Annotated in this window: 51 protein-coding genes and 1 pseudogene (2 of these 52 only partly in view); 29 read left to right on the forward strand and 23 right to left on the reverse strand. The window is 71.6% G+C overall.

The window, feature by feature from the left end; translation table 11 throughout:
- The 9 genes from ACIGXM_RS20540 to ACIGXM_RS20580 form a co-directional block, all read left to right on the forward strand.
- On the forward strand, positions 1-102 hold the final stretch of the coding sequence (locus ACIGXM_RS20540; protein ID WP_396562850.1) for a pyridoxal phosphate-dependent decarboxylase family protein. The gene continues 1,431 nt to the left of window position 1, outside the view; 102 of the gene's 1,533 nt are visible here — the last part of the coding sequence; the start codon falls outside the window, past its left edge; the stop codon is at positions 100-102.
- Between the two features lie 39 nt (positions 103-141).
- Positions 142-1,440, forward strand: a complete 1,299-nt coding sequence (locus ACIGXM_RS20545; protein ID WP_396562852.1) for a lysine N(6)-hydroxylase/L-ornithine N(5)-oxygenase family protein — start codon at positions 142-144, stop codon at positions 1,438-1,440.
- Positions 1,437-2,021 carry a GNAT family N-acetyltransferase gene (locus ACIGXM_RS20550; protein WP_396562854.1) on the forward strand — a complete coding sequence of 195 codons (585 nt, stop codon included), beginning with the start codon at positions 1,437-1,439 and terminating at the stop codon, positions 2,019-2,021. The genes ACIGXM_RS20545 and ACIGXM_RS20550 overlap by 4 nt, the downstream gene beginning before the upstream one ends.
- Positions 2,015-3,832, forward strand: coding sequence for an IucA/IucC family protein (locus ACIGXM_RS20555; RefSeq protein ID WP_396562856.1), 1,818 nt, complete (start codon positions 2,015-2,017; stop codon positions 3,830-3,832). The genes ACIGXM_RS20550 and ACIGXM_RS20555 overlap by 7 nt, the downstream gene beginning before the upstream one ends.
- Complete coding sequence (locus ACIGXM_RS20560; RefSeq protein WP_396562858.1) at positions 3,829-5,292, forward strand: MFS transporter; 1,464 nt, start codon at positions 3,829-3,831, stop codon at positions 5,290-5,292. The genes ACIGXM_RS20555 and ACIGXM_RS20560 overlap by 4 nt, the downstream gene beginning before the upstream one ends.
- Before the next feature lie 322 nt (positions 5,293-5,614).
- Positions 5,615-7,498: a methylmalonyl-CoA mutase small subunit gene (gene mutA / locus ACIGXM_RS20565; protein ID WP_396562860.1), complete on the forward strand. Its 1,884-nt coding sequence runs from the start codon at positions 5,615-5,617 to the stop codon at positions 7,496-7,498.
- Positions 7,495-9,696: a methylmalonyl-CoA mutase gene (gene scpA, locus ACIGXM_RS20570; RefSeq protein WP_396562862.1), complete on the forward strand. Its 2,202-nt coding sequence runs from the start codon at positions 7,495-7,497 to the stop codon at positions 9,694-9,696. The genes mutA and scpA overlap by 4 nt, the downstream gene beginning before the upstream one ends.
- 12 nt (positions 9,697-9,708) lie before the next feature.
- Positions 9,709-10,701 (forward strand): methylmalonyl Co-A mutase-associated GTPase MeaB, encoded by a 993-nt coding sequence (gene meaB / locus ACIGXM_RS20575; protein ID WP_396562864.1) that lies wholly within the window; start codon positions 9,709-9,711, stop codon positions 10,699-10,701.
- Between the two features lie 112 nt (positions 10,702-10,813).
- A complete protein-coding gene (locus ACIGXM_RS20580; RefSeq protein ID WP_396562866.1) occupies positions 10,814-12,007 on the forward strand; it encodes a CaiB/BaiF CoA transferase family protein in 1,194 nt (397 codons plus the stop codon).
- Between the two features lie 68 nt (positions 12,008-12,075).
- On the opposite strand, the gene ACIGXM_RS20585 is transcribed toward ACIGXM_RS20580, so the two are convergent.
- The 3 genes from ACIGXM_RS20585 to ACIGXM_RS20595 all read right to left on the reverse strand — a co-directional run bounded on the left by ACIGXM_RS20585 (position 12,076) and on the right by ACIGXM_RS20595 (position 14,740).
- Positions 12,076-12,858 carry a hypothetical protein gene (locus tag ACIGXM_RS20585; protein ID WP_396562868.1) on the reverse strand — a complete coding sequence of 261 codons (783 nt, stop codon included), beginning with the start codon at positions 12,856-12,858 and terminating at the stop codon, positions 12,076-12,078.
- 104 nt (positions 12,859-12,962) lie between these two features.
- On the reverse strand, positions 12,963-13,613 hold the full coding sequence (locus tag ACIGXM_RS20590) for a response regulator (protein WP_396562870.1): 651 nt from the start codon (positions 13,611-13,613) through the stop codon (positions 12,963-12,965).
- On the reverse strand, positions 13,601-14,740 hold the full coding sequence (locus ACIGXM_RS20595) for a sensor histidine kinase (RefSeq protein WP_396562872.1): 1,140 nt from the start codon (positions 14,738-14,740) through the stop codon (positions 13,601-13,603). The genes ACIGXM_RS20590 and ACIGXM_RS20595 overlap by 13 nt, the downstream gene beginning before the upstream one ends.
- 260 nt (positions 14,741-15,000) lie before the next feature.
- On the opposite strand from ACIGXM_RS20595, the gene ACIGXM_RS20600 reads away from it, so the two are divergent.
- Positions 15,001-15,957, forward strand: coding sequence for a serine protein kinase RIO (locus ACIGXM_RS20600; RefSeq protein WP_396562874.1), 957 nt, complete (start codon positions 15,001-15,003; stop codon positions 15,955-15,957).
- A gap of 167 nt (positions 15,958-16,124) precedes the next feature.
- Here ACIGXM_RS20600 and ACIGXM_RS20605 read toward each other — a convergent pair whose 3' ends face one another.
- Positions 16,125-17,144, reverse strand: coding sequence for an LLM class flavin-dependent oxidoreductase (locus ACIGXM_RS20605; RefSeq protein WP_396562876.1), 1,020 nt, complete (start codon positions 17,142-17,144; stop codon positions 16,125-16,127).
- Positions 17,145-17,648: 504 nt separating this feature from the next.
- Here ACIGXM_RS20605 and gdhA point away from each other — a divergent pair.
- From gdhA to ACIGXM_RS20620, 3 genes are all read left to right on the forward strand, one after another.
- Positions 17,649-19,007 carry an NADP-specific glutamate dehydrogenase gene (gdhA, locus tag ACIGXM_RS20610; RefSeq protein WP_396562878.1) on the forward strand — a complete coding sequence of 453 codons (1,359 nt, stop codon included), beginning with the start codon at positions 17,649-17,651 and terminating at the stop codon, positions 19,005-19,007.
- Between the two features lie 19 nt (positions 19,008-19,026).
- A complete protein-coding gene (locus ACIGXM_RS20615; protein WP_396562880.1) occupies positions 19,027-19,281 on the forward strand; it encodes a hypothetical protein in 255 nt (84 codons plus the stop codon).
- A 127-nt stretch (positions 19,282-19,408) separates the two neighbouring features.
- Positions 19,409-20,158 (forward strand): SDR family NAD(P)-dependent oxidoreductase, encoded by a 750-nt coding sequence (locus ACIGXM_RS20620; protein WP_396562882.1) that lies wholly within the window; start codon positions 19,409-19,411, stop codon positions 20,156-20,158.
- A gap of 71 nt (positions 20,159-20,229) precedes the next feature.
- Here the strand turns inward: ACIGXM_RS20620 and ACIGXM_RS20625 are convergent, their stop codons facing one another.
- The gene (locus ACIGXM_RS20625) at positions 20,230-20,505 is read right to left on the reverse strand and encodes a helix-turn-helix domain-containing protein (RefSeq protein ID WP_396562884.1); all 276 of its coding nucleotides are present in this window, start codon (positions 20,503-20,505) and stop codon (positions 20,230-20,232) included.
- A gap of 62 nt (positions 20,506-20,567) precedes the next feature.
- Between ACIGXM_RS20625 and map the strand changes: the two genes are divergently transcribed.
- Positions 20,568-21,335, forward strand: a complete 768-nt coding sequence (gene map / locus ACIGXM_RS20630) for a type I methionyl aminopeptidase (RefSeq protein ID WP_396562886.1) — start codon at positions 20,568-20,570, stop codon at positions 21,333-21,335.
- Between the two features lie 65 nt (positions 21,336-21,400).
- Here the strand turns inward: map and ACIGXM_RS20635 are convergent, their stop codons facing one another.
- Complete coding sequence (locus tag ACIGXM_RS20635; RefSeq protein WP_396562888.1) at positions 21,401-22,330, reverse strand: alpha/beta hydrolase; 930 nt, start codon at positions 22,328-22,330, stop codon at positions 21,401-21,403.
- 43 nt (positions 22,331-22,373) lie between these two features.
- Between ACIGXM_RS20635 and ACIGXM_RS20640 the strand changes: the two genes are divergently transcribed.
- The gene (locus tag ACIGXM_RS20640; protein ID WP_396562890.1) at positions 22,374-22,850 is read left to right on the forward strand and encodes a MarR family winged helix-turn-helix transcriptional regulator; all 477 of its coding nucleotides are present in this window, start codon (positions 22,374-22,376) and stop codon (positions 22,848-22,850) included.
- Positions 22,851-22,897: 47 nt separating this feature from the next.
- Here ACIGXM_RS20640 and ACIGXM_RS20645 read toward each other — a convergent pair whose 3' ends face one another.
- The 4 genes from ACIGXM_RS20645 to ACIGXM_RS20660 form a co-directional block, all read right to left on the reverse strand.
- Complete coding sequence (locus ACIGXM_RS20645; RefSeq protein ID WP_396562892.1) at positions 22,898-23,335, reverse strand: MscL family protein; 438 nt, start codon at positions 23,333-23,335, stop codon at positions 22,898-22,900.
- A 265-nt stretch (positions 23,336-23,600) separates the two neighbouring features.
- Positions 23,601-24,902 (reverse strand): cytochrome P450, encoded by a 1,302-nt coding sequence (locus ACIGXM_RS20650; protein WP_396562894.1) that lies wholly within the window; start codon positions 24,900-24,902, stop codon positions 23,601-23,603.
- On the reverse strand, positions 24,899-25,687 hold the full coding sequence (locus ACIGXM_RS20655; RefSeq protein ID WP_396562896.1) for an alpha/beta fold hydrolase: 789 nt from the start codon (positions 25,685-25,687) through the stop codon (positions 24,899-24,901). The genes ACIGXM_RS20650 and ACIGXM_RS20655 overlap by 4 nt, the downstream gene beginning before the upstream one ends.
- 162 nt (positions 25,688-25,849) lie before the next feature.
- Positions 25,850-26,299, reverse strand: coding sequence for an SRPBCC family protein (locus ACIGXM_RS20660; RefSeq protein ID WP_396562898.1), 450 nt, complete (start codon positions 26,297-26,299; stop codon positions 25,850-25,852).
- Between the two features lie 545 nt (positions 26,300-26,844).
- Here ACIGXM_RS20660 and ACIGXM_RS20665 point away from each other — a divergent pair.
- Positions 26,845-27,360 carry a hypothetical protein gene (locus tag ACIGXM_RS20665; RefSeq protein WP_396562900.1) on the forward strand — a complete coding sequence of 172 codons (516 nt, stop codon included), beginning with the start codon at positions 26,845-26,847 and terminating at the stop codon, positions 27,358-27,360.
- A 90-nt stretch (positions 27,361-27,450) separates the two neighbouring features.
- On the opposite strand, the gene ACIGXM_RS20670 is transcribed toward ACIGXM_RS20665, so the two are convergent.
- The 6 genes from ACIGXM_RS20670 to ACIGXM_RS20695 form a co-directional block, all read right to left on the reverse strand.
- Positions 27,451-29,016 (reverse strand): GDSL-type esterase/lipase family protein, encoded by a 1,566-nt coding sequence (locus ACIGXM_RS20670; RefSeq protein WP_396562902.1) that lies wholly within the window; start codon positions 29,014-29,016, stop codon positions 27,451-27,453.
- A 41-nt stretch (positions 29,017-29,057) separates the two neighbouring features.
- On the reverse strand, positions 29,058-30,257 hold the full coding sequence (locus ACIGXM_RS20675; protein ID WP_396562904.1) for a transglycosylase family protein: 1,200 nt from the start codon (positions 30,255-30,257) through the stop codon (positions 29,058-29,060).
- Positions 30,258-30,347: 90 nt separating this feature from the next.
- Positions 30,348-31,697, reverse strand: a complete 1,350-nt coding sequence (locus tag ACIGXM_RS20680; RefSeq protein WP_396562906.1) for an FG-GAP repeat domain-containing protein — start codon at positions 31,695-31,697, stop codon at positions 30,348-30,350.
- A gap of 64 nt (positions 31,698-31,761) precedes the next feature.
- Complete coding sequence (locus ACIGXM_RS20685) at positions 31,762-32,661, reverse strand: hypothetical protein (RefSeq protein WP_396562908.1); 900 nt, start codon at positions 32,659-32,661, stop codon at positions 31,762-31,764.
- Between the two features lie 161 nt (positions 32,662-32,822).
- The gene (locus tag ACIGXM_RS20690; RefSeq protein WP_396562909.1) at positions 32,823-32,978 is read right to left on the reverse strand and encodes a hypothetical protein; all 156 of its coding nucleotides are present in this window, start codon (positions 32,976-32,978) and stop codon (positions 32,823-32,825) included.
- An 812-nt stretch (positions 32,979-33,790) separates the two neighbouring features.
- Entirely contained in the window at positions 33,791-34,573 is a 783-nt protein-coding gene (locus tag ACIGXM_RS20695) for a glycerophosphodiester phosphodiesterase (protein ID WP_396562911.1), read from the reverse strand.
- Between the two features lie 411 nt (positions 34,574-34,984).
- On the opposite strand from ACIGXM_RS20695, the gene ACIGXM_RS20700 reads away from it, so the two are divergent.
- Together ACIGXM_RS20700 and ACIGXM_RS20705 are read left to right on the forward strand one after the other, a co-directional pair.
- Positions 34,985-35,986, forward strand: coding sequence for a YihY/virulence factor BrkB family protein (locus ACIGXM_RS20700; protein WP_396562913.1), 1,002 nt, complete (start codon positions 34,985-34,987; stop codon positions 35,984-35,986).
- Entirely contained in the window at positions 35,983-36,246 is a 264-nt protein-coding gene (locus ACIGXM_RS20705; RefSeq protein ID WP_396562915.1) for a heme-binding protein, read from the forward strand. The genes ACIGXM_RS20700 and ACIGXM_RS20705 overlap by 4 nt, the downstream gene beginning before the upstream one ends.
- A 12-nt stretch (positions 36,247-36,258) precedes the next feature.
- Here ACIGXM_RS20705 and ACIGXM_RS20710 read toward each other — a convergent pair whose 3' ends face one another.
- A complete protein-coding gene (locus tag ACIGXM_RS20710) occupies positions 36,259-36,954 on the reverse strand; it encodes an SDR family NAD(P)-dependent oxidoreductase (protein WP_396562917.1) in 696 nt (231 codons plus the stop codon).
- Between the two features lie 68 nt (positions 36,955-37,022).
- Here ACIGXM_RS20710 and ACIGXM_RS20715 point away from each other — a divergent pair, with 68 nt between their 5' ends.
- A complete protein-coding gene (locus ACIGXM_RS20715; protein ID WP_396562919.1) occupies positions 37,023-37,862 on the forward strand; it encodes a LysR family transcriptional regulator in 840 nt (279 codons plus the stop codon).
- 293 nt (positions 37,863-38,155) lie between these two features.
- On the opposite strand, the gene ACIGXM_RS20720 is transcribed toward ACIGXM_RS20715, so the two are convergent.
- A complete protein-coding gene (locus ACIGXM_RS20720) occupies positions 38,156-39,607 on the reverse strand; it encodes an amidase (protein WP_396562921.1) in 1,452 nt (483 codons plus the stop codon).
- A gap of 153 nt (positions 39,608-39,760) precedes the next feature.
- Between ACIGXM_RS20720 and ACIGXM_RS20725 the strand changes: the two genes are divergently transcribed.
- Together ACIGXM_RS20725 and ACIGXM_RS20730 are read left to right on the forward strand one after the other, a co-directional pair.
- Positions 39,761-40,369: a TetR/AcrR family transcriptional regulator gene (locus ACIGXM_RS20725; protein ID WP_396562923.1), complete on the forward strand. Its 609-nt coding sequence runs from the start codon at positions 39,761-39,763 to the stop codon at positions 40,367-40,369.
- A gap of 552 nt (positions 40,370-40,921) precedes the next feature.
- Positions 40,922-41,890: a DMT family transporter gene (locus ACIGXM_RS20730; RefSeq protein WP_396562925.1), complete on the forward strand. Its 969-nt coding sequence runs from the start codon at positions 40,922-40,924 to the stop codon at positions 41,888-41,890.
- A 39-nt stretch (positions 41,891-41,929) separates the two neighbouring features.
- Here the strand turns inward: ACIGXM_RS20730 and ACIGXM_RS20735 are convergent, their stop codons facing one another.
- The gene (locus ACIGXM_RS20735; RefSeq protein WP_396562927.1) at positions 41,930-42,799 is read right to left on the reverse strand and encodes a hypothetical protein; all 870 of its coding nucleotides are present in this window, start codon (positions 42,797-42,799) and stop codon (positions 41,930-41,932) included.
- 111 nt (positions 42,800-42,910) lie between these two features.
- Between ACIGXM_RS20735 and ACIGXM_RS20740 the strand changes: the two genes are divergently transcribed.
- Positions 42,911-43,387 carry an oxygenase MpaB family protein gene (locus ACIGXM_RS20740; protein ID WP_396562929.1) on the forward strand — a complete coding sequence of 159 codons (477 nt, stop codon included), beginning with the start codon at positions 42,911-42,913 and terminating at the stop codon, positions 43,385-43,387.
- A 255-nt stretch (positions 43,388-43,642) separates the two neighbouring features.
- On the opposite strand, the gene ACIGXM_RS20745 is transcribed toward ACIGXM_RS20740, so the two are convergent.
- Complete coding sequence (locus ACIGXM_RS20745) at positions 43,643-44,278, reverse strand: TetR/AcrR family transcriptional regulator (protein ID WP_396562930.1); 636 nt, start codon at positions 44,276-44,278, stop codon at positions 43,643-43,645.
- A gap of 266 nt (positions 44,279-44,544) precedes the next feature.
- On the opposite strand from ACIGXM_RS20745, the gene ACIGXM_RS20750 reads away from it, so the two are divergent.
- From ACIGXM_RS20750 to ACIGXM_RS20765, 4 genes and pseudogenes are all read left to right on the forward strand, one after another.
- The gene (locus ACIGXM_RS20750) at positions 44,545-45,690 is read left to right on the forward strand and encodes a VOC family protein (protein WP_396562932.1); all 1,146 of its coding nucleotides are present in this window, start codon (positions 44,545-44,547) and stop codon (positions 45,688-45,690) included.
- Positions 45,687-46,631, forward strand: a complete 945-nt coding sequence (locus ACIGXM_RS20755; protein WP_396562934.1) for a fumarylacetoacetate hydrolase family protein — start codon at positions 45,687-45,689, stop codon at positions 46,629-46,631. The genes ACIGXM_RS20750 and ACIGXM_RS20755 overlap by 4 nt, the downstream gene beginning before the upstream one ends.
- On the forward strand, positions 46,631-48,289 hold the full coding sequence (locus ACIGXM_RS20760; RefSeq protein ID WP_396562936.1) for a bifunctional 3-(3-hydroxy-phenyl)propionate/3-hydroxycinnamic acid hydroxylase: 1,659 nt from the start codon (positions 46,631-46,633) through the stop codon (positions 48,287-48,289). The genes ACIGXM_RS20755 and ACIGXM_RS20760 overlap by 1 nt, the downstream gene beginning before the upstream one ends.
- Positions 48,286-50,309 (forward strand): annotated as a pseudogene (locus ACIGXM_RS20765) (acetoacetate--CoA ligase). The gene ACIGXM_RS20760 and the pseudogene ACIGXM_RS20765 overlap by 4 nt, the downstream one beginning before the upstream one ends.
- Before the next feature lie 229 nt (positions 50,310-50,538).
- Here ACIGXM_RS20765 and ACIGXM_RS20770 read toward each other — a convergent pair.
- Positions 50,539-52,371 (reverse strand): alpha-keto acid decarboxylase family protein, encoded by a 1,833-nt coding sequence (locus ACIGXM_RS20770; protein WP_396562938.1) that lies wholly within the window; start codon positions 52,369-52,371, stop codon positions 50,539-50,541.
- A 442-nt stretch (positions 52,372-52,813) separates the two neighbouring features.
- On the opposite strand from ACIGXM_RS20770, the gene ACIGXM_RS20775 reads away from it, so the two are divergent.
- The gene (locus ACIGXM_RS20775; RefSeq protein WP_396562940.1) at positions 52,814-53,806 is read left to right on the forward strand and encodes an alpha/beta hydrolase fold domain-containing protein; all 993 of its coding nucleotides are present in this window, start codon (positions 52,814-52,816) and stop codon (positions 53,804-53,806) included.
- A gap of 96 nt (positions 53,807-53,902) precedes the next feature.
- Here ACIGXM_RS20775 and ACIGXM_RS20780 read toward each other — a convergent pair whose 3' ends face one another.
- Positions 53,903-54,397: a MarR family winged helix-turn-helix transcriptional regulator gene (locus ACIGXM_RS20780; RefSeq protein WP_396562942.1), complete on the reverse strand. Its 495-nt coding sequence runs from the start codon at positions 54,395-54,397 to the stop codon at positions 53,903-53,905.
- 115 nt (positions 54,398-54,512) lie between these two features.
- On the opposite strand from ACIGXM_RS20780, the gene ACIGXM_RS20785 reads away from it, so the two are divergent.
- Together ACIGXM_RS20785 and ACIGXM_RS20790 are read left to right on the forward strand one after the other, a co-directional pair.
- Positions 54,513-56,054, forward strand: coding sequence for an FAD-dependent monooxygenase (locus tag ACIGXM_RS20785; RefSeq protein WP_396562943.1), 1,542 nt, complete (start codon positions 54,513-54,515; stop codon positions 56,052-56,054).
- A 111-nt stretch (positions 56,055-56,165) separates the two neighbouring features.
- Positions 56,166-56,393 (forward strand): hypothetical protein, encoded by a 228-nt coding sequence (locus ACIGXM_RS20790; RefSeq protein ID WP_396563122.1) that lies wholly within the window; start codon positions 56,166-56,168, stop codon positions 56,391-56,393.
- 200 nt (positions 56,394-56,593) lie between these two features.
- Here ACIGXM_RS20790 and ACIGXM_RS20795 read toward each other — a convergent pair whose 3' ends face one another.
- Positions 56,594-56,699, reverse strand: the 3' portion of a protein-coding gene (locus ACIGXM_RS20795) for a MarR family winged helix-turn-helix transcriptional regulator (protein ID WP_396562945.1). 359 nt of this gene lie beyond the right edge of the window; 106 of the gene's 465 nt are visible here — the last part of the coding sequence; the start codon falls outside the window, past its right edge — the gene reads right to left on this strand; its stop codon occupies positions 56,594-56,596.

Consider the following 56,699-nt stretch of genomic DNA (forward strand, 5'->3'; position numbering starts at 1 on the left):
ACGCTGGACGACATCGCCCAGGTACTCGACCTGCTCGCCGAGCACGCCGGCGGCTACCTGCGCGCGAAGACCGCCGCCGAGCCGGTCCGCCGAGCCGGCTGAACCACCGCCCCCCGAACACCCTCCGCACGGGAGACCCGCATGTCCACCCACGATTTCATCGCCATCGGGCTCGGCCCCTACAACCTGGGCCTGGCCTGCCTCACCGAGCCGATCGGCGAGCTCGACGGCCTGTTCCTGGAGAGCAAGCCGGACTTCGACTGGCACCCCGGCATGCTGCTGGAGTCCGCCACCCTGCAGACGCCCTTCCTCGCCGACCTGGTCACCCTGGCCGACCCCAGCTCGCCCTACTCGTTCCTCAGCTACCTGAAGGAGACCGGGCGGCTCTACCCCTTCTACATCCGCGAGCGGTTCTACCCGGTGCGCACCGAGTACAACGCCTACTGCCGTTGGGCCGCCGGCAAGCTGCGCAGCATACGCTTCGGCCACGAGGTCACCTCGGTCGAGTACGACGAGCACGAGGGCCACTACGCCGTGCACGCCCGGCAGTCCGGCACCGGCGAGACCGTCGTCCACCACGCCCGGCACCTGGTGCTCGGTACCGGAACCCCGCCCCACCTGCCCGAGGCCTGCCAGGGCCTGGGCGGCGACTTCGTGCACAACTCGGCCTACCTGGAGCACAAGGCGGCGCTGCAGGCCAAGCGCAGCATCACCGTGGTCGGCAGCGGCCAGAGCGCGGCGGAGATCTACCACGACCTGCTCGCGGACACCGACACCGACGGCTACCGGCTGAACTGGGTCACCCGCTCGCCGCGCTTCTTCCCGCTCGAATACACCAAGCTCACGCTGGAGATGACCTCCCCCGAGTACGTGGACTACTTCCACGCCCTGCCGGAGGAGACCCGCTACCGCCTGGAGGCCGAGCAGAAGGGCCTGTTCAAGGGCATCGACGCCGAACTCGTCAACGACATCTACGACCTGCTCTACCAGAAGAGCCTGGGCGGCCCGGTACCCACCCGGCTGTTCACCAACACCGCGCTGACCAGCGCGGGTTATGACGAGGCGAGCGGCGGCTACCGGCTCGGGCTCCACCACGTCGAGCAGGGGCGGGAGTTCGCGCTCGACACCGAGGGCCTGGTGCTGGCCACCGGCTACCGCTACCGCCCACCGGCGTTCCTGGAACCGGTCCGCGACCGGATCCGCTGGGACCGGCACGGCCGCTTCGACGTCGCCCGCAACTACAGCATCGACGTCACCTGCCGCGGCATCTTCCTGCAGAACGCCGGGACCCACGCCCACAGCATCACCTCGCCCGACCTCGGCATGGGCCCCTACCGCAACTCCTGGATCATCCGCGAGCTGCTCGGCCGCGAGCACTACCCGATCGAGAAGACCATCGCCTTCCAGGAGTTCGGCGCGCCGCAGGGGGTGGTCGCGTGAGCGTGAGCGTGAGCACCACCGTCTTCCGGCGCCACGACGACCGGCTCGGCGAATTCGAGCTGCGCCCGCTCGACCCGGAGGCCGACGCCGCCCTGCTGCACGGCTGGGTGACCCACCCCAAGGCGGCCTTCTGGATGATGCTCGACGCCGACCTGGACCAGGTCCGCGCCGAGTACCGCCGGATCGCCGACGCCGCCGGCCACGACGCCTTCCTGGGCCTCGTCGACGGCCGGCCGTCCTTCCTCGCCGAGCGCTACGACCCGGCCAGGGTCGAGCTGGTCGGCCTGTACGACCCGGAGCCGGGCGACGTCGGCATGCACTTCCTCTGCGCGCCCACCGACACCCCGCGGCACGGCTTCACCCGAGCCGTCCTCGGCACCGTGATGGCCTGGCTCTTCGCCGACCCGACCACCCACCGGGTGGTGGTCGAGCCGGACGTCCGCAACACCGCCGTCCAGGCGCTCAACGCCGCGGTCGGCTTCACCCCGCTGCGCACCATCCACAAGCCCGAGAAGGACGCCCTGCTCAGCATCTGCACCAGGGACCGGTTCCTCGCCACCCAAGGAGCATCCACGTGCTGACCCCGTCCACCGGCGACCCGCGCACCACCGACCCGGTGGCGGCCACCGCCCACCTGACCCCGGCCGCCTGGGCGCGCGCCAACCGCCTGCTGGTCCGCAAGGCGCTGGCCGAGTTCTCGCACGAGCGGCTGCTCGTCCCCGAGCCGACCGCACCGGGCCACTACGCCGTGCGCGGCGACGACGGCACGGTGGAGTACCGCTTCGCCGCCCGACGGCTCAGCCTGGACCACTGGCAGATCGACCCGGACAGTCTCAGCCGCCACCGCGGCGAGGTCGAACTCCCGCTCGACGCGCTGGACTTCTGCCTGGAGCTGCGCGACACGCTGGGCCTGACCGACCGGATCCTGCCGGTCTACCTGGAGGAGATCGGCGCCACCCTGGCCGGCACCGCCTACAAGCTCGGCAAGCCGCCGGTCAGCGCCGCGGAGCTCGCCAAGGCCGACTTCCAGGCCATCGAGAGCGGGATGACCGAGGGCCACCCCGGCTTCGTGGCCAACAACGGGCGGATCGGCTTCGGCGGCGACGAGTACCACGCCTACGCGCCGGAGGCCGCCGCCCCCATCCGGCTGATCTGGCTGGCCGCCCACCGCGACCACGCGACCTTCAGCTGCTGCGCCGACCTCGACTACGACCGGCTGATCGACGCCGAACTCGGCGCGGACACCCGGGCCCGGTTCGCCGACACGCTGACCGGCCTGGGCCTCGACCCCGACGACTACCTGCTGCTCCCGGTGCACCCCTGGCAGTGGTGGCACAAGCTGTCGGTCACCTTCGCCGCCGAGCTCGGCAACCGGCGCCTGGTCTGCCTCGGCCCGGGCGAGGACGAGTACCTCGCCCAGCAGTCGATCCGGACCCTCTTCAACCGCAGCCACCCGGACCGGCACTACGTCAAGACCGCCGTCTCGGTGCTCAACATGGGCTTCATGCGCGGACTTTCGGCCGCCTACATGGAGGGCACCCCGGCCATCAACGACTGGCTGGCCGAACTGATCGCCGGTGACGAGGTGTTGCGCGGCACCGGGCTGACCATCATCCGCGAGCGGGCCGCCATCGGCTACCGGCACCGGCAGTTCGAGACCGCCACCGACCGGTACTCGCCGTACCGCAAGATGCTCGCCGCGCTCTGGCGGGAGAGCCCGGTCACCGCGGTGGAGCCGGGTCGGCGGCTGGCCACCATGGCCTCGCTGCTGCACACCGACCGGGACGGCCGCTCCTTCGCCGCCGCGCTGATCGAGCAGTCCGGGCTGGCCCCCGAGCGGTGGCTGCGCCGCTACCTCGACGCCTACCTCAGGCCGCTGCTGCACAGCTTCTACGCCTACGGGCTGGTCTTCATGCCGCACGGCGAGAACGTCATCCTGGTGCTGGACGGCGGCACCGTCGAGCGGGCGATCTTCAAGGACATCGCCGAGGAGATCGCGGTGATGGACCCGGACACCCAACTGCCGCCGCAGGTACGGCGGATCCAAGTGGAGGTACCCGAGGAACTCCAGCTGCTCTCCATCTTCACCGACGTCTTCGACTGCTTCTTCCGCCACCTCAACGCGATCCTCACCACCGAGGGCGTACTGGACGAGGACACCTTCTGGCGCACCGTCGCCGAGTGCGTCCACGACTACCGGGACGCCGTCCCGCAGTTGGCCGACCGGCTGCGCCGATTCGACCTGTTCGCCGAGGAGTTCGCACTCTCCTGCCTCAACCGGCTGCAACTGCGCGACAACCAGCAGATGGTCGACCTGGCCGACCCGTCCGGCGCCCTCCAGCTGGCCGGCACGCTGCGGAACCCGATCGCCCGCTTCGGGCCCCGACCGTGACGGTCAACCCCGTCCCCGCCAGGCGGTGGTGGGCACTCGCGGTGCTCTGCCTGGCCCAACTCGCCGTGCTGCTCGACAACACCGTGCTCACCGTGGCCGTGCCCACCCTCAGCCGGGATCTGGGCGCCGGCACCGCCGACGTGCAGTGGATGGTCAACGCCTACTCGCTGGTCCAGGCCGGCCTGCTGCTCGCGGCCGGCAGTGCCGCCGACCGCTACGGCCGGCGCCGGCTGCTGCTGGCCGGGCTGGCGGTCTTCGGCCTCGGCTCGCTGGCGGCCGGACTCGCCCACTCCACCGGCCAGTTGATCGCGGCCCGGGCGGGCATGGGGGTCGGCGGCGCGCTGCTGCTCACCACCACCCTGGCGTTGGTGATGCAGCTCTTCGACGAGACCGAGCGCTCCCGGGCGATCGGCGCCTGGAGCGCCGTCAACGCCCTGGGCTTCGCGGCCGGCCCGCCGATCGGCGGCCTGGTGCTGGCGCACTTCCACTGGGGTGCGATCTTCCTGCTCAACCTGCCGATCGTGCTGCTCGGCCTGGTCGCCGCCCCGCTGCTGGTCCCGGAGTCGCGCGGCTCCGGGGCCGGCCGGCCCGACCTGCCCGGGGCGCTGCTCTCCAGCACCGGGCTGGCCGCGGTCGTCTACGCGATCACCGCGGCACCCGGGCACGGCTGGTCGGCCCCCCGGGTGCTGCTCCCGGCCCTCGGTGGCGCCCTGCTGCTCGCCGCCTTCGCCCAGTGGCAGCGGCGGGCCCGGCACCCGATGCTGGACCCGCGCTTCCTCCGCGACCGGCGCTTCCTGGGCGCGGTCGCGGGCGTGCTGCTGATCACCTTCGGCAGCGCTGGCGTGCTCTTCCTGCTCGCCCAGCAGCTGCAGTTCGTCCGGGGTTACCCGCCGCTGGAGGCGGGCCTGCGGATGGCGCCCTTCGCGCTCACCGTGGTCGTGCTCAACCTGGCCGGGCTCGCCGGCCGGCTGATCCGGCGGCTCGGATCACCGGGCGCCATCGCGCTCGGCATGGCCCTGCTGGCCGGCGGGTTCGCGGTGGCCGCCCGCTCCGGACCGGACGGCTACCCCGTGCTGCTGCTCGGGCTGGTGCTGATGGGCGCCGGCTGCGCGCTCGCCAACCCGGCCATCGTCGAGGCGGTGCTGGGCGCGATCCCGCCGGACCGGGCCGGCGCGGGGGCCGGGATCGACGCCACCCTGGCCGAGATCGGCAGCAGCCTCGGCGTGGCCGTCCTCGGCGCGGTGCAGAACGCCCGGTTCGGTTCCCTGCTGCCCGCCTCGCTGACCGGCGCCGGCTCCCTCCCGGCCGCCCAGGCCGCCGCCCCCACCGCCACCGACCGCACCGCCGTGCTGACCGCCTTCGCCTCCAGCGTCGAGACCGCCCAACTCGCGGGCGCGACCGCCGTGCTGGCCGGCGGCTGCCTCACCGCCCTGCTCCTCCGCCGAGCCGGCCGGCGCTGAGCCGGCCAGCCGTGGCCCGACCGGCTCCGACCGGGCCACAGCCGGAGCGGCGTGTCCGCGCGCGCCGACCGCACACCCGGCGAGCGCGGACACTCCGTCCGGATCCCCCCGCGCGCTCCCCCTATTCCTGCCCGGCAACCACCCCGATCGGCCTAGGGGCTGACACCCCGACGGGCCCCTGGGCGGGCACGAACGAGCCGCTCGGCCCGGGCGCCGGCCCCGTCACCCGGTGCGGCACTCCCCGCACCCGGGAGTGCAGCGAGGGAAACGTCACACCGTAGGGGTCTGCTGCGGCCCTGCTCACCCGCATTAACCTTCCCCCATGACGGTCCTGCCCGAAGGGCTTCCTCTGGCCGCCGAGTTCCCGGATGCAACCCGTGAGCAGTGGCAACGTCTTGTCGAAGGCGTGCTGCGCAAGTCAGGTGCGCAGAACGTGACCGGCACGGACGCCGAGGAGGCGCTCACCACTCAGCTCCAGGACGGCCTGCGCGCCCGTCCGCTGTACACCGCCGAGGACGCCCCGGCCGATGCCGGCTACCCCGGCTTCCCACCGTTCGTGCGAGGCGGCCGCCCGGAGGGCTCGGCCATCGCCGGCTGGGACATCCGGCAGCGGCACGCCGACCCGGATCCCCGGCGCACCAACGAGGCGATGCTGGCCGACCTGGCGAACGGGGTCACCTCCCTCTGGCTGGCGGTCGGTGCGGCGGGCCTGCCGGTCGCCGACCTGCCGGCCGCCCTGGACGGCGTGTACCTCGACCTGGCCGCCGTGGTGCTCGACGCCGGCGCCGACTTCACTCCCGCCGCCGAGCGCTTGCTCGCCCTCCTGACCGAGCGCGGCGTCCCGGCCGAGGCGGCCGCGGGCAACCTCGGCGCGGACCCGCTGGCCCTGCTCGCCCGCACCGGCGAGGCCGAGGCCACCTCGGCCCACCTCACGGAGGCCGCCGAGCTGGCGGCGCGCTGCGCCCGGACGTACCCCGGCCTGCGCGCGCTCACCGTCGACTCGCTGGCCTACCACGACGCCGGCGCCTCGGCCGCCCAGGAACTCGGCTGCTCGCTGGCCACCGGCGTGGCCTACCTGCGTCTGCTGACCGCCGCCGGGCTGTCCGTGGACGCGGCCGCCGGACAGCTGGAGTTCCGCTACGCCGCCACCGAGGACCAGTTCCTCACCATCGCCAAGTTCCGCGCCGCCCGCCGGCTCTGGGCCCGGGTGGTGCAGGCCTGCGGTGCCCCGGGCGAGGCGGCGGCGCAGCGCCAGCACGCGGTGACCTCCAGCGTGATGATGACCGAGCGTGACCCGTGGGTGAACATGCTGCGCACCACGGTGGCCTGCCTGGCCGCCGGGGTGGGCGGCGCGGACTCCGTCACCGTGCTCCCCTTCGACGAGGCCGTCGGCCTGCCGGACGCCTTCGCCCGCCGGATCGCCCGCAACACCCAGTCGATCCTGCTGGAGGAGTCGCACCTGGCCCGGGTGGTGGACCCGGCCGGCGGCTCCTGGTACGTGGAGCGGCTCACCGACGAGCTGGCGCACGCCGCCTGGGCCTGGTTCCAGGAGATCGAGCGGGCCGGCGGCCAGCGGGCGGCCCTCGACTCCGGGCTGATCGGCGAGCGGATCGCCGAGACCTGGGCGAAGCGCTCGGTCGCGCTGGCCAAGCGGCGCGAGCCGGTCACCGGCGTCAGCGAGTTCCCCAACCTCGGCGAGCAGCCGCTGGTCCGCGAGCCAGCACCGGCGCCGCTCGGCGGCGGGCTGCCCCGGGTGCGCCGCGCCCAGGCGTACGAGGCGCTGCGCGCCCGCTCGGACGCGCGGCTGGCCGCGACCGGCGCCCGGCCGCGGCTCTTCCTGGCCTCGATCGGCTCGGCGGCCGTGCACACCGCCCGTTCGACCTTCGCCGCCAACCTCTTCCAGGCCGGCGGCATCGAGACCGTCGCCGCCGAGGGCGTCGAGGCGGCCGCGCTGGCCGAGGCCTTCGCCGCGAGCGGGGCGACCGTCGCCTGCCTGTGCTCCGGCGACCAGCAGTACGCGGAACACGCCGAGGCCGTCGCCAAGGCGCTGAAGGCCGCCGGCGCCGCGAAGGTGCTGCTGGCGGGACGACCGGGAGAGCTGGGCGAGGCGTACCGGCGCGCGGGCGTCGACGAGTTCGTCTTCGTGGGCTGCGACGCGGTCGCGGTCCTCTCCACCCTCCTCGACGAGATCGGAGCGGCGGGATGATCCCCGACTTCACCACCATCGGCCTGGACGGGAACCCTGCCGAGGTCAGCGGCGAGCGGTGGCGGTCCGCCTGGCGGCAGGCCACCGGCCGGGACGTCGAGGAGCAGCTCTGGGAGACCCCGGAGGGCATCGGCGTCAAGCCGCTGTACACCGGTGAGGACCTGGCCGGGCTGGACTTCCTGGGCACCTACCCGGGTGTCGCGCCGTACCTGCGCGGACCGTACCCGACGATGTACGTCAACCAGCCGTGGACGGTCCGCCAGTACGCGGGGTTCTCCACCGCCGAGGAGTCCAACGCCTTCTACCGCCGCAACCTGGCCGCCGGCCAGAAGGGCCTGTCGGTCGCCTTCGACCTGCCGACCCACCGCGGCTACGACAGCGACCACCCGCGGGTGACCGGTGACGTCGGCATGGCGGGCGTGGCCATCGACTCGATCTACGACATGCGCCAGCTCTTCGACGGCATCCCGCTGGACCGGATGTCGGTGTCGATGACCATGAACGGCGCGGTGCTGCCGGTGCTGGCGCTGTACATCGTGGCGGCGGAGGAGCAGGGGGTGCCGCCCGAGAAGCTGGCGGGGACCATCCAGAACGACATCCTCAAGGAGTTCATGGTCCGCAACACCTACATCTATCCGCCGCAACCGTCGATGCGGATCATCTCCGACATCTTCGCCTACACCTCGCAGCGGATGCCGCGCTACAACTCGATCTCCATCTCCGGCTACCACATCCAGGAGGCCGGTGCCACGGCCGACCTGGAGCTGGCCTACACCCTGGCCGACGGCGTGGAGTACCTGCGGGCCGGCCTCGGCGCGGGCCTGGACGTGGACGCCTTCGCACCCCGGCTGTCGTTCTTCTGGGCGATCGGCATGAACTTCTTCATGGAGATCGCCAAGCTGCGGGCGGCCCGCCTGCTGTGGGCCAAGCTGGTCGGCCAGTTCGACCCGAAGAACACCAAGTCGCTCTCGCTGCGCACCCATTCGCAGACCTCCGGCTGGTCGCTCACCGCACAGGACGTCTTCAACAACGTCACCCGCACCTGCGTGGAGGCGATGGCCGCCACCCAGGGCCACACCCAGTCGCTGCACACCAACGCCCTCGACGAGGCGCTGGCCCTGCCGACCGACTTCTCGGCGCGGATCGCCCGCAACACCCAGCTGATGCTCCAGCAGGAGTCGGGCACCTGCCGGGTGATCGACCCGTGGGGCGGCAGCGCGTACGTCGAGAAGCTCACCCACGACCTGGCCCGCCGTACCTGGCAGCACATCCAGGAGGTGGAGGCGGCCGGCGGCATGGCCAAGGCGATCGACGCCGGCATCCCGAAGCTGCGCGTGGAGGAGGCCGCCGCCCGTACCCAGGCGCGGATCGACTCCGGCCGCCAGCCGGTGATCGGCGTCAACAAGTACCGGGTCGCCAACGACGAGCAGATCGACGTGCTCAAGGTCGACAACTCCTCGGTCCGTGCCCAGCAGGTCGAGAAGCTGCGGCGGCTGCGGGCCGAGCGCGACGAGGCCGTGTGCCAGGACGCCTTGCGCGCGCTGACCGCCGCGGCCGAGTCCGGCCCGCGGGGCGGCGGTTCGCTGGAGGGCAACCTGCTCGCCCTCGCGGTGGACGCCGCCCGGGCCAAGGCGACCGTCGGCGAGATCTCCGACGCCCTGGAGAAGGTGTACGGGCGGCACTCCGGCCAGATCCGTACCATCTCCGGTGTGTACCGAGACGAGGCAGGACCGTCCGAGGGCGTGCAGCGCACCCGCGAGCTGGTCGAGAGATTCGAGGAGGCCGAGGGCCGGCGCCCGCGCATCCTGGTCGCGAAGATGGGCCAGGACGGGCACGACCGCGGCCAGAAGGTGATCGCCACGGCCTTCGCCGACCTCGGCTTCACCGTCGACGTCGGACCGCTCTTCCAGACCCCGGCCGAGGTGGCGCGTCAGGCGGTGGAGGCCGACGTGCACATCGTCGGTGTCTCCTCGCTCGCCGCCGGGCACCTGACCCTGGTGCCGGCGCTGCGCACCGAACTCGCCGAGGCCGGACGGGAGGACATCACCATCGTGGTCGGTGGCGTCATCCCGCCGCAGGACTTCGACGCGCTGTACGAGGCCGGCGCCGCCGCGGTCTTCCCGCCCGGCACGGTCATCCCGGACGCGGCCCACGACCTGCTGAGGACGCTCGCCGCCGACCTCGGCCACGAGTTGTGAGCCGCTGAACCGATGGCACCTCGGACGATCGATCTCGACCGTTACCGGCAGGGTGTGCTGGAGGGCTCGCGCGCCTGGATCGCGCGAGCCATCACCCTCGTCGAGTCCACCCGGCCCGACCACCGCGAACTGGCCCAGCGGCTGCTGGTCGACCTGCTGCCGCACTCCGGCCAGGCGGTTCGGGTCGGCATCACCGGCGTGCCCGGCGTGGGCAAGTCGACCTTCATCGAAGCGCTCGGCACCATGCTCACCGGCCGCGGCCACCGGGTCGCGGTGCTCGCCGTCGACCCGACCTCCAGCCGCACCGGCGGTTCCATCCTGGGCGACAAGACCCGGATGGAGAAGCTCGCCGTCGACCCGAACGCCTTCGTCCGCCCCTCCCCCACCTCCGGCACGCTGGGCGGGGTGGCCCGCGCCACCCGGGAGTCCATGGTCGTGATGGAAGCCGCCGGTTACGACGTCGTCCTGGTCGAGACGGTGGGCGTCGGGCAGTCGGAGACCACGGTGGCCAACATGGTCGACTCCTTCCTGCTGCTCACCCTGGCCCGAACCGGCGACCAGCTCCAGGGCATCAAGAAGGGCGTCCTGGAACTGGCCGACCTGGTCGCCGTCAACAAGGCGGACGGCCCGCACGAGACCGACGCCCGCGCCGCGGCACGGGAGTTGGCCGGCGCGCTGCGGTTGCTCCAGGCCCCGGACGCGGCCTGGACCCCGCCGGTGCTCACCTGCAGCGGCCGCGACGGCACCGGTCTCGACACCGTGTGGGAACGCCTCGAGCAGCACCGCCGGCTCCTCGACGCCACCGGCTCGCTGACCGCCAAGCGCCGCGACCAGCAGGTCGACTGGACCTGGGCGATGGTCCACGACCAGCTCCTCGCCCAACTCCGCGAACACCCCGAAGTCCGGCGCATCACACCGGAGTTGGAGCAACAGGTCCGGGACGGCAGGCTGACCGCGACGCTGGCCGCCCAGCGCATCCTGACCGGCTTCCGCGCACTCCCCTGACGCGTTCCTCCGCACCCCGACCCGCACCCCCGGCAGCCGCGCCGCGGAGTGACCGGGCGCCCGGCGGGGTAGGGCTGCGGGGAGCGTCGGAGCGAGGAGCGGGAGGGCGGGCATGGAGCTGCCGCTGGCGGGGGTCACCGTGGTCGCGCTGGAGCAGGCGGTCGCCGCGCCGTTGGCGACCCGGCACCTGGCCGATCTGGGGGCCCGGGTGGTCAAGGTGGAGCGGCCGGACGGCGGGGACTTCGCGCGGGCCTACGACCACAGCGTGGGCGGTCTGGCCAGCCACTTCGTCTGGTTGAACCGGGGCAAGGAGTCGATCACCCTGGACCTCGGGACGCCGGCCGGCCGGGCGGTGCTCGCCGACCTGGTGGCCGGCGCCGACGTCTTCGTGCAGAACCTGTCGCCCGGCGCCGCGGCCCGGCTCGGCTTCGGCGCCGGGACGCTGCGGGCCCGTCACCCGCGCCTGGTCACGGTGGACCTCTCCGGCTACGGCACCGGCGGCCCGTACCAGGACCGGCGGGCCTACGACATGCTGATCCAGTGCGAGACCGGCCTCGCCTCGGTGACCGGGCCGCCGGACCGGCCGGCCAAGACCGGCGTGCCGACCTCGGACATCGCGGCGGGCATGTACGCGCTGTCGGGCACGCTGGCCGCGCTGGTCGGCCGGGCCAGGACCGGGGTGGGCAGCGCCGTGGAGGTCGCGATGTTCGAGGCGACCGCCGAATGGCTGGGCTACCAGCTGCACCACACCCAGGCGACCGGCCGCACGCCGGAGCGGGCCGGCCTGTCCCACCCGGCGATCGCACCCTACGACGCCTATCCGACCGCCGACGGCCAGGAGGTGCTGATCGGCATCCAGAACGACCGGGAGTGGGCCCGGTTCGCCGCGGGATTCCTGAACCGCCCGGAGCTGGCGGACGATCCGCGGTGGGCGACCAACGTGGCCCGGGTACGGCGGCGCCGGCTGGTGGACGCGACGGTGGGTGGCCGGACCGCGACCATGACGGCGGTCGAGGCGCTCCGCCTGTTGGACGAACTGGCCATCGCCTGCGCCCGGTTGAACGACGTCGGCGACCTGCTGCGGCATGCGCAGCTGGCCGCCCGGGACCGCTGGCGGCCGGTGGCCACCCCGGCGGGCGAAGTCCGCGGACTGCTGCCGCCGTTCGGCTTCGCGGGGCTCGAGCTGCCGATGGGCCCGGTGCCGGCGCTGGGTGAGCACACCGCGGCCGTGCTGGCCTCGCTCGGTTACCCACCGGCCCGGATCGCCCAACTGCGCACGGCCGGTGCGCTGGGGCCGGCCGAGTAGCAGCACGGCGCCCCGGTCGCCCGCCGGGGCGGGGACCGGGGCGCGCGGGCCCGGCCGGGTGCGCTGCCTCAGCTGTTGCGCAGGACCTCGGCCAGGTACATCCCGCAGCTGGCGTTCTGGATGCCGTTGGCCGCGATCCAGTAGCCGGCCGGCGTCGGGGAGTCGGCGCAGGCGGTGATGCCGTTGTAGACGGTGTTCAGCCGGCCGCCCAGGTACATGCCGCAGGACGCGATCTGGTAGTTGGCGGTGATCACGTAGCCCGCCGGGATCGGCGAGTTGCCGCAGAACTGCATGCCGTTGGAAGCGGTGTTGATGTTGCCGCCCAGGTAGATGCCACAGGGCCCGAACTGGTAGTTGGCGGTGATCACGTAGCCCGCCGGGATCGGCGAGTTGCCGCAGATCTGGCTGCCGTTGCCCGCGACGTGGAGCACCTCGGCGTACCACTGGGCACAGGTGCTGTTCGGGCCCTCACTGGTGATCACGTACCCGCTGGGGATGGACCCGTTGGAGTTGCCGCAGATCTGGATGCCGTTGTAGACCGTGTTGATCCGGCCGGTCTGGTAGGGGCCGCAGCTGTTGGTGGTGTAGGTCGAGGTGATCACGTACGGACTGGGAACCGGGCCGTTCTCGCAGACCTGCAGCCCGTTGGACGGGGGCTGGATGGTCTCGGTCAGGTAGCCGCCGGTACAGCTGTTGGTCAGTGTCTCCGAGACGATCACCTGACCGGGCGGCACCTGGACACTGCCGCAGATGGTGGCGGCCTGCGCGGCGCCGGCGAAGAAGACGACCCCACCGGCCACCAGGGTGAGCGCGGACAACAGGCGGGCCAGCCACATACCGATGGACTTCATGCACTTCTCACTTTCTCTCGGCTGAGCGCGACGGTAGTGGCACCGCCCGATCCCCCGCCGCCACCCGTTCGGGGGGCTTGCCCGGGTGGCCCGCCGGCCGGCGGTCAGGGATCCAGCCCGTCCTCGCGGACCCGGCGGGCCAGGTCGGTCTTGGTGTACGTGGGGCGCCCCACCCGCTGGTACTTGGCCTTGACCCGGTCCAGGTAGTCCTTGGCGGTGTTCGGGGTGATGCCGGCCCGGCGGGCGGCGGACTTGAGGGTGAGCCCCGAGGCGTAGTCGAGCAGCACCTGGAGTTCGCGCGGGGCGAGTTGGGGCCGCTCGGGCCGGTCGTCGTGGACGCAGGCGAAGGCCAGCTCGGGCGAGTGCGCGCTGCCGTCGGTGGCGATCTGCCTGATCGCGGTGACCAGGGTGGGCAGGTCGTTGTCCTTCGTGAGGTAGCCGTCGGCGCCGGCGGCCAGGGCGGCGAGGATCCGGTGCCGGTCGGGCACGGTGCTGATCACCAGGACCCGGCTGCCGGCCGCGCGCAGCCGGCGGATGTTGTCGGCCGGGAGCGAGCCGTCCCGCAGCACCAGGTCGAGCAGCACCACGGCGGCGGGGTGGGCGCGGGGCCCGCCGGCCGCGCCTGCGAGCAACTCCGGCACCGTGGCGGCGACCGCGACCACCCGGACCTCGGGCTCCTGGCGCAGCCAGCAGCGCATCCCGTCCAACAGCATCCGGTCGTCGTCCACCACCGCGACCGTGATCACGCCGGCCACCGCAGCTCCACACAGGTGCCCTCGCCCGGCGCGCTGTCCACCGCGGCTCGTCCGCCGGCCTCGCGCAACCGGGCGTGCACCGAGCGGCGCAGCCCGAAGCCGGGGTGGGTGCGGGCCGGATCGAAGCCCGTGCCCTGGTCGGCCACGGTGATCCGGATTCCGTCCGCGGTGCCGGTGGCGGTGAGGTGGGCGCGGCGGGTGCCGGCGTGCCGCAGCACGTTGGTGAGCGCCTCGCCGGACGCCGCGGCCAGCGCGGCCGCCACCTCACCGGGGAGCTCGGGCAGCGCCCGGTACTGGGCGGTGACCGTGAGGCCCAGCTCCTCGACGGAACGGACCACCTGCTCCAGGGCCGCGCCGATCTCGGGGCGGCCACCGGGCTCGGTGCCGCGCTGGATCAGCCGGCGCAGGTAGGCGGCGTCGCGGGCGCAGCGCTCGCGTACCGGGGCGGTGTTGGCGTCCACCCCGCCGGCCGCGATCACGGTGAGAGTGGCCAGCACGGTGTCGTGCAGGGCCCGGTGGTGGTCCAGCCGCTCGGCGTACCGGGCCCGTTCGGCCTCGGCGGCCAGCGCGCGCCGGGTGGCGGCGTCGAGCAGCCGGCCCTGGCGGCGCAGGTACCACCAGAAGACCCGGGCGAGCACGGCCGAGGAGGCCAGCGCGTTGAGGTCGCCGGCGAGGACGGCCGGACCCGAGTGAACCAGCTGATGCCAGCAGAGATGAACGGCTGCCAGCAGCAGGACCGCGCCGAGCGCCCGGCGCCCGGAGCCGGCGACGGCCGCCGTGGCGCCCGCCGAGCCACCGAGCAGCAGCACCCAGGCGGCCTGGGTCGGGGTTGCCCCGGCGGAGCTCCAGCCGACCGCCGCGAACGGCAGCAGGCAGCCGCTGACCAGCACGTCCAGCCAGACCAGCCGCTCGTCGAGGGCGCCGTCGCGCAACGCCCGTCCGTGCACCAGGACGCTGCAGACCACCGCGGCGCCGAGGACCGTCCAGGCCCCGGGCCGGCTCCGCTCGTGCTCGGCGACGGCGAGCAGACCGCCGGTCAGATGGCTCGCCCGGTAGAGGCCGGTGGCCAGGATCAGGAACGACCGGGCTCGCTGGAGCCCCGAGCCGGGAGAAGGCTGCCGATGCACGTTCATACAGTACGACCGGCATCAGCCAGAATAAATCGTTTGCGCGCCACGGCCGAACCGATACGATCGGTCGGGTTCCTGCCCGGCTGGGCTGCCGAGGATCTTCTCGTGAGGGAGGTGCTGACCGATGGTCGCCGCTGTGACGCGGCGCGCTCTCGTCTGCGCGCCCTACGACGCCTCCCCCCCACCCCCTGCCTGCCGGCTGACCTTCCGTGCGCTGACGCACCCTCCGGCGGGCCCTCCCGCAGGAGATCACCGCAGTGCCCAAGCACTTCAACGACCACGAGTCCTTCGCCCGCATCCGTACCAAGGGCGGCGGTAGGCGCGGTTTCGACGACGACGCCCACGAGCAGGCGTTCACCGACCACGCCGACCACCAGCCCGACGGGGACGGTGCCGGCGACCTCGCCCCCGGCCAGTCCTCCGACGGCCCGCCGGAGGGCGACCGCTGGTCCACCTGGGACCAGTCCACCCCGACCGAGAAGGGCCCCGAGCCGCGCCCGGACTGGGTGGTGACCGAACTCGCGGCGGTCGACACCGAGTTCGGCATCCTGAAGACCGGCAAGGAGGCGGACGTCTTCCTGCTGGAGCGCGCCGTGCCCGGCACCGACCGCCGTACCCTGCTGGCCGCCAAGCGCTACCGCGACGGCCGGCACCGGATGTTCCACCGTGACTCCGGCTACCTGGAGGGCCGCGGCCACAAGGAGTCCCGGGTCAGCCGGGCGATGGCCAAGCGGACCGAGTTCGGCAGGCAGGCGATCGCCGGCCAGTGGGCGGCGGCCGAGTTCGCCGCGCTCTGCCGGCTCTGGTCGGCGGGGGTGGCGGTGCCCTACCCGGTGCAGATCCTCGGCACCGAGATCCTGATGGAGTTCATCGGTGACGAGTCCGGTGCCGCGGCTCCGCGGCTGGCCCAGGTCCGGCCCGAGGAGGCCGACCTGGCCGACCTCTGGGAGCAACTCGGCACCGCGCTCGGGTCGTTGGCCCGGGACGGGTACGCGCACGGCGACCTCTCCGCCTACAACATCCTGGTCCACCGGGGCCGGCTGGTGATCATCGACGTGCCGCAGATCGTCGACGTGGTCGCCAATCCGCGCGGACGCACTTTCCTGGAGCGCGACGTGCGCAACGTCGGTGCCTGGTTCGTCGCCCGCGGCCTGCCCACCGCCCTGGTCGACGAGTTGTCCCGGGAGTTGGCCTTCGAGGCCCGGTTGGACTGAGGCGCCGCGGCCGGCGGGCCGCCGGGTCGGGCCGCGGCTCCCGTCCCGGCGGCCCGGCCGGTCGGCCCACCACACCCCGGGGGGCGGCGGCCGGCTCGGCGCGGTCGGTGCGCTCACCGGAGTTCGTCGTGCCGCGGTCGGTTCTCCCGGCTCGACGGCACCGCGGGTCAGGCCGCCGGTCGCCAGCCCAGCGCGGGGCCGAGCCTGGTGGCGATGTCCGTGAGGATCTGGACGTAGTCGTCGCGGTCGAACGTGAAGGGCAGCGCGAAGGCGACCTCGTCGACCTCGCGGAAGGCCGCGTGGGAGTAGAGCCGTTCGGCGATCTCCGCGGAGCCGCCGACCAGGTCGGGGGCGTACATCAGGCGGGCCGGCCCCTGCGGCGCGGCGGTACGCGGCGCCCGCCGGCGCGCGTACCGCGCGTACTTGGCCCGTTGCTCCCGCGTGGCGGTGTCGGTGGGGATCACCACGAGGCCCTGGGAGACCCGGGCGCGGTCGCCCTCGGGGTGGTGGGCCCGGAACGTCCTGATGTGCGACAACTGGATCTCGGCGAAGTCCTCGGACTCCTCGGCCCTCACCACGCTGCTGGTCAGGAGGTTCATCCCGTGCTCACCGGCCCACCGGGCCGACCGCAGGCTGGCGCCGCCGTACCACAGACGGCGCGCCAGCCCCGGAGCGTGCGGCTGCACCCGCCTCGAGAACACCTCGATGCCCTCGGTCCCGCCGAAGTCGCTGGCCGGCTCGCCGCGGACGAAGTCCAGCAGCCGCCGGACCCGGTCGTAGCCGAAGTCCTCGCTCTCGCCGGTGTCGGGGTAGAGCGCGTCCTTGACCCGGTCGTAGTGGGTCGGCGGTCCCACGCTCACACCCGGGTTGAGGCGGCCACCGGAGAGGATGTCGACCGTCGCCAGGTCCTCGGCCAGCCGCAGCGGGTTCTCCCAGCCCAGGGGTATGACCGCCGTGCCCAGGCTGATCCGGCTGGTGCGCTGCGAGGCCGCCGCCAGGACGGCCACCGGGGAGGAGATGCCGTACTGCAGGTGACGATGGCGCACCCAGGCGCTGTCGAAGCCGAGTTGCTCGCCCAGGTCGATGAGGTCGAGCGTCGCCTCGTGACCTCGTCGGGGGTCGTCCTCCTCGAACAGCCCGATCGTCAGGAAGCCCAACTTCCGCAGTGGCTCCGAGGTCAGCGGCACAGCTTCCTCCATCGTCCGCGCAACGGCCGGGCGCACACCGGGCGGGTGCGCCCGGCAGCCGACTGTAGCCGAGGCGGCGGCCACGGGGACGGCGGAGGCCGAGGTGCCACCGTCGCCGCCCGGCAGCCGTACCCGGGACCCGGAGCCGGGCGGCACCCACGCCGTGCTGCGCTCCTTCGCCCCGGTGATGCGCCCGGGCCGGGCTTTCGCCCGGCCGTCCCGGCGCCGGCGGGCACCCAATGAGATTGTGCGCCATGGGTATTGAGATGGCTTCAACAAAATGTGACACTGAGGTGCCGGCAGGAGGCGCCTGACTCCGTCCGGTGCCGGTGGTCCCTGCCCTCCGCCCGATCGCCGATGTCGTCGACGGGCGGAACCGAGCCGTCACAGCACTCGACCCGCCATCACACCGAACGCAACGGCGCGCTCCACGCCCTTGGGACGTCCGGCCGTTGCCGCCCGGCTCCTGCGCTCCGTCACGGTACTCGGGAAAGGAACCGATCCATGCCGGCACGCACCATCCAAGGCGCCTCCGTGGAGTCCGTCTACGCGGAGATCCTCCGACGCAATCCCGGTGAGTCCGAGTTCCACCAGGCGGCGCGCGAGGTGCTGGACAGCCTGGCACCGGTGCTCGCGGCGCGGCCGGAGTACGCCCGGGCCAAGCTGATCGAGCGGATCGCCGAGCCGGAGCGGCAGGTCATGTTCCGGGTGCCGTGGCTGGACGACGCGGGCGTCATCCAGGTCAACCGCGGCTTCCGGGTCGAGTTCAACAGCGCGCTCGGCCCGTACAAGGGCGGTCTGCGCTTCCACCCGTCGGTGAACCTCGGCATCGTGAAGTTCCTCGGCTTCGAGCAGATCTTCAAGAACGCCCTGACCGGTCTGAACATCGGCGGCGGCAAGGGCGGCAGCGACTTCGACCCGCGCGGTCGCAGCGACAACGAGGTGATGCGTTTCTGTCAGTCGTTCATGACCGAGCTCCACCGGCACCTGGGCGAGCACACCGATGTACCAGCCGGTGACATCGGCGTCGGCGGCCGCGAGATCGGCTTCCTGTTCGGCCAGTACCGCCGGATCACCAACCGCTGGGAAGCCGGTGTGCTGACCGGCAAGGGCCTGGCCTGGGGCGGCTCGCAGGCCCGGACGGAGGCCACCGGCTACGGCAACGTGCTGTTCACCGCCGAGATGCTGAAGAAGCGCGGCGAGGACCTGGACGGCCAGACGGTCGTCGTCTCCGGTTCCGGCAACGTCGCGATCTACTCGATCGAGAAGGCCCAGGCGCTCGGCGCGAACGTGATCACGGCGTCCGACTCGCAGGGCTACGTCGTGGACGACAAGGGCATCGACGTCGCTCTGCTCAAGCAGATCAAGGAGGTCGAGCGCGGCCGCGTCAGCGACTACGCCGAGCGCCGCGGCGACTCCGCCCGCTACGTCACCGGCGGCAGCGTGTGGGACGTCGCCGCCGACGTCGCCCTGCCCTCCGCCACCCAGAACGAGCTGGGCGCCGAGGCCGCGGCCGTCCTGGTGCGCAACGGCGTCAAGGCCGTCTCGGAGGGGGCCAACATGCCCACCACCCCCGAGGCCGTGCGCATCCTCCGGGAGGCCGGTGTCGCGTTCGGCCCGGGCAAGGCCGCCAACGCGGGCGGCGTTGCCACCAGCGGCCTGGAGATGGCGCAGAACGCCGGCCGCGAGGTCTGGTCGTTCACCCAGGTCGAGGACCGCCTTGCGGGCATCATGCGCGACATCCACGACACCTGCTTCGAGACCGCCGCCCGCTACGGCTCCCCCGGCGACTACGTCACCGGCGCCAACATCGCCGGCTTCGAACGCGTCGCGGACGCGATGCTCGCCCAGGGTCTGATCTGACGCTTCGGTCGCCCGACCCGTGCCGCGGCGAGGCTCGGGCCGGGATGACGGCGTCGACCAGGGCGGCGGCCACCTCGCCCGGCAGCCGGGTGCGGTGGTCCCGCGCGGCCTGCTCGACGCCATCGCCGGGACCACCGCGATGAAGCGCGCGGCCGAGCCCGCCGAGATCGCCGAGATCGCCGCATTCCCCACCTCACCGGAGGCCGGCCACGGCACCGGCGCCACCGTCGCCGTCGCCGGAGGCCGCACCGCCACCTGGAGCCGCCTACCCTGAGAGAGAACGACGCCCATGGGCAACACCGTGTACGACCTCGTCGCCGAATGAGAAGCCGGAGTGGCCGGAACACCTACGGGGATCCGCCGGCAGAGTTCCCACGGTTCACGCATGAAGGGGCACGGCCATGAACAGGCTGGACGGCAAGGTCGCCCTCGTCACCGGCGGCAACAGCGGTATCGGATTCGCCATCGCGCGGAGGTTCGTGGAGGAAGGCGCCTTCGTCTTCATCACCGGGCGGCGCCGGCCCGAACTGGACAGGGCGAGGGACGAGATCGGCCGGAACGTCATGGCCGTCCAGGGCGATGTCACCGTCTCCGCCGACCTCGACCGCCTCTTCCGGACCATCGCGGAGGAGAAGGGGCGGATCGACGTCGTCGTCGCCAACTCGGGTCTGGTCAAGCCGCAGGAGTTCGGTCGGATCACCGAGGAGGGCTTCGACCGCACCTTCGATCTCAACGCCCGCGGCACCCTCTTCACGGCCCAGAGGGCGCTGCCGCTGATGGAAGACGGCGGATCGATCATCCTCGTCGGCTCGATCGCCGCCTACCTGGGGATCGAGAAGTACACCACCTACAACGCCACCAAAGCCGCCGTGCGCTCCTACGCCCGCACCTGGACCAAGGAGCTGGGGGACCGCGGCATCCGGGTCAACACCCTCAGTCCCGGCCCGATCGACACCCCGATCATGGACAGCCAGGCGGACTCCAAGGAAGCCGCCGACGCGATCAGGGAGGCCTTCGCATCGGCCATCCCCCTCGGACGCATGGGACGCCCGGAGGAAGTCGCCGCCGCCGCCCTCTTCCTCGCGTCCGACGAGAGCAGCTTCTGCGCGGGCATGGACCTGTGCGTCGACGGCGGCATGGGCCAGGTCTGAGGCCGGGGCCCGGCGGAGCCGGGAATCCCGGCTCCCCCGACATCCGCGACGCGCCGGCGCGTGCCCGGCGTTCACGCCGACATGGCCTGCGCCCCGGGGTCGGCTTCCTCCGCGCAGGCCGCCGCCAGGTCGTCGAGTGACAGCCCCAGGGCGTGGGCCAGGGCTGCCACGGTGAAGAAGGCCGGAGTCGGGGCCCGGCCGGTCTCGATCTTGCGGAGCGTTTCCGCGGACACCCCAGCCGCTGCCGCCACGTCCACCATGCTGCGATCGCCGCGGGCCTGGCGGAGCAGGGCGCCGAAGCGCTCTCCGCGTCGCCGCTCCTGCGGACTCAAGGGAACTCTCACCATGCCCGTGATACTAATACCGGTATAGATATTGGGTGGCATCGCATCACAGGGAGTCCTGACACATGGTGGAGATCAAGACCGACACGGCGCTGGAGACGATGCGGGAAGCCGGCCGCATCGTGGCCAACGCACTCGCGGCCGTCCGCGCGGCGGCAGCCGTGGGACTGCGCCTACGCGAGCTCGACGAAGCCGCCCGGGCCGTTCTGACCACGGCCGGGGCACGCTCTCCGTTCCTGGGCTACCGGCCCTCCTTCGCCCCGGTCCCCTTCCCCGCCGTGATCTGCGCCTCCGTGAACGACGCCGTCGCGCACGGCATCCCCGACGGCTACCGCCTGCGCGACGGCGACCTGGTCAGCATCGACTGCGGAGCCGAGCTCGACGGTTGGACCGGGGACGCCGCGATCAGCTTCACCGTCGGCACCCCTCGCCCCGCCGACCTCGAACTCATCGCCGCCACCCAGCGGGCGCTGGACGCCGGCATCGCCGCCGCCACCGTCGGCCACCGCATCGGAGACATCTCCCATGCCATCAGCACGGTCGCCCGCAAGGCCGACTGCGGCATGCCGGCCGACTTCGGCGGCCACGGCATCGGCCGCCGGATGCACGAGGACCCCCACCTCCCCAACCACGGACGACCCGGCCGCGGTTTCCCCCTGCGCCACGGCCTCACCCTCGCCGTCGAACCCATGCTCATGGCCGGAGGACGCAACGACTACCGCACCGACCGCGACGGATGGACCCTGCGCACGATCGACGGCAGCCGAGCCGCCCACATCGAACACACCATCGCCATCACCGAGGACGGCCCCCGGATCCTCACCCTGCCCTGACCTCGGATCCGCTCCCACCCGGTGACCGGACGACATCGGCCACCTCGGGAGGCACGGCCCAGCGGTCACCGCCTCCCGGCGCGGAGCCCCGCCGCGTCGGAAGTGCGGACGTGCTGGGCGAGGAAGAGGGCCGCGCGGTCCAGCGCCTGGTCAGCCTCGTCGAGGACACCGGCGAAGGCCTGGAACACATGGGGCACGTCGGCGGTGACGTCGAGGATCACGTCCACTCCGGCGGACCGGGCCCGGGCGGCGATGCGGGTGGAGTCGTCCAGGAGCACCTCGTTCGCACCCGCCTGGACGAGCATCGGCGGGAAACCGGTCAGGTCGGCGAGGACGGCCGGGCTGAGCATGGGCTGGTGCGGATCGGCTCCGGCGAGGTACATGGCTCCGGTGTGCTCCAGGCCCTCGCGGGTGAAGAACGGGTCGACGCCCGCCTTGCCGTCCATGCTCTCCCCCGTCCGGGTGGCGTCCAGGCCGGGAGAGAACACCACGATGGCGGCGGGCAGCGGGAGGCCGGCGTCGCGGGCGGCGAGGCAGGTGGTGACGGAGAGGCCGCCACCGGCGGAGTCCCCGGCGAACGCGATGGCCGAGGGGTCCTCACCGCTGTCGAGCAGGGCGCGGTAGGCGCTCAGGGCGTCTTCGATCGCGGCCGGGAACGGGTGCTCGGGGGCGAGCCGGTAGTCCAGCGAGTACGACCCGAAGCCGGTCCTGGCCACGAGGTGCCCCGTCAGCGACAGCGCTGTCTCCGGGGAGCCGCACACGAAGCCGCCGCCGTGGAAGTACAGGATCGTCCCGGTGCGCGGGCCGTCCTCCGGCTCGACGCGCAGTGCGGGTCGGTCGCCGAGCTCCGTCCGCGTGGTGCGGATGGCGTCGGGCACGATCATCTGGGCCATCAGCGCCCTGAACCCGGCTCGGATCGCCTCGACCGACCGGGGGCCCTCGGGCCGGGGCTGCCGCAGCATCGCGTCGATCCGGGCGCGCTGTTCCTTGCTCATGCGAGTGCTCCCGTCGTAAGTACCTTCCATTACACTATATGCCGTGGCATCTAAATCAAGTGGTGATCCTGTCGACCTCCCACGCTTCTTCGCCGACCTCGTCCGCTGTGAGACGCGGCTGTACAACGCGCTCAACGACCGACTTCGCGAGCGGCACGGGATCGTCACGTCGCAGTTCGAGTTCCTGCGCCACCTCCGTGACCACCCCGGGTCCCGGGTGGCGGACCTGGCCGCCGAGTTCGCCGTCGGCATCGGGGCCACCAGCAAGGGCGTCGACCGCCTGGAACGGCAGGGATGGGTGGCCCGCCGGCCGAATCCGGCGGACCGCCGGTCGTCACTGCTGGTCCTGACCGACGACGGCCTGCGGTTGGTCGACGCGGCGGAAGGGACCTTCAGCGAGCGGCTGGCCGAGCTGATCACCGGCGCACTCGAGGCGTCCCCGGTGGCGGCCACCGCTCAGGCCCTCTCGGAGCTGCGCTCCTCCCTGGAACGCGACCAGATCGGCACGCCCACGGGCTGACGGGGTCACCCGACCCGGCCGGCACGGCCGGGGTCGTCAGCCTGGTCTCAGGCGGCCCCGGCGCCCGTCGCCAGATCGGTGGCACAGTACCGACACTTGCGAGCATCCGCCGGCAGGTCCTCGGACCGGCAGGCCGGGCACGTCTTCACCGGCGTCGGGTCGCTGAACACCGTGACTCCGCGGCGGGCCTGGACGTGCTTGTACGGGACGACGATGAGGAAGTAGACGACCGCGATGAAGATGAGGAAGTAGACGAGCGCCGAGACGAAGGCGCCGATGTTCACGTAGGTGGCGGTGTTGCCGGGCTCGCCGAGCTGGACTCCGAGAGCGACGGACCTTCCGCCCTGCGCTCTGGTGATGATCGGGTTGATGATGCTGTCGGTGAACGCCTTGATGAGGGTGCTGAAGGCCAGTGCGATGATCAGCCCCACGGCCACGACGACGACGTCGCCGCGCATCATGAAGTTCTTGAAGCCCTTCAGCATGCCGTTCTCCTTGGATGGTTCCACCAAGGCCAGCTGACGTGATCGTCATTGGCGGCGCAAGTTCTGTGCCCTGGAAGGGTGATGCCTGCCTTGGAGCGGGCAGGGAGGCCGCCGGGCTCGCGCATGGTCCTGCCGGTGGCTGGCGGGGCCACGGCGGACGGCTGCCCGGCGCGCCGGGCACCACGGTTTCCCGACGGCGGGTGGGTGGCTGGTTCCGGCCTCGGAGGATCTGACCCGGTGACCCCTCGACCCCCGACCGATGCGCTCAGGCCAGCTCGAGCGGGAGCGACTTGATGCCGTTGATGAAGTTGGAGACCAGGCGACGCGGTGGTCCGGCGAGGTCGAGGGCCGGCAGGAGGATCGCGGCCTCCCGGTAGAGCGCCGCGAGCTGGATCTGGGCGAAGCGGGCGCCGAGGCACCGGTGGGGGCCGGTACCGAAGGAGAGGTGAGGGTTCGGGTCGCGGCCGAGGTCGAGGCGGTGGGGGTCGGCGAAGACCGCGGCGTCGAAGTTGGCGGAGGCGTGGAAGACGACGACCTTGTCGCCCGCGCGGATGGCCACCCCCGCGAGGTGCGTGTCGCGGGCGGCGGTGCGACGGAAGCTGAGGACGGGCGGGTGCCAGCGCAGCAGCTCCTCGACGGCCGGGGCGAGCGGCACCGTGCCGTCGCGCAGACCGCGGTACGCGTCCGGGTGCTGGGCGAGCGCGAGCAAGCCGCCGGGGGCAGCACTGCGGACCGTGTCGTTCCCGGCGACGGTGAGGAGGAAGAAGAACATCTCCAGCTCCGCGTCCCCCAGCGGCGCGCCGCCCGAACCGCCCGGGTTCCCGGACGCGTGTGCCTGGGCGAGGCTGGTCATGATGTCGTCCCCCGGGTGGCGCAGCTTGTGGCGGGCCAGCTCGCGCGCGTAGCCGAACATCTCGGCGAGCCGTGCCGGGGACCGCGGATCGACGGGCGTGCCGTCCGCCCCCAGCACCGGCGCCGCGGGCGCCTCGTCCGGGTCCTGGTACCCGATCACCCGGCGGGTCCAGTCGAGCAGCAGGCCGCGGTCGCTGTGCGGGACGCCGAGCAGGTCGGCCAGGTTGAGCAGGGCGAAGTCGTCGGTGACCGTGGCGACCACGTCGACGCTGCCGTCGCCGTCGCGGGCGGCCCCGCGCGCCGCGTGGAGGAGCGCGGCGGCGCGGGCCCGCGCCGTGGCCGCGAAGCGCTCCATGCGGCCGGGCGCGAAGGCGGCGGACACCAGCGTGCGCAGCCGGGAGTGCTGGGGCGGGTCCTGGTTGAGCATCACCGAGCGGATGAACGGCAGGTCGGCCGGGTCCGGGTCGCGGATCTGGGTGGCGCCCAGGTGCGAGGAGAAGAGGGTGGCGTCCCTGAGGACGCGGGCGACGTCGCGGTGGCGGGTCACCGCCCAGAAGCCCGGGCCGCCCGGCCAGCCCAGCAGCGCGGGTTCGGGCTGCCAGGCGACGGGGTGCCGCTCTCGCAGTTCACGGAAGGAGTCGTGGGGGATGCCGTGGGCGTACCGGCGGGGATCGAAGACCTCCGGCGGGACGCCCACGGCGGCGGGGTCACTCACGCGGAGCGCTCCCCCGCGTCGTCCGCACGCAGGAAGTCCTCCACGGCGGCGATGAGTTGCAGCGGCGTCTCCTCCACCGGGTAGTGGCCCGCGGCAGGCAGCTCCACCAGGTCGGCGTGGGGGTACCAGCGCAGCCAGGTGCCGCGCATGACGTCGGCGTTCAGGGCCGGGTCCAGCGCGCCGACGACGACCCGCACGGGGAGCGGGCTGCCCTCGATCTCCTCGTGGAAGTCCTCGCCGGCCCAGGAGTCCAGCCAGGCACGGAAGGCCTTGGCGTCGCTGCGCTCCAGTGACTGCGCCACCATCCGGTCGAGCCAGGCCGCCGGGCGTACGCCACCGGTGGTGTGGTCGATGATGGCGCGCCGGTTCCGGGGGATCTCGGCCGCACCGGAGAAGAGTTCCCACTGCTCGGGTGGCATCGGGAAGCCACCGGCCGGCACCGGGTTGAGCCCGACCAGGCGCCTCACCCGCTCGGGCACCGCGGCGAGCACCCGCTGCACGACGCACGCGCCCATGGAGTGGCCGATCAGTGAGTACCGCTCCCACCCCAACGCGTTCGCGAGGGCGACCACGTCCGCGCCGGCCTCGCGCGTGGTGTAGGAGCCGGACGTGTCCTTGGCCTCGCCGTAGCCGCGCAGGTCGACGAAGGCGTAGCTGAAGGAGTCGAGGTCGAGGTCCGGCAACAGGCGCTCGTAGGAGGTGCGGTCGCCGAACCACCCGTGCACGGCGATGACGTGGTGGGCGCCGTGGCCGATGAGGGTGTGCGGGAGGGGCAGAGCGGGCACGTCGACTCCGATCCGATCGTTCGTCAGAACACCCTGGCGACAGGGCCGTCATCACCTTGCCGGTTCGCGCGGCGCGCCGGCAAGACAGCAGGGCCGACAGGACCGGACGCACGAGCCGCCCTCGGCCCGACCGGGCGGCCCCGGCGGCCCGGGCCCGCGTCGTCAGGCGGTGTAGCGCAGCGAACCGGGTGTGGTGAGCACCCGTCCGGTCTCCAGCCAGGTCTTCAGCCCGGAGAGGATCATCGGCCAGCCGCCGTACAGCTCCGGGTTCGCGTTCTCCCGCAGGTGGTCATGGGTGAGGGTGAGCCGGCAGGAGTCGACGACCGACTCGATCTCCCAGCTGACCCGGGAATTGCCCTCGGCGCGCACCTGCTCGCTCCAGAGCGCGACGAAGCTCTGCACCAGTCTCCAAGGCGGGTCGACCTCGATGTTCTCGCCCTCGGCCAGCAGCCCGGGCGTGATCGGCGAGCTGAGCTCCCAACGCCCGCCGACCGTCCAGTCGGAACGGACCTCGGCGCCGAAGGTGTACTTGCCACGGATCTCGGGGTCGGTGATCGCCGTCCACAGGCGCTCCGGGCTGGTGCTGATGTACAGCTCGTAAACCTTCTCCATGGCAATCTCCCGTCCTGCCGGCCCGCGCCCCGGGCCGGCGGCCGCTCGGCCGCCGGCCCTTCCATTGCACCTCGTGACCCGCCCCCGGGCAGGTCGAGCTGTCGCACCCCCGCGAGACTGCCGCACCCTTCCGGAACTTCGCGCCGGGAACCCCGGACCCGTCACACCGGGTTCTCGGCGGAAACCACGTCCGCCCGGCTCGCACCCTGGCGCCCACCACCGGTGCCGCCGTGCCGCTCACCGTCTGTGACCTTAGCGACACCGTCCGCCGCGCCCACTCCCGGTGGCGAGCCGCGCACCGACCGGCACTGGGACCGCGCCGACACCGACCACCGCGAGGCACCACGTCGGCGCGGTTCCGGCTCGCGTCGAGGAGAGTCCGCTCCGGGCCCCGCCAGGAGCGGTGTTCATGCGTATCGCCGGACAGAACCTGGGGGCCCGCGCCCGATGTCCGGACGGCCGCCGCACCGGAGCATCGACGGTGCGGGCGGATCGGCCCGCCCGTGGGTGGCCTCGCCACCGTCCTCGAGACCAGGACCTGAATCATGATCAAGCCGCTCAGCCAGTTGCGCACCCGCTTCGCCGCGACGCTCGCCGCCGGGACCCTCGCCCTCGTGGGGACGGTGGCCCTCACCCCCGGAGTCGCCCAGGCGGCCCCGGCCCTCACCTCGACGTACTGCAGCAACAGCAACAGCCCCGCCCCGCACTACCTGCTGCCCGGTCAGTCCATGGGCGCCGTGAGCTACGTCTGCTCGGGCGACTACATGTTCGCCAGCCAGAACGACGGCAACTTCGTCATCTACAACAACGCCGGCACAGCGGTGTGGGCGTCCGGGACCAACACCGGGTCGCCGAACGTCCTCACCATGGCGACCAACGGCAACCTCATCATCACCAACAGTGCCGACTACCTCCAGTGGGAGACCGGCACCGGCTGGACCGACCATCGGAACTACGGCGCCTACGTGTGCTTCCAGGGCGACGGCAACATGGTTCTCTACGCACCCAACGGCGGGAACCACACCTGCTCCGGCGCCGCCCTGTGGGCCAGCGGCACCTGACAGGGGCCGCGCACCAAGAGCGCGTGACGCTCCGTCACATGCGAATGCCCCGCGCACCCTTGAGCCGGGTGCGCGGGGCCGGACGGTGGATCAGAAGCCGGCCCAGAGGCCGTTGCCGGCGAGCATCTGGGTGCCGCCGCTGACGTGACCCGCACCGTCACCGGGGTAGAACTTGAGGTTGTTGTTCGCGTCGATACCCGCGATACCCAGCTTCCCGGTACCGGTGAAGTCACCGGCCATCACCGCGTGGAAACCCGCCCACAGACCGTTGGTGCCCAGCATCGGCGTGCCACCACTGACATGCCCGGCACCGTCACCCGCGTAGAACATCAGGTTGTTGTTCGCATCGATACCCGCGATACCCAACTTCCCCGTACCGGTGAAGTCACCAGCGGTGATCGCCTTGAAGTTGACCCACGCACCGTTGGTGCCCAACATCGGGATGCCCGCACCGAGATGCCCGGCACCGTCACCCGGATAGAACATCAGGTTGTTGTTCGCATCGATACCCGCGATACCGACGTGCCCCGTCCCCATGAAATCACCAGCGGTGATCGCCTTGAAATTGGCCCACAACCCGTTCGTCCCCGGCATCATGTTGCTGCCACCGGTCAGATGCCCAGCACCGTCACCGGTGTAGAGCATCATGTTGTTGTTCGCATCAATACCAGCGACATCCGCCTTGCCGTCACCATTGAAGTCACCACTGGCGATCGCCTTGAAATTCGCCCACAGACCCGTGGTACCGAGCATCGGAACACCCGGACCACTCACGTCACCCGCACCATCACCCGGGTAGAACTGCATATTGCTGTTCGCGTCAATACCGACCACGTCCAGCTTGCCATCACCATTGAAGTCACCAGCCGCCACCCGCGCCGGACGCGCCGGCGCCGGCGGCGTCTCGTACGGGGTGGCCGGACCACCGACCACCCAGCCGTTGCTGAAGGCCTGGTCCAGCGGGGTGTAGAAGTTCTGCGCCAGCTGGCTGTAGCCCGAGTCGTTCGGGTGCAGGCCGTCGGCGAACTGCCCGGAGGTCAGGGCGGGGGCGTCGACGAACGTGAAGTGCTTGCCCGCCTGCACCTCGCTGGGCGCCCAGGCGCGCAACTGGTCGTTGTAGCTGGTGATCAGGCTCTGCAGGCCCGCGTTCGCCGGGATGCCCGCGGTGGTCGGGATCAGACCCTGCATGATGACCGTGACGCCGGGCTGGTCGGTGAATATCCGGTCGACCAGGGATTCGGCCCGGGCGGCGGCCGTCGCGTGGTCGTCGTCGGTGTTGTTGAGGTCGTTGATGCCGATGTGCAGCAGTACCGCGTCGGGGTGATTGGCCGACAGGTAGCTGTCGACGTTGTTGAGGATGTCCTGGATTTCGTAGCCGCTGTGGCCCTCGTTCGCACTGTCGGCCATGGTGCCGCTGAACTGGGTGCCGACGAAGTTCACGGTGTACCGGCTCTGCTGGTTGACCAGCTGCATCAGCGGGCCGCGGTAGCCGTTCCCGGTCGAGCTCTGGTAGCCGAAGGTGATCGAGTCGCCGAGCGGCATGACCTTCAACTGCGGCGGAGTGCCGGTGGTCGCGGCCACCGCGGGGGTGCTGGCGAGCGGCAGGGTCAGCAGGCCGGCGATGGCGAGGGTGGTCAGAGTGGTGAGACGCTTCATGGTGCGGTCCAAGGAGTGAGGAGGAAGGGGGCGGGGGTTGACTAGAAGCCGGCCCAGAGGCCGTTGCCGGCGAGCATCTGGGTGCCGCCGCTGACGTGACCCGCACCGTCACCGGGGTAGAACTTGAGGTTGTTGTTGGCGTCGATACCCGCGATACCGAGCTTCCCGGTACCGGTGAAGTCACCGGCCATCACCGCGTGGAAACCCGCCCACAGACCGTTGGTGCCCAGCATCGGCGTGCCACCACTGACATGCCCGGCACCGTCACCCGCGTAGAACATCAGGTTGTTGTTCGCATCGATACCCGCGATACCCAACTTCCCCGTCCCGGTGAAGTCACCAGCGGTGATCGCCTTGAAGTTGACCCACGCACCGTTGGTGCCCAACATCGGGATGCCCGCACCGAGATGCCCGGCACCGTCACCCGGGTAGAACATCAGGTTGTTGTTCGCATCGATACCCGCGATACCGACGTGACCCGTCCCCATGAAATCACCAGCGGTGATCGCCTTGAAATTGGCCCACAACCCGTTCGTCCCCGGCATCATGTTGCTGCCACCGGTCAGATGCCCAGCACCATCACCGGTGTAGAGCATCATGTTGTTGTTCGCATCAATACCAGCGACATCCGCCTTGCCGTCACCATTGAAGTCACCACTGGCGATCGCCTTGAAATTCGCCCACAGACCCGTGGTACCGAGCATCGGAACACCCGGACCACTCACGTCACCCGCACCATCACCCGGGTAGAACTGCATGTTGCTGTTCGCGTCAATACCGACCACGTCCAGCTTGCCATCACCATTGAAGTCACCAGCCGCCACCCGCGCCGGACGCGGCGCCGCCGGCGGCGTCGACGGGCCCGACGGGTAAGGATTGGCGGTGTCGGCCGCGAGGTTGGCCGCGGGGCCGCAGGTCGGCCAGGCGTTCTGCCCCTGGGCCGCGAGGATCTTCTCCGCGACCAGGATCTGCTGCTCCTCGGTCGCCAGGTTCGCCTCGGGGGCGTAGGCGGTGCCGCCGTACGCGGCCCAGGTGGAGCTGGAGATCTGCAGGCCACCGTAGTAGCCGTTGCCGGTGTCGATGCTCCAGTTGCCGCTGCTCTCGCACTGGGCGACCTTCTCCCAGGTGGCGACCGAGGCGGCGTGGGCCGAGGGGGCAACGGCGCAGAGCAACGCTCCGGAGAGCAGCGCGGCGAACGCCGCGGACTTGTGAACGGGCTTGAGAGTGGCGGGCCGACGCACGGCGATCCTCCGAGGTTCAGAGCTGAGACGGGGGTTGAGCGGAGATGGGCGGCCCCCAGGGCCAACTGGTCCCTGGGGGCCGGGGGTTGACTAGAAGCCGACCCAGAGGCCGTTGCCGGCGAGCATCTGGGTGCCGCCGCTGACGTGACCCGCACCGTCACCGGGGTAGAACTTGAGGTTGTTGTTCGCATCGATACCCGCGATACCGAGCTTCCCGGTACCGGTGAAGTCACCGGCCATCACCGCGTGGAAACCCGCCCACAGACCGTTGGTGCCCAGCATCGGCGTGCCACCACTGACATGCCCGGCACCGTCACCCGCGTAGAACATCAGGTTGTTGTTCGCATCGATACCCGCGATACCCAACTTCCCCGTACCGGTGAAGTCACCAGCGGTGATCGCCTTGAAGTTGACCCACGCACCATTGGTGCCCAACATCGGGATGCCCGCACCGAGATGCCCGGCACCGTCACCCGGGTAGAACATCAGGTTGTTGTTCGCATCGATACCCGCGATACCGACGTGACCCGTCCCCATGAAATCACCAGCGGTGATCGCCTTGAAATTGGCCCACAACCCGTTCGTCCCCGGCATCATGTTGCTGCCACCGGTCAGATGCCCAGCACCGTCACCGGTGTAGAGCATCATGTTGTTGTTCGCATCAATACCAGCGACATCCGCCTTGCCGTCACCATTGAAGTCACCACTGGCGATCGCCTTGAAATTCGCCCACAGACCCGTGGTACCGAGCATCGGAACACCCGGACCACTCACGTCACCCGCACCATCACCCGGGTAGAACTGCATATTGCTGTTCGCGTCAATACCGACCACGTCCAGCTTGCCATCACCATTGAAGTCACCAGCCGCCACCCGCGCCGGACGCGTCGTGGCCGGCGCGTCGTCGACGATGTTGTTGTAGCGGTAGGCGCCGTAGTAGCTGGTCGGCCAGCCCTCCAGGCTGGAGCTGTTGATGTTGGCCGAGGTCGGGCCGTGCGTCGGGTCGTTGGAGTTGCTCTCGGCGTAGTAGGTGAAGTCACCGTTGGCCTGGTTGGTCCAGTTGGCGAACAGGAAGGTGTGCTCGGCGGTGTAGTCGAGGATGTCGCCGGACTTGAGGTCGGAGAAGTTCTCCTGGGTGGAGACGCTCGGCAGGGTCGAGGTGACCAGGCTGGAGTTGAGGTGCCAGGCCATCGACACGTAGCCGGAACAGTCCTCGCGGTAGGTGGTGCCCTGGGGATCCGCGGCGTAGGCGCCCTGGTTGTACGGGACGTGGTTGTCGACCCAGTACTGGGCGCGGGCCAGCACCTCGCTGCGGGTGATCTGACCGCCGATGCTGGAGGCGGCGTGCGCCTGCGGGGCCACGGTGAACAGGGAGGCGGCGGCACCGGTGGCGACCACGGTGGCGAGGGTGCGCAGGGAGTGGCGGGAGAAGCGGGACAAGGCGAGCCCTTTCTTGGGGTGTGGATTGGCGAACCACATGTACGGCGGATGAGGTGACCGCTGGTCAGTTGCTCGTAACTGTCGTCAACTGTGCTTCGATGACGGCGAGTTGCTTCGCGTCGTCACCGGGCGTCTGAGGGGTGGCACCGGTCGTGGTGGCCGGCACCGCGTACTGGAGGACCGTCAGCACGCTGCCGCGCTGGACCACGTAGACGTGGTTGGTCTGGCGGCCAGGAGCGGAGAGCGGAGCCACCCCGGTCCACTGGCGGGCGTAGGCGGCACCGTCCGCGGTGGTCGCGGTCCGGCTCACCTGCGCATCCGGGGTGATCTTCGAAGCGGTCTGCAGGGCGACGGACTTGGCCTGGCAGTCGTCCATCGCGGCGAGCACCGCGCGGTAGGAGTCCTGGGCGGCGGCAGCGTCGGCGAAGGTGAACGAGTCCTGGATGGCAGGGGTGTCGAAGGAACTGACGTAGCCCTGTTGCTGCCAGGTCGCGGCATCGTTCACGACGGCGCACTCGTTGAGCTGGATCTGGTGGTGGACGGGCTGGGTGTGCGGCGGGGCGATCGGCTTCCACTGGGCCGCCGTGCTGTCGGGCAGTTGGGCGGCGGGCAGCGGGGCCGGCGGTGCGGCCACCGAGTTCGACGCGGCAGCGGAACCCGCCGGGTCACCGCTGGGTGCGGGTACCGCGGGCTTGGCCGCCTCCGAGGCGCTCGGCGACCCGGCGGTGCTCGACGACGCGGTGACGGTGGGTGAGCCGGCCGCCGGCGCGCTGGCCGGAGCCGGCGGGCCGGCCGAAGCGCTGGCCGAGCCGCTGACCGAGGCCGGCGGGCTGACCGGAGCACCGGCCAGGTCGAGGGCGGTGGAGTGTGCGCCAGTGGTGAGGGCCACCGTCACCACCGCGCCGGCGGTGAGGACGGACAGGGCGGCAGTGGTCCGGAGAACTGCCGACTTCTTGAGCTTCACGGTGAACTTCTCCTTGATTCGGGCATGGCTGACCCGTCGGCCTGGCGATCGATGAGGGAGCGTGGCGCTCAGCGGTATCCGCGCGGCCGAAGAGGGACGGCTGCCCTGCAGGAGCAGCGGTCTGGAGTGGCGCGGGTGGAGCGGAGAGAACCGCCTCGGGGTCAGCTGCCCCAGCTCGTGTCGTTCGGGGTCGCGGTGGCGCCGGTGACGACGGCGCCCCGCGAGGTGGCGGCGTCGGCGGCCACGGGGAGCAGGAGAGCGGCGGTGCGGGCGGGCGTGGCGACCGCGGCGGCCCTGGCGGTGCGGAGCATGGTCATGACCCCGTTCTGGGTAGCTGGAGGTGACGGCGATCCGGTGTCGCGTCCCGCGGTGACGCCTCGTCCGGTGTTGCCCGCCGGGCGGTGTTCCCTGCTGGCGAGTACTAGCTTCGTCGGGATCCGGGGCCGGCGGAAGGCGGATCAGCTGGACTGAACCGGCCCTGGCCCGTTCAGTCCACCGGGGCCGGAAGCGGACAGCAGCCGCTCGTGGCGGGACACGGTGAACAGGCGGGCGGGATCCACGGGCAGTGGACGCGGCATCAACGGCGGCCGTCGAGGGTGGCGCGGGCGGGCTCGGTCGATCGGCGCCCGCTCCTCGCCGGTCGGGGGCATCTGTCAGCCGTAGGTCGGCGGCTGGCAGGATCAGCCGGGCACCGCCCCAGCGCGACAGAGGACATCGTGCGGCGAGCAGTGAAGCGATTCGTGGTGCGGACGGCCGTTCTGGCTGCCACCGCAGCGGCCGCTCCGGCCCTGGCCGCGACCGGCGTGGGGACCGGCTGCTCCGCGCCCGGCGCCGCCGGGGCCGGGCCGCCGACCACCAGCAGGACGGCCGGGACCGCGTCGGGATGGAGCACCGCGGGGCCGCCGGTACGCCGATGTCAGCCCGGTGCGGCCGAGTCGACGGAGCGTCAGGAGGCCCTGGCTCCGGGGTGATCGACGACGCGGCGATCGTCGTAGCCGGCGCGGTTCTCGGCAGGCCGTCCCGCGTCAGCCGAGGCTGACGCCGCGCTGGATCCGCGCTGGCGCGCCCTGGTGGTCGCCGGGCGGCCCCGGGGCGCGGCGGCGCACCGCCGCGCCCTCCGGCGGTTCCGTCACGGCCGGTCGCCGCCGGCGGTCCAGCGGCCCCGCTCGCGGAGGACGTCGCGCAGGACGTCGATGCGATCCGCCATGATGCCGTCCACGCCCAGGTCGAGGAGCGCCCGGATGCGGGTCGGGTCGTCCACGGTCCAGACGTGGACCTGCAGACCGGTCCGGTGCGCGGCACGGACGAAGGCCCGGTCCACCAAGCGGATGCCTCGGTGCCGTTCGGGCACCTGCGCGCACACCGCGGGCCACGGCGTCCCGCGCCCGGGGAGGAGCGGCCCGGCGAGCGACCGCAGGCGCAGGCGCAGGACCTCGCGGGGGCCGAGGGAGGTGGCCAGTGCCGGGCCCGCGAGGGCGCGGACGGCGGCCAGGCGGGTGTCGGAGAAACCGCCGACGCAGACCCGGTTCCAGGCTCCGGTCCGCCGGACCACCTCGACCAGGGGCGAGACGGCGCGAGCCGCCTTGACGTCGATGTTGAAGCGCGCCTCGGGGAAGGCGTCGAGCAGGTCCGCCAGGAGCGGGATGGGCTCGGTGCCCGCGATGCGGGCCTCGCTGACCACCGCCCAGGGCAGCTCGGCGATCGCGCCGGTGCGGTCGGTGACGCGGTCGAGGTGGGTGTCGTGGAAGGCCACCAGCACGCCGTCGGAGGTGGCGTGCACGTCGGTCTCGAGGTACCGGTAGCCGAGGGCGACGGCGGCCTCGAAGGCGGCGAACGAGTTCTCCGGCCTGCCGAGGGCTCCGCCACGGTGGGCGAAGGCGAGCGGCCCCGGGTGGTCGAGGAAGGGGTGCATGGGAGGGCTCCGGAGAGGGCTGGCGGGGGCACGGGACGATGCCCCGGAACGCCCGGGGCCACCTCGGTGGGCTGGAGGCGTGTCCGCTGTCGGCGTCGCGGTGGGGCCGGGGACCCGGCCGGTGCGCGGACCGGTGGTGCGGCGGGTCTCGACCTCCTCCTGGGCGGCCCGGGCGGCGCCCGGGCCCACGGCCGCCTCTCCGGTGCGGGGCGTTACAGCATTACACATCATGTCAAGCAGTAACGAGGGTCGTGCCAGGGAAGCCGCGGGTCAGCACCTTCCGCGGCCGGTGACGAGGTCGCGGACCCGATCGACCAGCCCGTCGTCCAGGCGCACGGTAGGCCACGGCCCCGGCGGGCACATGCCTGGAGTCGGGGGGCAAGCCCGCCCGCCGGGAGGAGGACCCCGCTCATGAACCCCGTCGAACGGATCCTGCGAGCCGCCGACCGCGCCCAGCAGCGCCACACCGCCACGGCGGTGGTGATCGGCGTGGTCAAGAAGTACGGCGACGACCGCGGCGGACTGCTGGCCGCTCTGATCACCTACTACGGGTTCGTCGCGTTGATCCCGCTGCTGCTCCTGCTGTCCACGGTTCTCGGCTTCGTCCTGCACGGCCACCCCGACGCCCAGCACGCCGTACTGAACTCGGCACTCGCCGACTTCCCGATCATCGGGGACCAGCTGCGGCAGAACGTCCACTCCCTGCGGGGCAGCGGCCCGGCCCTGGCGATCGGCACCGTCGGGATGCTCTACGGCGCGCTCGGCATCGCGCAGGTCCTGCAGCACACCATGGCCGAGGTGTGGAACGTGCCCGGCGTCAAACGGCCCGGTTACTGGCCGCGCCTGGCTCGCAGCCTGGCGCTGCTCGTCATCCTGGGGATCGGCCTACTGGTGGCGACCGCGGCGGCGAGCCTGGTGGCCACCACGCTGGCCGGACCGGCGGCCCACGCGGGTGCCCTGGTGCTCTCCGCGCTGGTGAACACCGCCCTCTGCCTGGCCTGCTTCCAGGTCCTCACCCCACGGCGGATCGGCGCCCGCGACCTGCTTCCCGGCTGCGTGGTCGCCGGCCCCCTCTTCACCCTCCTGCAGGCCTTCGGCGCGATCCTGGTCACCCACCAACTGCGCCACGCGACCCAGGTGTACGGGTTCTTCGGGACCGTGATCGGGCTGCTGTCCTGGCTCTACCTGGCCGCGGAGGTCACCGTCTACGCCGCGGAGACGAATGCCGTCCTGGCCCGGCGGCTGTGGCCGCGCGCCCTGATCCAGCCCCCTCTCACCGCAGGAGACCGGAAGGTCCTGGAATCCATCGCCCGCCAGGAGGAGCGCCGCCCCGAGGAACACATCGACGTCAACTTCGACGACGAGCGCCCCACCCAGCCCCCCGACGTCGGGGGCCAGGGCTCCCTCTTGTGACCGGGCGCTCCGGTTGGCGGGTTGACTGTGTCAGCGGCGACCTGCTGCCAATCCGGGTACACAGCGCGGTCCTCGGCGAGATCTCCCAGCCGGGTGGGCCCGTCCACGGCATCGAGCACAGCAACGGCGGGCTGGTCACCTTCGGCGGCGGACTACCGCTCGTCGATACCGGTGGCCACGTTGTGGGTGCGATCGGTGTCCCCGGCGGCACCGCCGACCAGGACGTCCAGGTCGCACGCGCAGGCGTCGCGGCGGGCTGAGGCGGAAGCCAGCTACCAGGGCACCACGTGCCCCTCGAGGTCGACGAAGTGGAGACCGGGCTTGCCCTGGTGCCGCTCGATCGTCTCCGCCACCCCGGGAACGCTCTCCTCCACGCTGAGGTCGGCTTCGGGGCCGCCGAGTTCGGTGCGCACCCAGCCCGGGTCCATCAGCAGCAGTGTCCGGGTGTCCGTGGCGTGGCGGGCGGCGTAGCAGCGCATCAGCTGGTTCAGCGCGGACTTGCTGGCCCGGTACAGGTCCTGGCCGCCGTCGGTGTTCAGGGTGATGCTGCCCTGGTCGGAGGACATGACGCCGATGGTCCCGGTCGACGCGACCAGCGGGCCGAGGGCCTCCACGACGCGCAGGGGGCTGAGCGCGTTGGTCACCATGACCTCGGTGAACATGTCCGTCGGGACCTCGCCGATCGGGAGGTCGCCACGGGTGATGGCGGCGTTGACGAAGAGCAGGTCGAGCGTGCGCCGGGCCAGCCGGTCGCGCAGCGCCGCGAGCTGCTCCGGGTCGGTCATCTCCAGGTGCTCGATGGTCAGCCGCCCTCCGGAGGCGTCGGCCAGGTCGTGAAGGCCGGTTCGCCGGCTGCCGCGGACGGTGCCGATGACGTCCCAGTCGCGGCGGAGGTACTCGGCGGCAAGCCCGAGGCCCAGGGTCCGGGAGGCGCCGATGACGAGGGCGGTCTTGCGGGTGTCGGTCATGATCCGAGTCTCCGGGCCGTTCGACCGGGCGTCCAATGCCCTTCCGACCGGATTGATACCGTGTGGGCATGGATCTGGACCTGCGCAAGCTCCGCTACTTCACCGCGGTGGCCGAGCACCGGCAATTCGGCCGGGCGGCGCAGGAGTTGTTCATCACGCAGCCGGTGCTCAGCCGTCAGATCCGCGCCCTCGAGCAGGAGTTGGGCTGCGCACTGTTCACCCGCACCACGCGCAGCGTCGAACTGACCCGGGCCGGGCAGCAGTTGTACGAGGAAGCGCGGAGGATCAGCACGGTGGTGGGCACGGCCGTGCGGCGCGTCCAGGAAGCCGCGCGGGGCGAACAACGGCTGGTCGTCGCCTTCTCACCCGGTCTGCACGTGTCGGAGGCGATCCGGGCGTTCACGGCGCGCCACCCGGATGTCGCGATCGACGTCCTCCCGCTGCGCTGGTGGGAGCAGGACGCCCCGCTGCGCGACGGCCGCGCGCACGTCGGCTACCTGCGGCGCCCCTTCGACGACACGGGGCTGCGCACCGTCCCCATCGGCCGGGAGACCAAGGTCGCGTGCCTGCCCGTGACGCATCCGCTGGCCGACCGCCGCGACCTCACCTCGGCCGACCTCGACGGCGAGCCGATCCTTGACGCCCGGACCCGGCGGACTTCCTCACTGGACGAGAAGTTCGAGCTCATCGCCTCCGGGCAGGGCATCGCCCTGGTCCCGCTGAGCATCGCCGGCTCGTACTCCCGCCCCGATCTGCGCTACCTGCCCGTCACCGACTCCCCGCCCGTCGAGACCTGCCTGGCGGTGCCGGAGGGCGACTGCACGGACCCCGTACCGGAGTTCCTGACCGTCGCCACCGCGGCGCTGCGCCGTCCCGCGGCAACGCTCCCGGTCGCTGCCGGACCGTGAAGGTCCTGGCCACCCACCACGTCGAGGGCGACGCACGAGGAACCGCCCACCACGGACTGCCCCGTTCGACAGCGCAGGCTTGATCGCACCGCCTGGCAGGCCGCCGACAAGATCCTCCGACGGCGATGGTGGTCGCCGCAGGACCTCTCCGCCGCCACCGACCCGCACGCCGGGGAGCCCGAGGCCCGGGCTCCCCGGTTCCGAGCGCCACGGCACGACGCCGGCGCCGGGGGGTGCCGCGCACCCGGGCGACCTCTGCTGGGGCCCGTCGTCATCGCGGAGTGGCAGCGCGGTCAGGCGTTGTGGTGACCGCCCGCCCACACGGCGGGGGTCCGCTGCGCCCAGGGAGCGGCCTGTTCCAGCTGGCCGGCGAGACGGAAGAGGACGTCCTCGCGTCCGTGTCCCGCGGCGAACTGGATGCCGATGGGAAGTCCGGTGGCGGGGTCGGTCTCCAGGGGGACGGACATGGCGGGGGTGCCCGCGACATTGAACGCGGCGGTGAAGGGCGAGCGGTGGAAGAGCTGCCTGGCCCAGGCGAGACCGTCGGCGCCCTCGGCCCCCTCGGCGTACGTGCCCAAGGGGACGGGCAGTTCGGGCAGGGTCGGGGTGAGCAACAGGTCGTAGTCGGTGAAGTACCGGCCGATCGCGCGCGCGACGCTGTTGCGCATCGCGAGCGCGTGGACGAACTCGACCCCGCTGACCCGCTGTCCGTAGACGTAACTGGCCAGCGTCTCGGGTTCGACCGTGGTGGAGTCGACGGGACGCTCGAAGGCCGCGGCGAAGCCGTCGATCCACGTCACCAGGTTGGCGCTCCAGAGGCGGGCATTGGCCAGGATGAACTCCTCCCAGCTGACGCCGAGGTCGACCTGGACCTCTTCCACCCGGTGCCCCAGCGATTCGGCGAGTCGTGCGGAGCGGAGTGTGGCGTCGACGACGGCGCCGTCGACAGCCCGACCGCCCCAGGGCCGCGCAAGGAGGCCGATCCTCAGGCTCCCCGGGGAGCGGGTGATCTCCTGCGCATAGGGCCGCTCCGGCCGCTGGGCGACATAGGGGTCACCGACCTCGGGGCCGTGGACGAGGTCCAGCAGCGCGGCGCTGTCGCGTACCGAGCGGCTGAGGACACCGTGGACGGCGAGCCCGTTGAAGACCTCGTCCGCGTCGGGGCCCATGGAGATCCGACCGCGGGTCGGCTTCAGCCCAAACAGACCGCTGCTGGCGGCCGGAACACGGATGGAGCCCGCCGCGTCGGTGGCATGCGCGATCGGGACGATGCCCGCGGCGACGGCGGCGCCCGAGCCACCGCTGGAGCCGCCAGGGCTACGGGTCGGGTCCCAGGGGTTACGGGTGGCGCCGTACAGGACGCCTTCCGTGGTGGTGCTGTACGCGAACTCCGGAGTCGCCGTGCGTCCCAGCGTCACCAGCCCGGCGCGACGGAAGCGCGCCATGAGCGACGAGTCGGCCCCGGCGACGTTTCCCGCGGCGATGCGGCTGCCCAGCTCCACCCGCTTGCCGGCCATCGCGACGGCGATGTCCTTGATCAGGAAGGGCACCCCCGCCAGTGGCGTGCTGCCCGGAGCCGGCGCGTCCTGTCCGGGCCAGGTCTCGACGACGGCGTTGATCTGCGGATTCACCGCGTCGGACGCCAGCTGGGCGGTCGAGGCGAGTTCCGCGGCGGTCACTTGGCCGCGAGCCACCAGGTCGGCCAGGCCGACGCCGTCGTAGTTCACGTACTCGGAGAGCTTCATTCTCGTCCATTCAGGAGAACCGACACCGGCTGCTGATACCGATCGGTATCTCACGAGACCGATCGGTATCACTCAGGACTGATCGGTACCGTATACATTGCGGCGAGGGCAGTGCAACGCCCCACCGGACCGATGAGGGGCCGTACGGCGAGCATGGACAGAGTCAGCAGGCAGAGCAGGGTGGCCAAGTTGCCGCCCCGGGAGCGGATCCTCGACGCGGCGGAGGAGCTCTTCTCGCGTGAGGGGATCAAGGCGGTCGGCGTCCAGGCGATCGCCAGCCGGGCCGAGACCACCAAGATGGCGCTGTACCGCCATTTCGCGACCAAGGACGCCCTGGTCGAGGAGTGGCTCCGCATCGTCGCGGCCGACTACACCGCCGCGTTCGACCGGTTGGAGGACGCACACCCCGACGAGCCCCGGGCACAGATCCTGGGGATGGCCCGGTTCATCGCCGACGGACTTCCCGAGATCTCCCACCGGGGGTGTCCGTTCATCAACTCCATCGCGGAACTGCCCGACCGCACCCACCCGGCGCGGCGGCTGATCGAGGCCCACAAGGCCGGCCAGGTGCGCCGGCTCGCCGACCTGTGCGCCCGGGCCGGGCTGCCCGACCCGGACGAGACGGCCGCGGAGATCACCTTCGCCCTCGAAGGAGCCCAGGTCAGTGCCCAGAACGGAAGCATCGAGCACGCGAGCGAGCGGCTCATGAGGATCATCGAGGCCGTCCTGGACCGCCACTCGGCCCCCGGGGCCGCCCCGTGAAGGGTCGCGCCACGGAGTGATCCTGGCGCGGTGGAGCGGCCGGATGGCCGTGAGCCCCTGCTCGGGCCGCACCGCGGCGACGTCACGCCGACCTTCGCGCGGCCGTCCGCAGCGGCCTCGCCGTCATCGCCCGCCGCGGCACCCATGCGGCCGGCGCTCCGCGCTCTTCCGATTCGGATCAACAGCCCACTGATGATGCCGCCGGGCCGGATTCCGGTCACGCTTGCGGTCTGATCGCCAGACGGTCCTGGTCATGCCTGCCGCGTCGTCCGTCCGCGTGTTCCTCCCACGAACGGAATTGTCGCGCTGCCGAGAGCTGCGAGCGCGCCGCCGGCGAGAAGGCAGTTCCGTGTGCCACCGACGGACAACGGCGCGTCGGTGATCAACTCGCCCACGACCAGCAGACTGGCGTGACCGCGAGGCACGGGAGGAGCATTCGATCCGAGCCGAGAGTGTCCCTCACCTGACCGCCTGACAAGATTCAGGCGGCCGGCCGGTCTCGTTCGAAAGCACCGGACGAGGCCGGCCGGCCGCCACTCCAGAAGAGAGAACGTGCCCTTGCCCAGAGCCCAACTCCCCGCCAGGCTGGTCGATGTCCTGCTGCTCCTGGTTGCAGCCGTGTGGGGCTCCACCTACCTGGCCGCGAAGGAACTGGTCACGCCCACGACGGTGATCGCCGCCCTGGCACTGCGCTTCGCGGTCACGGTGCTGGCGATGCTACCGATCTGCCTGCGCCGACTGCGCAGAGCCGGCCGCGACGAAGTAGTGACCGGGATACTGCTCGGCGCCATCCTTGCCGTCGTCTTCCTGTTCGAGACATACGGCATCGCGCACACCAGCGCGACCAACGCCGGGCTCATCATCAGCCTCACCATCGTCATGACCCCGCTGCTCGACAGCGCCGTGAACCGGTCATGGCTGCCGCGGCGGTTCTTCGTCGCAGCGGTCACGGCCATGGTCGGCGTCGCTCTGCTGGCCTCGGGTGACGGCCTGCGGCTGCCGTCCGCGGGAGACTGGCTGGTGCTGGTCGCCGCTGCGGTGCGGGCCGTGCACGTCACCGTGATGCACCGCAGATCAGCCGGAAAGCGGTATGACTCGCTCAATCTGACGTACCTCCAGATGTCCACGGCCGCTGTGTTGTTCTGCCTGGCCAGCCCACTGGCCGGGGGCTCCTTCGTCTCACTGGCCCGACAACTCGGCCCTGGGCAGTGGGCCGACCTGCTCTACCTCGCACTGATCTGCACGGTCTTCGCGTTCTTCGTGCAGATGTGGGCGGTCAGGGCGACCTCGCCGTCCCGGGTCAGCCTGCTGTTGGGGACCGAGCCGGTGTGGGCCCTGCTGGTGGGCGTCCTGCTGGGCGGGGACCGGCCGGGGATGTACGGAGTGGTGGGCGCGGTCCTGGTCCTCGTGGGCGCCGGCTGGGGACAGCGCATCGAGCGCGGCCACCGGGAGCACGACACCACGCCCGCTCACCCACCGGCGATGGGACACCCGACAGAACAGGCCGTGAACCACTACTGAGGCTTTCAGGGCGGCGTCAGCACCGCGGACGACCAGCCGTCATCCGTGCGGCAGCGTGCTCATGAACCGCTGCGTCGCGCTGACCCACTCCTGGTCCGTGCTGGGAGTCTGCTGGCTCCAGATGACCACGCCGTTGACGTAGGTGCGTGCGGTGTCGAGTTCGAAGGTCCAGTAGTCGCCCGGCAGGTACTGTCCGGCCTCGGGTATGCCCGGGTGGTACTGGGGCCAGAGGTATGCGTAGACCGGCTTGGCGGGGTCGATGGCCTTGGCCTCCTGGGCGTCCTTGGCGAGGAGGGTCTGCCACTGGGTGCGGTCGGTGGTGTGGGTGTAGAGGGTGGGGAAGAACGCGCCTTCGTCCTTGGCGAGTTGACGTGCGAGCAGGTAGTACTGCGGGGCGGTGTTGCCCAACACGCCGTAGAAACCGATCACTTTCCCCGGCGCCGCCTGGTGCGCCCAGGTCAACAGGGTGGACAGCTTCTGGAAGTGGCGCTGGGCGACCTCCGGTGTGCCCTGCAGGTAGAGCGTCTCGAAGTCGAGGACGAGCGGCCCTGGATTCTGGTCGTGCTGGCGGACCAGTCGTTCGTAGGCGTCTTGTGGCGGGAGTGCGAGTTCGACCTTCCGGGCGTCCTGGAAGTCGCCGGGGTTCTGACCCGACAGCGCGGCGACCGGGCCCTCGTAGAGGACGTTCGACTTGGTGGCGCCGTACTGCTCCAGATCCACGTTGGTGTAGAAGCTGTTGTCGTAGACGGTGAATCCGGCCTTGTTCGGGTCGCTGGTGGGGTCGGTGACTGATGCGGACGGTGCGGGAGCGGCTGGGGCATGGGCGCCGCATGCTGTGAGCAGGAGTGCGCCGAGCGCTGCCGCGGCGGTTCGGCGTGCGTGAGCGCGGCGGGTCCTGGTCGTGGGCATCAGGGTCTCCGTGGTTGGGAGTTCTTGGAGGGGTGTACGAGCGGTGGGATGCGGGCGTCCCCGGCGGCGCCGGTGATTCGACGCATCCGGATGACGGTACGAGGGGTCCTTGTGGATTCCCTGTGGAGCGGCCGCGATCCGGATCTCCGGGTCGACCCGGAAAAGGAGCACAGGACAGGGCCGACTTCGGCTGGTGCCGTACCTGTTCGATGGATCTCCACCCCGTCGAAGCCGGCGGCGATCGCGTCGCGCGCAGCTGCGGCGAAGTCGGCGATCGTTCGTGCCATCTCCCGCTCACTCCTCCGCGCCACCCCGGCCGCTTTGGACGGCGTACGGTTCCTCCGCGACTTCGGCCGCACCGGCCGGGAGCGGCTGGTCGCACGCCTGCTGACGAACGCCTCGGTCGGGCTGCTCCCCCACTGGGCGCGGGCCGGACTCGGCATCCACCGCCCGGCCACGGTGCGCTCCGGCTGGGACCGGCCCGTGGCGACCGCGGCCGGCCGCGCGCTCGAATGGGCTCGCGGCCCTTCCGAGATCCAGGCCGCCACGCGGCGCCGTCTGATGGTGGTCCCGCCGCGAGACCAGTGACGGGCTTCGAGCCGCCGACCGGCATCATCCCCGGTTTCTCCTGCGAGCAGGGCCGGACGAAGGGCCGGGCCGACGCTGGGGTGAATGGACGGCGGCGCGGGGTGGGACGCCCGGGCGGCGACGGCCGCTCGCCGTGGCACGCTTGCGACCCTTCCGCGCGAGGAGCACGGGCCACTGTGGACGTGGCTGGGCGAACAGGCCCGGTTCGGCGTGGGTGAGCACGCCGAACCGGTCACTTCGCGTGGTTGAAGTCCCTCACGCGAGGGGCGGCAGCGGGCGGCGGACCACCTCGGCGGCCTCGTCCATGGGGACGCCGAGCATCCGCAGCACCAGCTCCGCCATCTCCTCCGCGGCGCGATCGTCACCCGCGCCGGGCTTCGAGAGCCGCAGTTCCACCAGCGCCAGCAGGGAGCCGGCCAGCGCCGCGAGCGCGATGGCGGGGTCCGCCAACGTGAAGCTTCCCAGCGCCACTCCGCGTTCCAGGTCGCGCAGCGCGCGCGGGGCGAGGCCGTGGTCCGCGTGGATCTGCTCAAGGCCCCGGCGGCGCAGGATCTGCATGATCTCCGGGTGGGATTCGGCCATGGCCGCGCTCAGCCGGAAGCTCGCGGCGACGAGCTCGGCGGGGTCGTCGATGCCGCGCAGACGCTCGTCGATGGCCTGGCCGTACTCGTCGAGGGCGTCGGTCACGGCCGCGTCGAAGAGTTCGCCCTTGGAGGCGAAGTGGTTGTAGAAGGAGCCGAAGCCGACGTCCGCGCGTTCCGCGATGGCCTGGATGCTCGCACCGGCGTCCCCCGCCTCCGCCAGGATCTGCCGGGCGGCGCGGACGAGCGCCTGCCGGGTCTCGGCGCGACGCCGCTCGAATCGGTTACCGGGCGTAGCTGAGGTCGGCATGGAGTGAGCCTATCAGCGGCCACAGTTCTGATGACTTCATCAGCTCATCCTGCCATCCCTGCCGGTGCGGTCGCTGAGCCCGGTCACATCGGCCATGGTCGGGCTATTGACGATGAAGGAATCAAGTCTGATGATTTCATCAAACAGTAACGCCGCTGACGTGAGGCAGGGCCGGGCTCCGACGCCACTCGATCGGGCCTTCGGGCCCATCGGCCCGGGCCCTCAGGCCGTCATCCGGCTCCTCTGAAACCTCCGACGGAGGAACCATGTCCGAACCCCGTACCACCGCGGCCGGTCTGAAGACGGCCCATCAGGACCTGCACAGCGAACAGGGCGCCCTGCGTGGCGAGCATCCCGGGCGCAGCCGGAACCCCGTGATCAAGGCGGCCGACCTCGCCTGGCTGGAGTTCGAGAAGCCCGACCTGGACCGCGCCGAGGTCTTCGCCCGCGACTTCGGGTTCTCCGTCGCCGCGCGGACACCGGACAGCCTCTGGCTACGGGGCACGTATCCCGGAACGGCCTGCGTGGTCATCCGGCGGGGCCACACCTCGCGCTTCATCGGGCCGGCGTTCCGCGCGGCCGACGACGCCGACCTGGACCGGCTGTCCAGGGCCACCGGCGCCCCGGCGCGCGAGCGCACCGAGTTCGGCGGTGGCAGGGTCGTCGACCTGCTCGACCCCTCGGGGTTCCCGGTACGCGTCGTGCACGGCACCGAACAGCTCCCGGCGCTGCCCGACCAGCAGCCGCTCACGCTCAACTTCGGTGCACACCGAACCCGGACGAACGCCGCTCAGCGTCCGCCGCGTGAGCCGGCCCGGATCCGGCGCCTCGGCCACGTGGTGCTGGAGACGCGGGTGTTCGGCCGGGCCCTGGACTGGTACCTGGACACCCTCGGCCTGATCGTCAGCGACTTCCTGTTCCTGGACGGCCGACGCGACCAGGGCCCGACCATGGCCTTCATCCGCTGCGACCAGGGCAGCGTTCCCGTCGACCACCACACCCTGGCCATGCACCTCGGTCCCGGCACCGGCTACGTCCACTCCGCCTACCAGGTCACCGACCTCGACGCGCTCGCGGCGGGCGGCGACTACCTGGCCGAGCGCGGCTACCGGAGAAGCTGGGGCATCGGACGGCACATCCAGGGCAGCCAGCTCTTCGACTACTGGCGCGACCCCGACCGGCTGATGCTGGAGCACTTCGCGGACGGCGACCTCTTCTCCTGCGACCTGGAGCCCGGCTGGGCGCCGATGTCCGCGAGTGGACTCGCCCAGTGGGGTCCACCCGTCACCCGCGACTTCCTCGGCCTCAACCCCTCACCCGCCAAGGTCCGCGAGGTCGTCCGGGCACTGCGCGCCGACAACGAACTCGACCCCGCCCGCCTGCTGGGCCTGATGAAAGCGATGAACGCATGAGCACCAACGTCCTGCGCACCCCCGAGGGTTGGTGGGTGGTCCGCGACCACCGCGCCGTCCGCATCGAGACCACGGCCGTCACCACCGCCGACCTGCTGGCGGACCGCACCGCGGTGCGCCGGGCCGCCGACTCCGCCGAGGCCGGCACCCCGGTGGCCGAGCTCGCCGCCCTGTCCCCGGTGACCACCCCGTGCCGGGTGGTCGCCCAGATGGTCAACTACCGCAGCCACGCCCGCGAGTCAGGGTTCAACGGCGAGATCCCGCCCACGTTCTTCCGGAAGGCGTCCGGCTCGGTCAGCGGCCCCGCCGACACCGTCGTCCGGCCCCCGCACGTGCGGTTCCTGGACTACGAGGTCGAGCTCGGCCTGGTCCTGGGGGCACCCCTGCCCGTCGGGACCGTGGTCGACGAGCAGGACCTGCCCGCCTACGTCGCCGGTCTGGTGCTGTGCAACGACGTCAGCGCCCGCGACGTCCAGCTCACCAAGGGCCAGTTCTACGAGAGCAAGTCCTACCCGACCTTCACCCCCACCGGCCCATGCCTGGCCCTGCTGGAGCCGGAGGACTTCGCCCGCCTGTCGGATCTGCGCCTGCGGCTGTCCGTCAACGGGGAGTCGCGCCAGGACCGCACCCTGGCCGACATGATCGTCCGCCCGGCCCGGGCGCTGACGCTGCTCGCCCGCTTCCAGCCGCTCGACCCCGGTGACCTGCTGCTCACCGGAACGCCCGGCGGCACTGCCCTGCAGGCCCCGCCCAAGGCCGTTGAGAAGATCGCCGCGCTCCTGCCGCCGGCGGTGAAGTGGAAGGCGTTCTTCAACGGCCAGCGCAAGAACCCCCGCTACCTCCAGGCGGGTGACACGGTGACCGCCACGATCGCCACCCCCGACCGGTCGATCGACCTCGGCGAACAGCGCACGCCGATCGCCGACGCCGGGCGATCCTGATGAGCACCCGGCAGCCCCGCACCGTCGTGATCGTCGGGGCCGGCCCGGTCGGCGTCACCGCCGCGTTGCTCCTCGCCCAACGGGGCATTGCCACGGTCGTCCTGGAGCGCCACCACGACGTCTACCCACTGCCACGAGCCGTGGCGATGGACGACGAGGTCCGCCGGATCCTGCAAACCGTGGGCGTCGAAGAGGAGTTCACCGGCATCGCCCGCCCCGGCAACGGCCTGCGGCTGCTCGACGCCCGCCACCGCGTCATGGCCACCGTCAGCCGCACCTCGCACGGACACCACGGCTTCCCGCAGACCAGCATGTTCGACCAGCCACAGCTGGAACGGCTGCTGCGCGACGCCCTGGCCGAGCACCCCGAGATCGAGCTGCGCGGCGGCGTCGAGGTGCTCGCGATCAACCAGGACCCCCGCGACCTCAGCGGACCGGTCCGCGTCACCCTGCGAGCAGCGGACGGCGACGCCCCGGAGCAGCTGTGGGCGGACGCGGTCCTGGGCTGCGACGGCGCCAACAGCCTCACCCGCGAAGCCATCGGCGCCAGTTGGGAGGACCTCCGCTTCGAGGAGACCTGGACGGTCCTCGACGTCCGCACCACCGCACGGGTGCGCTGCTGGGAGGGCGTGGAGCAGATCTGCGACCCCGCCCGGCCCGCCACGTTCATGCGCGTCGGCGAGGAACGCTACCGCTGGGAGTTCCGGCTGCGCGCCGGCGAGGACCTCGACGGGCCCGACGGCGCCCGACTGCTACGCGAACTCCTCGCCCCCTGGATCGAGTTGACCCCAGAGGCCGACTTCGAGGTGCTGCGCCGATCCCGGTACACCTTCCGCGCCCGAGTGGCCGACCGCTGGCGCCTCGGGCGGGTCCTCCTGCTCGGCGACGCCGCGCACCTGACCCCGCCGTTCATCGGCCAGGGCCTGTGCTCGGGCCTGCGCGACGCCGCCAACCTCACCTGGAAACTCGCCCGCGTCCTGACCGAAGGCGCCGACGAGCGGCTGCTGGACACCTACCAGGACGAACGCAAACCCCACGTCCGGCACGTCATCCGCCTCGCCGTCGCGATGGGCTGGGCGATGACCGGAGGCCAGGACCGCGCCGCCGCCGTCCGCCGGAGCGTCCTGGGCGCCGCCTGCCGCATCCCCGGCCTCACCGCCGCCGTCGGCCGCGACCTCAGCCCCCCGCTGAAGCCCGGCCCGCTGGTACGGCGCGCCCCACTGCCCGGCCGCCGGCTCGCCGGCACCCTCTGCCCACAGCCGTGGGTGGTGACCGCCGACGGCCGCCGCACCAGGCTCGACGACCTGCTCGGCGACGCCTTCACCCTGCTGACGGCAGTACCGCCGAGCCCCTCCCTGCGGGCGGCGGCCGACGCAGTGGGCGCCCGAGTGATCCGCATCGGCGGCCGGGCCACCGGCCCCGACGAGACGGCCGTACGCGACGACGGCACCCTCGGCGCCTGGCTGCGACGCGGACGGGCCGACGCCGTCCTGCTGCGCCCCGACCGCGTCGTCCTGGACAGCGTCCCCGCAGGCCGCCGGGAGCGAGCCGGCCTCGACACCACCACGTGGGCTCCCCTGCTGAGCACGGCGCACCACCCCCGCCCGCGGGCCGCCGACGCGCCCTTCCCACCACCGCCGAGGAGCACCGCGCGATGACCACCCCGCACGGCACGCCGAACGCCGAACCGTTCTGGACCCCCGCCCCCGCGACCGCGGCAGCCAGCCGCATCGCGGACTTCGCCCGCCGGCACGCTCCGTCCTCCGCGGGCCCCACCGACTACGCCGCCCTGCACCACTGGTCCGTGACCGACCTCGAAGGGTTCTGGAGCGCGGTGTGGGACCACTTCGCCATCGACGCCACCACCCCCTACGAGAAGGTGCTGGCCGAGGAGAACATGCCAGGCGCCCGCTGGTTCACCGGCGCGACCCTCAACTACACCCAGCACGCGCTACGTCAACTGGCCCCGGACACCCCCGCGATCATCGCGCTGGACGAGACCGGTGCCGGCCACGAGATCTCCGGGGCCACCCTGCGCGCCCAGGTCGCCTCGGTCGCCGCCACCCTGCGCGACCTGGGCGTCGCCGCGGGCGACCGCGTCGTGGGCTACCTGCCCAACACCCCGCACGCCATCGTCGCCTTCCTGGCCACCGCGAGCCTCGGCGCCGTCTGGTCGGTCTGCGGCCAGGACTACGCCCCCCAGGCCGCGGCCGACCGCTTCGCCCAGCTCGAACCGACCGTCCTCGTGGCCGCCGACGGCTACCTCTTCAACGGCGCCGCGCACGACCGCCGAGCCGCCACCCTCGAACTGGCCCGGGCCCTGCCCACCCTCAGAGCCACCCTGCTCGTCGACCACCTGCGCCTGACCTGGCCCGCCAAACCCCAAGGAACCTCGACCAGCTGGGCCGAGGCGGTCGGCCGCACCGAGGAACCGCACTGCACGCCCGTGCCGTTCGACCACCCGCTGTGGATCGTCTTCTCCTCCGGCACCACCGGCCTGCCCAAGGGCATCGTCCACGGCCACGGCGGCGTCCTGCTCGAACACCTCAAGACCCTCGCCCTGCACAGCGACCTCGGCCCCGGCGACCGCATGCTCTGGTACACCACCACCCACTGGATGATGTGGAACCTGGTGGTCTCCACCCTCCTCACCGGAGCCACCACCTGCACCTACGACGGCAGCCCCCTGCCCTCCGCGCGCCCGGACGTCCTGTGGGAACAGGCCGCCCGCCACCGGGTCACCCTCTTCGGCACCAGCCCCCAGTACCTGCTCGGCTGCGCCAAGACCGGGATCGAACCCGCCTCCCACGACCTGTCCGCGCTGCGCGCCATCGGCTGCACCGGCTCCACGGTGCCCGCCACCGCCTACGCCTGGGTCCGCGACCACGTCGGCGACCGCGTCCAGCTCGTCTCCACCAGCGGCGGCACCGACATCGTCTCCGGATTCGCCGGTGGCGCCCCGACCACACCGGTGTGGTCCGGTGAACTCTCCGCCCCCACCTCGGTGTCGCCCTGGCCGCCTACGACACCGACGGCCACCCCGTCACCGACCAGGTCGGCGAGCTCGTCGTCACCCGGCCCATGCCCTCGATGCCGCTGTCCTTCTGGCGCGACCCCGACGGCAGCCGCTACCGCGACGCCTACTTCAGCACCTACCCAGGCGTCTGGCGGCACGGTGACTGGATCACCCTCACCACCCACGGCTCGGTCATCGTGCACGGCCGCTCCGACTCCACCCTGAACCGCAACGGCGTACGCCTGGGCAGCGCCGACATCCACGCCGTGGTCGAGCGCCTGCCCGAGATCGCCGAGGCACTGGTCATCGGCCTGGAGGAATCCGACGGCGGTTACTGGATGCCCCTGTTCGTCGTCCCCGCCAACGGCATCGCCCTGGACGACGCCCTGCGCGACCGCATCCGTGAGGCGATCCGCAACGGCGTCTCACCGCGCCACGTCCCCGACGAGATCCTCCAGGTCCCCGCCATCCCGCACACCCGCACCGGCAAGAAACTCGAAGTCCCCGTCAAACGCCTGCTCCAGGGCGCACCCGCCGCGCAGGTCGTCAGCCCCGGCGCCGTCGACAACCCCCAACTCATCGACTACTACCGGCGACTGGGAGCCGACCGACTCGCCCGGAAGACCGCCACGACGCCCACTTCCCAGAGGCCCCGAGAATGAGCGCAGTCTCGACAGACGTGTTTGGATCGGAGACGGCCCGTCCCTGCTGTCGCCTTTTCGCTGTCGGCGGGGTCACCGCCCACGCGGAGAGTGTCGCCACCGTGGCGCTGCTCACCCTGGCGATACGGCCGAGCGGCTCGCCGACAGCCCCTGCTCGCCGCGGTCGCGCCTTCTCAAGAGAGAACCGCAGCTCGGACGACTTGTTCGGGGGCTGGTGGTCGCATGGTGGTCAGTTGCACGTCTCGTCGATCTTGTACTGGAGTGCCCGTGGGTAGTCGTGCCGGCCGAGCCGGACGCGGGCCAGGATCGGGGCGTGGTTGATGTCATTGTCCGGATCGGCGATGTCGAGCAGCAGTGATTCCAGGTGCTTGTGGGTGCTGAGCTCCCGCCCGTGCATCCGGTCCTTCTCCGTGCCGAAGACCTCGGCCAGCTTCTCGTAGCGCCACGGGTGCAGCACGTTGTAGAAGTCGGCCCCGTTGGACGGCTTCTGCTTGTAGTAGCAGGGGCTGACCAGCATCTGCTCGATGCCGTAGAAGCCCTCGTTGTCCAGGACGAAGACCACCGGCCGTAGGTGGTGGCGGACCTGGGTGGACAGTTCCTGGCAGATCTCCTGGAACGAGCCGTTGCCGACGAACACCAACGGCCGCTTCAGGGGCTGCTGTCGGCCCAGTGCCACGCCGGTGGCCGCGCCGACCGAGTAGCCGATGGACAGCCAGCTGTTCTGCGCCAGGAAGCCGGCTCGCTCGGTGATCCGCAGGTTCATCGATCCGAGGAGCGCGAAGGATGCGTCCGAGACCACCGTGAACGGCGAGGGGGCCTGCGGGTCCCCGCCGGTGGCCTGGTGCTCCAGGAAGTGGTTGATGTGCTGGAAGAAGCTGTCGTACGTCAGCTCCTCCGGGTACCGGGTGGTGCTCAGCGAGTCCAGGAAGTCGGCTGTGCTGGCCGGGACGTCCAGGCCCGCCGCGTGCGCGAGCGCGAAGTGGTCGGCCGGGAAGGTCTGTCCCGCCAGTGCGGTGCCCAACGCCGGGATGAACCGCCCGAGTTGGACATCGGGGAAGTAGTTGACGCCGACGCTGACGCCGTCGCGGGCCGCCACGATCCAGTCATCGCCGATCGACTGGTCACCCTCGAGGTTCTTGGACGTGGGCCAGGTCCCCAGGCCGATCCGGCACCCGGCGTTCTTGAAGGTCCTCCGGATCTCCGGCAGGCTCGCCTTGCCGTTGTAGACGCCGGCGAACCGCGGATGCCGCTCGGAGACCACGGACTTCGCGCCGACCGTGGTGCAGAACTGCATCCGGGTGCTCCCCACGAACTCCAGCAGTTCGTCCTCCAGCCGCCGGCGGACCAGTTCCTCGCCGGCCCAGACGATCGGCGTGCCGAACTTCCTGATCAGCTCCACCGCCGCCGTGACCGCCTTGTTCAGCATCTCCTCGTTCCGTTTGGTGAACGGCCGCTCGTGAGCTCGGAGTTCACCCCGCACAGGCTCGCACGGCGCGTGCCAGAGGTCCTCCATCACCTCCAGGTAGACCGGCTTGCGCTCGGTCAGGCACGCGGTGATCGCGCTGTCGATCTGGGAGGGCGCGAGCCCGGGGTTGGAGAGCACCCGCGCGTCCACCGTGACCTGCCGGTAGACGTTCAGGTTGCTCTCCCGGCGCGGACTCATGTGAGAGGTGAGCAGGCCAACCTCCTGCTGGTTGAGCCACTGCTCGTACGAGGGCGCCGCGTTGATCGCGATCAGTGGCACGTCCTCGACGTACGCTCCGCCGATCGTGTTGAGCAGGCTGAACGCACCCACGCCATAGGTCACCGCGACGGCACCGACGCCCTGCTCGCCCTTGTCCAGGTCGGCGTCGGCGGCCCGCACCCGGGCGTAGGCGTCCGCGGCGTAGCCGCCGCCCATCTCGGTCGGGGTACCGATCCAGCGCACGCCGGTGGTGGCGTGCATGATCGTCAGGAACGGGCCGAGGAAGTCACCGGGCACCCCGAACAGGTACCGGATGCCCAACTGCTCCAGCCTGGTGGCCAGGTACCGGGCCACCGTCCAGTCGTGGTTGCCGCTCATCTGCTCGGTGCCTCCTGTCGGCGTTCGTCCGGAGGTTGCGCAGCGCGTAGACGTGGCGCTCGTCGCCCTCCATCGAGTCCCAGCGGACCGCGTCGTCCGACCAGCTGTAGCCGGCCAGCACCACGCCGACGCCGGGAACAGGGAATTCGGCGCCGATGGGGGGCAATCCTCCGGGCATCGACGTGGCTCCTTGGTGGTCGTTTCCGCCCACGATCGCCGACCCGCGCCCCGGTGATCGGTAGGCGGACGGGATCCTCACCCCATCAGGTGGTCTCTCCCCCAACCGTGTTTGAAGCATCGTGGTCGTCACGCAGGACCGCGTGCCATGCCGACCGACATGAGAGTGATGACAGTAGCTGTCGTCGGCATTATGGTGATGTCATCAACTGACATCAGGCACCCGGGTCCCTGACCTCAGACCCCACCCCAGGAAGAAAGAACCATGCCCCGCTCCCGTCCCGCGATCGACAGCGAACTGGCCGCAGCACTCCGGGCCGTGCCGATCGGCCCGAACGGCGTCTTCGACCTGACCGACATCCCCGCCACCCGCCAGGCCGTCCGTGCGCTCGCCGAATCCATCGCGAGCACCATCCCCGACGAGCCCACCGTCACCGCCCACGAGATCCACGTGCCGCGCGCCGAAGCCCCCGCCGTTCCGGTCCTCCTGCTGCGTCCGCAGGACGCGCCTGGACCGCTGCCGGTCATCGTGTGGTTCCACGGCGGTGGGCAGGTGCTCGGCTTCGCAGCCCAGGACGCCCCCTGGCTCAAGCAGTTGTGCGTGGCACTCGGCTGCGCCGTGGCCGCCGTCGACTACCGCCTGGCCCCGGAAACCCCCGCGCCCGGCGCCGCCGAGGACGGATACACGGCCTACCGGTGGATCAGCGACAACGCCACCGATCTGGGCCTGGACCCCTCCCGGGTCGGCCTGGCCGGCCAGAGCGGAGGCGGAGGCATCGCCGCCGCCACCGCCCTTCTGATCCGCGACCGCGGCGCAGCGACCCCCCTGTTCCAGTTGCTGATGTACCCGATGCTCGACGACCGCAACGCGACCGACTCGAGTCGGGAGATCACCGACATGGGCATCTGGGACCGGGCGACCAACCTCCTTGCCTGGCAGGCGATCCTCGGGGACCGCGCAGACACCGAGGACGTCACGTCCTACTGCGCCGCCGCTCGGGCGACCGACCTCGCCGGCCTGCCTCCGACCTTCATCGGCGTCGGTGAACTCGACGTCTTCCGCGACGAGAACCTCGACTACGCCGCGCGCCTGCGCGCCCACGACGTCCCTGTCGAGCTGCACCTCTACCCCGGCGCCTACCACGCCTTCGACCTGTTCGCCCCGCAGTCCCACCTCGCGGAGAGCTTCCGCCACACCTGGAACAACTACCTCACTCGACACCTCGCGAAGACCCCGGCAACGCCGACTGCTTCGTAACACGCAGGTCTGGCGGCGGGCCTCCTGTCCGGAATCCCGCCGGCACCTCCCAACCTACTGCCACACGACTCAGGCAGCGGGCGGAGTGGCCCTCGGTCAGTCTTCGCCCTCGGCTGGGGTGCTGGCGGCGACGGTGTCGAGTTGGGTGGTCAGGTCGTCGGTCAGGCGGGTGAGCAGGCGCATGAGTTCGGTGCGGTCGTGGGCAGACCACTGGGCCAGCGCCGCGGCGAACCAGCCGTCGACGACGGCGGTGTAGCGGTCGACGAGTCGCTGCCCGGAGGGTGTCAGGGCGATCAGCCGGGCCCGTTGGTCGTCCGGATCGGGAACGCGCTTGATGATCGCTCGCTTTTCCAGGCTGTTGAGCTGGCGGGTGACGTGGGGCCCGACGACCTGCATGCGGGTGGCGATCTCGCCGACCCGCAGCGGGTGTTCGGCGGCGTCGAGGATGACGAGGATCGTCATGGCAGGCCGTTCCAGTGCCACCCCGGCGGCCTCGGCGGCCTGTTCGTACAGCTGCCCGCGGTTGAGCAGGGTCCGCAGCTGGAGCATGCGCGGCAACAGCCCGGCAGTCGCATCGCTGAGCGGATCCATGTCCCACACTCCCTTGATAGATACCTAACGTAGGTATATTGTCTCTCTCGAAGCCGACCTCACCGGGAGATCGAGCTACCGCCAAGCATGATACCTAAGGTAGGTAATCAACGCCATGAACGAGCCCACTCCCAACACCGTGCACGCGACCACGACCGACGTCCTGATCATCGGCGCAGGCCCCGTCGGCATGGTCCTGGCCTGCGACCTGGCCCGGCGCGGTGTCAGCTTCCACCTGCTGGAGCGGTCCGCGACCCCGAGCACCGCCTCGCGCGCCAAGACCATCCAGCCCCGCACCCTTGAGGTCGCCGACGACCTCGGCATGGTCGAACGCGTCCTCGCGGAGGGCGCGACGAACATCCCCACCCGCCACTACGACCGCGCCCGAGTGGTCTCCGAGGCCGTGGAACTCGCCAGCGGGACGCCCACCCCCGACGCCCCCTACCCGCCCGTCTGGCTCTCCCAGCCGAAGTTCGAGCACATCCTGCGCGACCGCCTGGCCGAACTCGGCGGAACCATCCACTGGGCCACCGAGGTAACCGACCTCCAGCAGGACGGGGACGGCGTCACCGCCACCGTCCAGACACCAGCCGGACAGAGCACCGTGCGCGCCCGGTACGCGGTGGGCGCGGACGGCGGACGCAGCACCGTCCGCTCGCTGGCCGGCATCGAACTGCACGGCACCTCGCACCCGGACCAGCGCTGGCACCTGGGCGACGTGCGCCTCACCGGCCTCTCCCGGCACTGCCAGCACCTGTGGACCAGCGCGGAGCACGGCCTGCTGTCGCTGTTCCCACTGCCCGGCACCGACCTGTGGCAGTTCCAGGCGTCCATCCCCGCCGACCAGGCCGAGCCCGAAGCACCTTCCCTGGACCTGTTCCGCCGCATCTTCGCCACCCGCGCCGGCGTGCCCGGCGTGGACATCCAGGACGTCGAATGGCTCTCCCTCTACAAGATCAACGTGGTGCTGGCCGACCGCTACCGCGCCGGTCGGATCTTCCTGGCCGGAGACGCGGCGCACATCCACTCACCCGCCGGCGGCCAGGGCATGAACACCGGCGCCCAGGACGCCTACAACCTCGGCTGGAAGCTCGCCGCCGTCCTGGGCGGCGCCGACCCGGCCCTGCTCGACACCTACGAGGACGAGCGCCGCCCCGTGGCCCGGACCGTCCTGGACGACAGCACCGCCCGGCTGGGCGAGGTGATGCGCGCGACGAGGCAGAGCGACGGGTCCTCCGCGCAGCGGGGACTGACCGACGAGCACACCACCGGCCTGGGCATCGCCTACTCGGACAGCGCACTCACCCAGAACCCCGGCGCGGGCGGCCGCGCCCCCGACGCACCCTGCAGCGACGCCGCCACCGGCCGTCCCATGCGCCTGTTCGACCTGCTGCGAGGCCCGCACTGGACCCTGCTCGCCTTCGGAGCCACGACAGGCCAGCAGACCCCCTCCGACCTGCGGGCCTTCCGCGTGACCACCGACCCGGCCACCGCCGGCCCCGACACCGTCATCGACACCGACGGCCACGCCCACCACGCCTACGGCATCACCGGGGACGAACTCGTCCTCATCCGCCCCGACGGCTACATCGCCGCCCGCCGCCCCGCCGACGACCTGGCCGCCGTCCTCGCCCTGGCCGCCACCAACGGCCTGTGACCCGCTGACCGGAGCGCGAGCCGGGCAGGGCTGAAAGTCAGCGAGCCTCTGCAAGACCGTCGGATGATCCCGCTGGGGACATCCCCATGGCCATCGACGACGGAGGCGCTGGTGCGCGAACTCTGGGCAGGTACGGACGCGGGCAAGGGCGAGCACCACTGCACAGTGGTCGACGCCAACGGAACGAAGATCCGCGTTGCCGCCCCGGAGACCTGGGGCGAGCCCGACGCGACCACCACCCAGGTCACCGACCGCTACGGCACCGCGTCCGCGACGGCCCGGGACCGCACCGAGCAGATCATCCACGTCGACGGCGGACTGACCCGGACGGGAGCCTGAGCGACCTCGACCCAAGCAGGCACCACCGAAGCCACACCAGCGAACTCCACCGGGCACACCGTGGCCGTAGACCAGCGGGCTCACGTCGCCGCACAGGCACACCATCGGACCGGATGCCGTGCCGACGCCGGTACCCCCGTACTCCTGGGGCTGGCCGGCGCTGGCCCACCAGCGCTGGAGCAAAGCCACCTTGCATGCGGTCAGGAAGCGGTCACGTTGGCGGTCAGCTGACGCAGGAGTCGCATGGCCTGGTCGAAGTCGACGGGGTCGAGGCCCATGGCGTTCCCGATGGCGGCGGGAACCGCC

This window comes from Kitasatospora sp. NPDC052896 (genome assembly GCF_044547075.1).
In the GTDB taxonomy this organism is placed as follows: Bacteria; Actinomycetota; Actinomycetes; order Streptomycetales; family Streptomycetaceae; genus Kitasatospora.

Coding starts and splice junctions, on each gene's coding strand:
- ACIGXM_RS20545 (WP_396562852.1), top strand. CDS start 142: ATGTCCACCCACGATTTCATCGCCATCGGGCTCGGCCCCTACAACCTG.
- mutA (WP_396562860.1), top strand. CDS start 5,615: ATGACGGTCCTGCCCGAAGGGCTTCCTCTGGCCGCCGAGTTCCCGGAT.
- scpA (WP_396562862.1), top strand. CDS start 7,495: ATGATCCCCGACTTCACCACCATCGGCCTGGACGGGAACCCTGCCGAG.
- meaB (WP_396562864.1), top strand. CDS start 9,709: ATGGCACCTCGGACGATCGATCTCGACCGTTACCGGCAGGGTGTGCTG.
- ACIGXM_RS20580 (WP_396562866.1), top strand. CDS start 10,814: ATGGAGCTGCCGCTGGCGGGGGTCACCGTGGTCGCGCTGGAGCAGGCG.
- ACIGXM_RS20585 (WP_396562868.1), bottom strand. CDS start 12,858: ATGAAGTCCATCGGTATGTGGCTGGCCCGCCTGTTGTCCGCGCTCACC.
- gdhA (WP_396562878.1), top strand. CDS start 17,649: ATGCCGGCACGCACCATCCAAGGCGCCTCCGTGGAGTCCGTCTACGCG.
- ACIGXM_RS20620 (WP_396562882.1), top strand. CDS start 19,409: ATGAACAGGCTGGACGGCAAGGTCGCCCTCGTCACCGGCGGCAACAGC.
- ACIGXM_RS20625 (WP_396562884.1), bottom strand. CDS start 20,505: ATGGTGAGAGTTCCCTTGAGTCCGCAGGAGCGGCGACGCGGAGAGCGC.
- map (WP_396562886.1), top strand. CDS start 20,568: ATGGTGGAGATCAAGACCGACACGGCGCTGGAGACGATGCGGGAAGCC.
- ACIGXM_RS20635 (WP_396562888.1), bottom strand. CDS start 22,330: ATGAGCAAGGAACAGCGCGCCCGGATCGACGCGATGCTGCGGCAGCCC.
- ACIGXM_RS20645 (WP_396562892.1), bottom strand. CDS start 23,335: ATGCTGAAGGGCTTCAAGAACTTCATGATGCGCGGCGACGTCGTCGTC.
- ACIGXM_RS20660 (WP_396562898.1), bottom strand. CDS start 26,299: ATGGAGAAGGTTTACGAGCTGTACATCAGCACCAGCCCGGAGCGCCTG.
- ACIGXM_RS20665 (WP_396562900.1), top strand. CDS start 26,845: ATGATCAAGCCGCTCAGCCAGTTGCGCACCCGCTTCGCCGCGACGCTC.
- ACIGXM_RS20670 (WP_396562902.1), bottom strand. CDS start 29,016: ATGAAGCGTCTCACCACTCTGACCACCCTCGCCATCGCCGGCCTGCTG.
- ACIGXM_RS20690 (WP_396562909.1), bottom strand. CDS start 32,978: ATGACCATGCTCCGCACCGCCAGGGCCGCCGCGGTCGCCACGCCCGCC.
- ACIGXM_RS20695 (WP_396562911.1), bottom strand. CDS start 34,573: ATGCACCCCTTCCTCGACCACCCGGGGCCGCTCGCCTTCGCCCACCGT.
- ACIGXM_RS20700 (WP_396562913.1), top strand. CDS start 34,985: ATGAACCCCGTCGAACGGATCCTGCGAGCCGCCGACCGCGCCCAGCAG.
- ACIGXM_RS20710 (WP_396562917.1), bottom strand. CDS start 36,954: ATGACCGACACCCGCAAGACCGCCCTCGTCATCGGCGCCTCCCGGACC.
- ACIGXM_RS20715 (WP_396562919.1), top strand. CDS start 37,023: ATGGATCTGGACCTGCGCAAGCTCCGCTACTTCACCGCGGTGGCCGAG.
- ACIGXM_RS20720 (WP_396562921.1), bottom strand. CDS start 39,607: ATGAAGCTCTCCGAGTACGTGAACTACGACGGCGTCGGCCTGGCCGAC.
- ACIGXM_RS20725 (WP_396562923.1), top strand. CDS start 39,761: ATGGACAGAGTCAGCAGGCAGAGCAGGGTGGCCAAGTTGCCGCCCCGG.
- ACIGXM_RS20735 (WP_396562927.1), bottom strand. CDS start 42,799: ATGCCCACGACCAGGACCCGCCGCGCTCACGCACGCCGAACCGCCGCG.
- ACIGXM_RS20745 (WP_396562930.1), bottom strand. CDS start 44,278: ATGCCGACCTCAGCTACGCCCGGTAACCGATTCGAGCGGCGTCGCGCC.
- ACIGXM_RS20750 (WP_396562932.1), top strand. CDS start 44,545: ATGTCCGAACCCCGTACCACCGCGGCCGGTCTGAAGACGGCCCATCAG.
- ACIGXM_RS20755 (WP_396562934.1), top strand. CDS start 45,687: ATGAGCACCAACGTCCTGCGCACCCCCGAGGGTTGGTGGGTGGTCCGC.
- ACIGXM_RS20760 (WP_396562936.1), top strand. CDS start 46,631: ATGAGCACCCGGCAGCCCCGCACCGTCGTGATCGTCGGGGCCGGCCCG.
- ACIGXM_RS20770 (WP_396562938.1), bottom strand. CDS start 52,371: ATGAGCGGCAACCACGACTGGACGGTGGCCCGGTACCTGGCCACCAGG.
- ACIGXM_RS20775 (WP_396562940.1), top strand. CDS start 52,814: ATGCCCCGCTCCCGTCCCGCGATCGACAGCGAACTGGCCGCAGCACTC.
- ACIGXM_RS20780 (WP_396562942.1), bottom strand. CDS start 54,397: ATGGATCCGCTCAGCGATGCGACTGCCGGGCTGTTGCCGCGCATGCTC.
- ACIGXM_RS20785 (WP_396562943.1), top strand. CDS start 54,513: ATGAACGAGCCCACTCCCAACACCGTGCACGCGACCACGACCGACGTC.